Consider the following 57,671-nt stretch of genomic DNA (forward strand, 5'->3'; position numbering starts at 1 on the left):
GGGGAGGTTTTCGCGGTTCCCACGCCGCCGGCTCGCTCCCGCGCGCTCCCCCGCCCTCCTCAGTCGAGGTGGAACACCTCGCGCAGCTCCCGCGAGATCGGGCTGTTGTCCGGGTTGCTGGGCATGATCTCGCGCATGTGCGCCCACCATTTGCCGCATTCCGGCGTTTGCGCGATGGCGGCCCAGCGCGCTTCGTCCTCGATTTCCACGTAGCCGAACAGCTGGCGCGTGCCCGCATCGAGGAAGATCGTGTAGTTGTGGACGCCATGGCGTTTCAGGACCGCCTCGAGTTCGGGCCAGATCGGCTGGTGCCGGCGGGCGTATTCGGCCTCCTGGCCGGCGTTCACGGACATCACGAAGGCTTTTCGGATCATGGCTGAAAAATCACGCGCGCACCGCCGCCGGCAACGACCGATCGTGGAACGCACGCTGCAAAATCTCCTCCAACCCCGGCGAACAGAACATCGGTTCGCCTCCGCCCTGCCGCGGTCGGCTCTCCACCCCGCCGGGTGCCGGTGTGATCTCGGCCACCGCGTGCACGCGCTCCACCAGTTCCGTCTGGCGCAGCGCAATCTCCGGGGTGCACACGAACGCCTGGGCGTCTTCCAACCGCCGCAACACCGCGCGCATCATCTCCGTGCGCGTCACGCTGGTTTCCGGCAGCGGGATGCACTCCGTCGCACCCGCCTGCGTCACGATCACGCACTCGCGCTCATGCCGCCAGACGATCTGGCCGTTCTCGCCCTCGATGACGATCTCCGGCTCGCGCACCACCGGCGAGGCATGCGTGACACCGAACCACAGCGCCACGCCGTCCGTCGTCTCCGCGCGGACCACGCCCGTGTCGAAACTCTCGATCGAGTTCGTCCGCCACAGCACCGCGTCGACATTCCGCGTCTGCGCCGACACCGCGAACTCCCGCCCCGCAAAGAACAGCCCGAGGTTCACGAAGTGCGCGAAGGCGTTGTTCAGCGGCGAATCCAGCACGAGCGCTCCGTCGGCGCGCAGGCGCCCGGCCCAGCTGTTGCGCGAGAAATAGCTCGCCGGACGCGGCCACAGGCCGAGCAGGCGCACCGAACGAATGGGGCCGATCGCACCGTCGAGGAGCTTGTGCTTCACCCGCTGCGCCTCGGGCGCGTAGATGTCCTGAAAACCCACCGCCACGAACCGCTGCGCCGCCGCCGCTGCCGCCTGCACCTCGTGCACCTCGGCCACCGACGCCGCCAGCGGCTTTTCCACCAGCACGTTCATGCCCGCCCGCAACGCCGCGACGGTCATCCGGGTGTGCCACGCGATGCCGGTCGGAATCAGGCACAGATCGATCCGCCCCGCCTCGGCGCGCAGCATCTCCTCGTAGTTGCCGTAAATGCGACACCCATCCGCCTCGAGCGCGCGCACGTTGGCGGCTTCCTCCTGCGGATTGATCACCACCGCGGCGGCGAGCGCCAGCCGATCCGCCGCTTCGCGGGCGAGCCCCAGATGAATCCGGCCGTAACCGGAGATGCCGATAATCGCGGCGCGAGAGCGAACAGGTGCCTTCATCGTCCAGAAGCGAGTTTCAGAACCAGCACGAAAAGCGCGATGATGCCGCCGGAGACCGCGCAGCAGACCGCGAAGCCCACCGCGTCCTCCCGCGTCCAGCGCGCGAACTCCCAATCCGTGCGCGGGAAGAGCTTGGTGTGATCGAAACGCGTTGGCGCGCGGCGCGTCTTCTCGACCTCCTCCGCGTCGAGCTCCGGCGTCTCCGCCACCGGCGTCTTCATCTTGCCGTAGAAGAAATCCGTGCGCGCCTTCTCGGTGCGCGGCGTGAAATAGCTGACGAGGATCAGCAGCAGGAACGGGAACATGCCGTCGACGAAGAACTGCGCCGTCTCGCGCCCGTTCGGAGTCAGCCGCGCGGTGTTCACGCCCACGCGGTCGAGCAGCCAGCACTCGAAGTTGAAGCGCCCCTTGCCCTCCAGCGCGCTGTCCTCGCGGGTCGGATCGGTGCGCACCAGCTGCCGCCAATAGACCGGCGTCGGCCGCCCGTCGGTGCCCGTCCCGGTGATCGCAAGCGACGGCGCCTGGCGAATCGCGGGAACGAAGTCGCTCACCAGCGGAACCACGAGGATCGCCAGCACGCTGACGATCACGGAAACCCACACCGCCTGCGCCGTGAGCCTCCGCCAGAAAAAGATCATGAACACCGCCGCGCCGAACGGCACGTTCACCGTCAGCACCAGCACGACGATCGCCTGCAGGTTGTCCATCAGGATCGCCGAGACGACGCCCATCGCCAGCACCGCCACCACCGTCAGCCGCGCCGCCACCAGCGCCTGCTCCGACGTCGCATCCGGCCGGAAGTGCCGGTAGAAATTCCGCACCGCGAGCGACGAGATCGCCAGCGCCTTGGCCGCCAGCGTCGACATCGTGCCGGCCAACACGCCCGCGAGCATCAGGCCGACGAGGCCCGGCCCGAGCAGCTGCTTCGACATCGTGCCCCACGTCATGTCCGGATCGGACAACCCGCCGACGCCGAACATCGCGATCGCGATCAACCCCGTGAACGCCCACAGGATGATCATGAACCGCTTCAGGTAATTGCCGGTCACACCGAAGCGCGCCGCGAACTCGTTCTTCGCGGAACCGAAGATCGTCATGTTGTGGCTCAGGGCGTGGATTTGCACGATGCTGACGAGCAGCACCGCCGCGATGAACCACAGCGAAATGCCCGGCCCGGCGAACAGGTCCGTCATCTGCTGCGGCACGCGCTGCGCGAATTCCTTCCATCCTCCGATCGCCGCGATGCCCGTCGGGATGAGGATCACGGAAAAGACGATGATCAGCACGCTCTGCAGTCCCTCGTTCACCGCCGCCGCCGACATGCCGCCGAGCACGATGTAGGCGCCCACGATCGCCGTGAACGCGAGGTAGAATGGCACCGGGTTGAGCAACGTGATGTAGTTGCGCAGCTCGCCGCGCGCGTATTGGTCGCGCAGATCGGTCAGCTCCGCCTGCTGCGCCGCCGCGAGCGGACCCGCCGTCGCCGCGCGCTCGAGCTTCTTGTATTGCTCGTAGCGTTGCACCGACACCTGCTCGGCGACCGTCATCTGCACCTCGGTCTTCACCACGAGTGACGATGCGATCTTGTAGGCGACGAAATTCGCGAAACCGAGAAACACGCACGCCACCGCCACCTGGCTCAGCGTATAGAGGCGGCTGAGCCCGCGGCTCGCGAAGCGATCCTCGAACAAGTCGGCGGACGTCATCAGCCGCACGCGCCGGAACCACACGTTCATGAACCAAAAATACGGATTCATGAACACGGTCTGGAAAGAGAACCACACGCCCGCCACGCCGCGCTGGTAGACGAGGCTCGCCGTGCTCACCGCGCCCTGCGGCTCGGTCGCGTTGCCGAACGAGAGGAAGAACTGGTAGAGTTTGCCCAGCTTCCGGCCCGCGAGGAAGAAGCCCTCCTCGCTCTTCGTCGCTTTCGACGCTCGCTGCCCGATCATGATGACCGCCGCGAAATAGGCGGCGACCACCGCGATGTCCAACCAGTGCAGGCTGCCGAAGATCATCAGAGTTTTGGGGTGTGGCGAGGGAGCGACGGAACCGCACTCACAGGCGTTCGCACGGGTTCAGGGGCAACAGCGCGCCGTCAAACTACGGCCCGCCCCCGCAGCGACCACGCCGCAGATTCCTGACAGTCCGACCTTGGCCCAAGCGCGAGGATTCACTCCGCAAGCGTGTCCGCGGTCGTTTTCCCGCGCGAACTCAATCTGCCACCGGGAGGGCCCGCGAGCCATCGCCGTGCGTCACGTGGAGGGCCCGCGTCCCCGCGGGCCGCTTGTCCGCTCGCGCACGCGATCCCCGCTTCACGCCGTGGCACCCGTCGCGACGTGTCAGAACGGTCCTCGGACAAACGCGTCCGGTGCGCGGCCTCGTGCGGAGGGCCCGCGTCCCCGCGGGCCGTCGCGCGTGTCGTCAAACTGTCAGTCGCGCCCGCGCCTCCATTTCGCAGCCACCGCCGCCAACCTTGCTCTGCCTTGCGGCCCGCGCCGCATTCGGCGAATCTCCCTTTCCATGGCCACCCAACGCATCGCGCTCGTCGGCACCGGCGGTCGCGCCCTTTCGTTCGTCGAACCCGTTTTCGCCCGCTATCGCGCAAACAACGAGCTGGTCGCTTTCCTCGACCCCAGCCCCACGCGCATGGCCTACTACAACGAGCTCATCGGCTCGCGCTGGTCCGCCACGCCCGTGCCGACGTTCACCCCGGCGCAGTTCGACGAGATGCTGCGCACCACGCGCCCGCAGATCGTGATCGTCTGCTCGGTCGACGCCACGCACCACGACTACATCGTGCGCGCGCTCCGCGCCGGCTGCGACGTCATCACGGAGAAGCCGCTAACGATCGACGCCGAGAAATGCGCCGCCATCCTCGCCGCGCAGCGCGAGAGCGGCCGCCGCGTGCGCGTCGCCTTCAACTACCGCTGGGGGCCGTTCCGCACCAAAGTCCGCGAACTTCTCGCCGGCGGCACCATTGGCCGCGTGCAATCGGTCAACCTCGAGTATCTCCTCGATACCTCGCACGGCGCCGACTACTTCCGCCGCTGGCACTCGCACATGGCGCAGTCCGGCGGCCTGCTCGTCCACAAGTCCACGCATCACTTCGACCTCGTGAACTGGTGGCTCGACGCCATCCCCGCGCAGGTCTTCGCGCATGGCTCGCTCGTCTACTACGGCAAGCAAAACGCCCTCGCGCGCGGCGACCAGCGCTGGACCAGCTACCCGCGCTACACCGGCGCCGCGACCGGAGATGACCCCTTCAAGCTCGACCTCGCCGAGAGCGAGAGCTTCCGCCGCCTCTATCTCGACGCCGAAAAAGACACCGGCTACCTGCGCGATCAAAACGTCTTCCGCAACGGCATCGACATCTACGACCAGATGTCCGCGCTCGTGCGCTACCGCACCGGCCAGGTCCTCAACTACTCGCTCGTCGCCTACAGCCCGCGCGAAGGCATGCGCGTCACCTTCAACGGCGACCGCGGCCGCCTTGAGTATCACGAGTTCATCGGCTCGCACATGAACCGCGCCGTCGTCAGCTCCGAGTTCAAGCTCGAGCAACACGGCAGCGCCGAAGCCGAGGGCGAGTGGATCCGCGTCTTCCCGCATTTCCAGCCGAGCTACATCGTCCCGATGCCGCCCGCCACAGGGCCGCACGGCGGCGCCGACGAAGTGATGACCGAGCAACTCTTCTCGCCCGCGCCGCCCGCCGATCCGTGGCAGCGCTCCGCCGGCCACGAGCAAGGCGCCGCCTCCATCCTCGTCGGCATCGCCGCCAACCGCTCGATCAAGACCGGCGCGCCCGTCGTCATCACCGACCTCGTCCCGCTCGCCCCATCCGCGCAAAAGCTCAGCGAACTCGTGTGAACTCGCCGCACCACACTTCCAAGGTAGGACGCGACCGCTGGGCGCGCCGCAAGGACGCTCGCGGGCGGCCCAGCGGTCCGCCCCTACCTCGACACAATCTCGTCCGCGCGTTCTTCCCGCTCCACGCGCTCCTCCTCTTCAGTTTGTCATCGCGAGGCGCGCGCAGCGCGCCGTGGCGATCCATCTGTTCCTCTTTCTCGGCGTCCGCCTGTCTCCTCGCGCTCTTCCCGCTCCTCTCCGCGTTCCCCCTCGCGAGCACCGTCCGCGCCGCGCCGTCCGCGCCCCGCGAGTTCGACCTCACCCAACCCGCCGCTCTCGGCGCCTACACTCCCGCCAACGGCGCCGGCTTCGACCTCGGCACGCGCCCGCAAGACAACGCGCCGTTCTATTTCTCCGTCGCTGCGCCCGAGGGAAATTACCGCGTCACCGTCGTCCTCGGCGACGCCGCCGCGCCCGCTGCCACGCTCGTGCGCGCCGAGTCGCGCCGCCTCATGCTCGCCACCGTCGCGACCGCCGCCGGCGAGTTCGCCACGCGCTCGTTCATCGCGAACGTCCGCCACGCCGCGCTCCCGCCTCCGCCCGCCAACGCGCCCGGCGCCAGCGCCGTCGCGCTCAAGCCGCGCGAGCAAGGCTCGTTCACCTGGGACGACAAGCTCACGCTCGAGTTCAACGGCCCCGCGCCACGCGTGCGCTCGATCCGCATCGAGCCGGTCGACGTGCCGACCGTTTTCCTCCTCGGCGACTCCACTGTCACCGACCAGCGCTCCGATCCCGCCGCGAGCTGGGGTCAGATGCTGCCGTGCTTCTTCCGCGCCAACATAGCCGTCGCCAACCACGCCGAGTCGGGCGAGACGATGAAATCCTTCCTCGCCGAAAGCCGCCTCGCCAAGGTCCTCAGCCTCACGCGCCGCGGCGACTGGATGCTGATTCAGTTCGGCCACAACGATCAGAAAGCCAACTGGCCGCAGACCTACGCCGAGGCACGCACCACCTTCCGCGCCTACCTCAAAGCCTTCATCGCCGAAGCGAAACTCCGCGACGTGCAGCCGATCCTCGTGACCTCGCCTGAGCGCCGCACCTTCGGCCCCGACGGCAAGATCCGCAGCACGCATGGCGACTATCCGGCCGTCGTCCAGCAAGTCGCCGCCGAGGAGAAAATTCCCTGCCTCGACCTGCGCGCCGCCAGCGCCGCTTTCTACGAAGCCCTCGGCCCGCAACGCGCCCCGCTCGCCTTCAACGACAGCGGCAAGGACGCCACGCACCACAACTCCTACGGCGCCTACCTCCTCGCCGCCTGCATCGCCGACGCCATCAAGCGCGCCGCGCCCGCGCTCGCCGCCCACCTCGCGCCGGACTTCGCCGGCTTCGATCCGCGCCACCCGCCCGCGCCCGAATCGCTCCCCTTCCCCGCCAGCCCGACCCACACCGAGGAGAAGATCGCCGGCAACTAGCGCAACTCGAGTTGACGGGCCTCCGTTTTGGTAGGGCGGCGAGTCCGTTCACCGCCGCGACGCGGAGCGGAATCCGCGCCCTACCCTCGACTGCGAGCAGCCACCGGCGACGTAAACCGGCTCTACCGCGATTTAAATTGAAGCGTAGCTGCATTGCGGAGGAACGAGCCCCCCCACGAGCCCTCCGCCCTCAGTCCTCCGTCTTTCGATCCAGCGGACTCCGCACGCCGAGCCCCGGCCGCATGGGCACAAAACCGAAGCGCACAACGCCTGCCGCTGCCCCGAAGCGCTCGCCCGCCCCTGCACCGCCAGTTCAGTCAGAAACGCCTGCACCTCGGCCCCGCTCGCCGCATGGGGCGAACGCGGCGCCAGATACGCCGCAAATCGGCGGGCCCACGCGCGGTAACTGTATTCCGTGCGCCAGAGCAGTCCGCGCAGACGCATCGTCTTCACCAACGCCCGCTCCCAATCCGGCCCACCCAAATCTTGTCCCGCCGGCTTCGGCTCCATCGGACGCCACCGCCTCTCGCCGCGATCAGCCCGCACGCCCTCGCTGCCTCCATCCTCCTCGGCTGCTTCGGCCCCGGACCGTCCGCTCGCGGCATTCGCTCCGGCATTCGGCGCCTTCCCTCGCGCCGCCTGCACGAACCATCGCAACGCCGCGCGCACGGGCCCGCGGCGCGAATTCTCGTGCGCCTCCACATACTGCTTGGCCAGCCTCACCGTTACCGGCACGTGTCGCGTTTTGCAGAACTTGAGCAGGGCGATGACCTCCTGCCGATACGACTCCTCGACGGCAGAGCCTAGGCCTGCCGTCGCCAAAACCTCCTTCCAATTCGGAAAAGACAAGGGCGTGGTGTCCATCTGTTGCGCACCGGCCCTATGCGCCCGCAAGTTGAGCCTTACGCCGGCCAGAATCAACGCGCCCAAAGCTCTACTCGACAAATTCGAACGTTGATCTTCATCGGGTTAGCGCTTCCATCCCCCAACGGGCCACACTGTTGTTATCATCAACTCAGTTACGTTGAATATACTGATCGGCGGAAGAGATGAGCGAAGAAGAAAAGAATCGGTCTCGTGATTCGAGCGTGCTGCTCACGCTGGCTTCAGGTGCATTGTCATTTGTTTTGCTTGGCGTCGCCGTTGCTTCGCTCCTTCGCGGACAAGCAGAGAAGATTTGGGGAGTCCTTATTTTCGGCATCATCAATGGGCTCATTTGTGTGTTCAGCTGGCTCCGCGCGTATCGTCCGAAGCCGCAAGAGCCGATCCAGGCGGCAGAGACAACGCGCGGGAAGTGACCGTAATTCGCATGGCCCAGCTCCGCTCAGCATCTCCTGTAATTCGAAAAGGCTCAATCCACGCTCGCCCGCGCGTGTCTCACCTTTAACGTTGGCCGAAGAAAATGTTTCGCCGTCTTCTATCCGTCCTCCTTCCCGTCGCGTTGGTTGGCGCTGCCGAGCCACCGAAGATGAAGCCCATCGTTTATCGTGGCGGCATCATCACGTTTCGTGTGCCAGCCACATGGAAGGAAGAGTATGAGGCCGAAGGCGGCGGCACATTCTATGACGACCGGCCCGACAGCGGCACGCTGCGCCTCAATGTCCTGACTTTCAAAGCACCCGAGGGAAAGCCAGCGGTAGACGGCTATGCTCATTTCGCTGCGACACCGCTGAAGGAGGGCGAACGGCTCATCCGGACGCCGAATGGCGACGGCCTGAAGTTGTCCAAGAAGTCAGCGGAAGAAAGAGGGACCAAGATTGATTTGTATTCTTGGCAGCTCGCACACAGTGCGCCCCCGGAGAAGTTCTATATCGCGTCCTTCACTTGGACGATACTTGCTTCCCAAAGCAGTGATCGGAAGTTTCAGCAGGAGATGGCCTTTCTTATCGATGAGATTTCACGCGCACAGTTTCACCCCGACCTCGGAAAGCTCTGAAGGGGCCAACCAGGCGGCACAGACAACTCGGGGGAGCTGCGCTCCCCTCCGTGTCTGACCTTGGACGTTGGCGAAAGATGAAATCATTAGAACGAGCCACATCATGGATGGACTCGACTCCAGTCTTGGCATTCTTTTTCGCGGTTTCGGTCTTCGGTGTTTCGATGGGCACGTGGGTTGTCGTCATGCAGTGGCTCGAAGGAAAAGAAGCTTGGGCGGCGTTTCCCTTCATCGCCCTTTGGTCATGGGGAGCGTGGAGCTCGTTCAAGACATGGAAGATCAAGAAAGAGGCCGAATCTTCTGAGAGGAAGCGATTGTCTGCAGTGGTGGCAGAGATCGTTCTGGTTGGCACGCCCCTCAAAGACGCTGTTCAGTCAGCTCGGGATCGCCTGAGCGCTGAAGGCCTGACCCGCTACCGACAGCTTTCTAGTCGAGCAATGAGTGCGGAGTTCGACATGGGTCCCCGCATGATACGGATCGTATCCGTTGATGGAAATGTCTCGGGTTTTGATGTCGTTTGAAGACGCCGATCCAGCCGCCACAGCCCAACGCCCTTGCTCTCACCGAAATCGCCCATGATAAAGCAGCATGGCTCACCTTAAACGATCGGCGGAAGATGTTTCGTTTCCACAAAGCGCTTTGGGGCACACTCGCCACTGTTCTGTCTTGCGCGGCCATTTACTGCGTAGTTGGCGGTCGGCCGGAAGAAGCTACGTGGGCCGAGCGCCTCAGGGCTTCCGGCGGGTTTCTGGCCTTCGCTCTTCTTTTCGCAGCCGGCTTCCAGCGCGAGTTCAAGCTGGAGCGAAAAGAGAAAGCCAAGAAAGAGCCAATCCAGCCGCCAGAGGCAACGCGCGGGAAGTGACCGTAATTCGCATGGCCCAGCTCCGCTCAATATTTTCCGTCGTTCAAAAGGGCTCACTCCACGCTCGCCCGCGCGTGTCTCACCTTTAACGTTCGGCAGAAGAAAAGACCACTATGCAAGAACCTTCCCCTGCTCCGCTGCTAGCGCAGTTGGCTCCCCTTATCATAGTCTGCGCCGGCCTAGCGTTTGTGCTAGCTCCTATCGCCAGAAGAAAGGGCCGGTCTCCGCTGCTAGCTCTACTGGCCTTCGTCCCGCTGGTGAACATGATGTTCGCCATTTGGCTCTGCTCTCTCACCGACGCTGCGGTCCTCAAAGACATCGAGATGCTGAAACAGACCCGAAGATAAGAAAGAGCCGATCCAGTCGGCAGAGACAACGCGCGAGAAGTGACCGTAATTCGCGTGGCCCAGCTCCGCTCAGCATCTCCCGCTTGCCCAAAGGGCTCACTCCACGCCCGCCCGCGCGTGTCTCACCTTTAACGTTGGGCGAAACATGGAGCCAGTCTTTCCATCACGGGTTGAGTTTCGTTTCGGCATCAAAGGCCGTGGCGTCGCCATCGATCCCGGTGTTCCCTACGAGCCCGCTACGCACAGAGTCTATATTGGCGACGAGTTAGAGATCCGACGACCCGATGGCTCGGCTATCTCCACGAAAGTCAGCGGCCTAGAGATGGGCGGTAACCCGAAGAAGAAGTCATGTTCGATTATTCTTCCGGCAAACGTCGCCGAAGAAGAGATTCCCATCGGGTCGGAAGTCTGGCAAATGACTCGTAGCCGATGAAGAAAGAAGCCCAACCAGCTGCCAGTGCCAATGTCGGTGCTGCGCACCGCCATGGCACATCGTAATCGTTGGGCAAAACCATGAAGCTCCTCCGCGTTTTCGCTTCTTTGTTTGTCGCTAGTAGTGCGCTGGCCGCGCCCACACCGAACGACAAAGAAGTGCTCGTCCGCGGTTGGAAGAATGAAGAGCTGCGTCGAATCCTCGATGACTTCAAAGCCATGTATCGAGACCGTCTGTCTCCCGATTACGGCGTGGTAGTGCACCCATTGCCCGAAGGTGCTATTCGCCTCACATTCCCGGCAGACCTTCCGCCCCCATTTTTCGCGTGGCTGGTGAATTACATCCGCTACCCAAAAGACTTCGACCTAAGCACGCGTTCGATCCTTGTGCTTGGAAGGACCACGCTGAGTTCCGTTTTCGAGCCTCCCGAAAAGAAGATGATCAGTCAGCGGGCCGCGTTTTACGTTCCGGCCGATGATCACGAGTATGATTTGGTTTTCGTGAGAGTTGGCGTTGCGACCTACGAGCTTTCGTTTGCCAGAGGACAGTGGAAGCTTGTTTCGAATTCTCGTCTGCCTCCTGGCCTCGACGCACTGATGAAAGAAGAGCCCAACCAACACCTGAGGGCAACTGAGCAAGGCCAAAGTGATATATCAGGCGGCGGAACGAAGGAGAGTGGCGAGCGGTGAGTTTCGTTGGGCGAGGGCGGCGACGTAGCGCGCCTCGTCGTAGGGCACGCGGTCATGCCAGCAGCGCCAGAGCACACGGATCCATTTGAACGCCAAGCCACGCAGGATCGTCTGGTGATGTTTGCCGGCGCGCTTTTGTTGGAGGTAATACGCCTTCGCCCAGGCGCACTTTGGGATCGTTTGGCCAGCCCACTCGACGAAGGTTTGGCGGAGGAACTTGGGTGCGTTCCACCGCCAGTGCGTCCAGATCTGCCGGCCGCTCTTCTCGCGCACCGGCGCAACGCCGCCGTATTTTTGCAGGCTCGCGGCGCTGGGATAGCGCTCCCGGTCGGTGCCGAAGGCGACAAGCAATCTCGGCGCGAGCACCGGCCCTGCGCCCGGCAAACGCACGAACAACTCCGCCTCCGGATGCGCGGCGAAGCACGCGGTGATGCGTTGCTCGACCTGTTCGATGTGCGACTGCAACGGACGCAGCACGGCCACGAGCAATCGGATCTGCATCACCGCGGGATCGAGGACGGCTCGATCCGTGGTCAACGCGCACGCCACGGCAATGCGGTCCAGGCGCTGCGCGATGACTCCCGGTCGGCGGCTGCGGTGTTCGGTGTAGAAGGCGCGCAAGCTCGCCGGCTTCGCCCGCTGGAGCAACGCGAGCTCCGGCCAACGCTCGAGGAAGTCGAGCGCGAGCGGCGTCCACAGGTCATCGCCGCACAGCTCCAGCGCCTGCGGGAACATCGTCTTGAGCGTAGAGCGCAGCTCGCACGACAGCTGCGTGCGACGATCGACCGCACCGCGACGCACTTCGTTGAGCGCGGCCAGCTCCCGCGTCGCGGCGGTGTCCAGGCGCAGCGCGCGCAACTGCTCGCGGTTTTGCGCCAGGATCCGGAGCAACACCACGGCGTCCGGCAGATCGTCCTTCGCGCCCGAAGGAACGAAGGCTTTGCGGAAGCGTTCGCTGGTGGCCGGATGAACCGGATAGATCGTCAGCCACGGATAATCGACCAAGGCGTGCATGACCGCGCTGCGGCCCGCCTCGATCGCCAACGCGACGGGCTGCGCCGCAAAGCGTTCGCCCAACTGGTGCAGCCAGTCGTGGAGCGCTTCCGCGCTGCCCACGATGTGGCCGGTCTCCGTCTCTGCGCCCACGCCGAGTGCGAAGGCATGTTCTTCATCGCCCCAGTCCAACGCGACGAGGGCCGCATAGTCGGTCGTCTTCATGGTGTTCGTTTTTGGGATGGAGAGCCGGGCTGCAGACTGTATCGTGCGGGACGTGAGAAACGTCGGCACCTGAGGATGCATGACCGGACTCATGAACTGACCGGCCGCGATCGAGATTTGGTTCGGATTCCTGCGAAAAGAAACTCGCCAGATGTTCGTGTCGCGACCGGTCAGCAATTAACCGCTTCCGCCCCTCAACCCAAGATGAGTCTAGCGAACGAAAGCCGTGCGGCGTGCCCCCGGTCCACTCCAGCTTGGGGCTTCCGCGGACCGGAACCACGCCGCACTGGAACACCGATACAGCCGCCAGAGCCAACGGCCCCAAGCGGCCGTGGCTCATCTTGATCGATCGGTGGAAGAAAGATGCCATCCCAGAGAAAACTCGTAATCTATCTCGCTTGTGCTGTTAGCGGATTCGCTCTGCTGGCTGCCGTTTTTCGGGAGCGTCTAGTCGAAGTCGCTCTTCTGGTGTTTTTCGTGTGCGTATTGGCAGATGGTCTCATCGACGGTGCCCTTACCTACGGGATGCGTAGTGCGAAGAGATTATATCGACGGAAGGAGAATCCGGTAGCCTATTGGCTTATCGCGGCATTCTGGTGCGCCCTTATTGTAACGATGGGCGCCATGCTCCTCCGAGGCGCACCCAGAAGAAGAGCCGATCCAGCCGCCAGAGACAACGCGCGGGAAGTGACCGTGATTCGCATGGCCCAGCTCCGCTCCGCATCTCCAGTTGCCCCAAAGGGCTCACTCCACGCTCGCCCGCGCGTATCTCACCTTTAACGTTGGGCAAAAATATGCCACGCGACGCCGCCACCTTAGTCAGCGAACTTCGTAAGTTCACCGCGGACGACTTCGATTACATGAAGGGTGCCAAAGGCCCAGAACGCCTTTATGCGCTTTGTGAAGAAGTGGAGGCTCTGCTCGAGCCGATGTCCATTTTTCCGGAGTTCTTTGCGCTCATCGAGCGCCTTTCAGATTCCGAGTTGGGCACCCCGGGTCCGCTTGTGCACACCATGGAGAAGCACAGCGGCCACTATGAGCAGTTTCTCGCAGAATCCCTGAAGAGGAAGCCCACGGATCTCACAGTCTGGATGGTGAATCGCATCCTGAATGGAGAACCCGCTGATTCGGCTTTCTGGATGGATCAGCTTTCTACCGCAGCTGAGCATCCCTCGGCGACCCCGCTCGTGAAGGAGCAGGCGCTGCACTTCATCGAGTTTCAGAAGAAATGAAGAAGAAGCCCAACAAGCGGCCAGAGCCAATGTCGGTGCTGCGCACCGCCATGGCTCATCACTGAACGTTGGCCGGAAGATGAACTCCCGTAGGCGAAAGCTTCTAGTCGGTTTCGGAGTGTGCGGAGCCCTGTTTCTTGCAGTTCGAGCCGTTGCGCTGGTTCCCTCGATCCAAGACTCGCTCTGCCGGCTGATGTCGCGTGCCGTGTATCGGGACAGCCCGACCGCTGTCGCTGCTCTTCTCGTCGCTGGCGCGAGCCCGAATCGCTCAGTTCACGGCAGCACACCTGCGATACATGCGGCAGCCGCTCTGGATCGGGTCGCCATTCTTAGGCTACTGCTCGCCGTCGGAGCCGACCCAAACCTAAAGACAAAGTTTGAGGTCACACCGCTTTGGGAAGCCGAAAATCGAAAAGCAGAAGAAGCAGTTCGGCTATTGCGGGCCGCTGGTGGCTACGCCTATATCAGCCCCAACGCTCCATGAAGAAAGAGGCCAACCAGGCGCCACAGACAACTCCGGGGAGCTGCGCTCCCCTCCGTGTCTGAGCTCAATCGATCGGCGAAAAGATGCATCCCGTTGCAGGCATCCTTGAGGTCGAGATCGCGAAGGCTGGCTGGCACGTGTCTCGGAAAGAAGAACCAGATGTTTGGTGGACGGATGGGGCCTGGGTCATCGAGTCTGGCGACGCTTCGGCTGTTCTGACTTTTCTCGTGGACCCACAGGCAGACGTGCATCGACGGAAGAAAGGCGAGGCGCTGTGGGCGGTGAAGGCGTCGGCGACTGCGCCCGCCCAATGGCAAGGCAGCACGGGTGAGGTATCTCTGACTCTTGGGAAGAATTGGCGGGAGCGTATCGGAGAGTTCATTCGGAGCCTAAATCGCTTTCGGACCAAAGAGCCGATCCAGCCACTAGAGACAACGCGCGGAGTTTGACCGTCACTCGCATGGCCCAGCTCCGCTCAGCATTTGCCGTTGCTCAAAAGAGCTCACTCCACGCTCGCCCGCGCGTGTCTCACCTTTAACGATCGGCGGAAGAAAGATGAAGCGCCTTGCCATTGCACTGTTTTCCACCGGCTGGCTCGTTCCAGCGTGGCTCGGAGTGAGCAGCATCATGACTATTCTGGACGCAGAAGTGTGGCCGCTGCTGCGAGGCGGACATCCGGCCAACAGCTTTCCCTTTGTTGGCTTCGGCACGCGCTGTTTTGCGATTTCGTTTCTGTGGCTCGCTACGGTGATCGTTTTCTGGAGCTGGCAGCTTGCACCGCTGGTCTTGGCGAAGAAAGAGGCGATCCAGCCACTGGAGACAACGCGCGGAGTTTGACCGTGATTCGCATGGCCCAGCTCCGCTCTGCATTTCCCGTTCTTCAAAAGGGCTCACTCCACGCTCGCCCGCGCGTGTCTCACCTTTAACGATGGGCGAAGAGAGTCATCCATGAAGAGAGCCGACGCATATCCGATCTTGGTCCAAGAGCTCAAGCGTTGGCGCATACTGCCGAAGAAAGAGTTACTTGGGTATGTCGGCCAAAAGCCATCACCTCGGGCAGTTCGCATCGGAGAAGAAGAAGTTAGTGTCGAAGTCGAAGTCGGTTGGGCTGACGATCATCAGACCCGTGTGTGCGTCACGGCTATCGCGAATGGACCAAGCCATTGGCGGCTTGAGCGACTTGAAGAGAAGATCACGCTGCGCATAGCAGCAGAAGAAGAGCCCATCCAGCCGTCAGAGACAACGCGCGGAAAGTGACCGTAAATCGCGTGGCCCAGCTCCGCTCAGCATTTTCCGTTTCTCAAAAGGACTCACTGCACGCTCGCCCGCGCGTGTCTCACCTTTAACGATCGGCGGAAAGAATGAGCGCAGCGACCGACAATCCCGACATTAAGAAAAGATGGCCGAGATGGCTGCGTGTGTTTTTGTGGATGGAAGCCGTCATTGGTGTGTTCGTGTTGGCCGCGGTATTTGCCGAAACACCAGCTCAGCAGTTACGCAACGCCGTCATTGTCGGAGCAGTTGCTTACGGCCTCTATCGATGGTTGTGGAAGCAAGGCGACCAGAGGTCGGAGAAAGAGCCGATCCAGCCACTAGAGACAACGCGCGGGAAGTGACCGTAATTCGCATGGCCCAGCTCCGCTCAGCATCATCAGTTTTTCAAAGGGGCTCACTGCACGCTCGCCCGCGCGTGTCTCACCTTTAACGTTAGCCAAGAAGATGACCACCGTAGGAACACGCGTAGTTCTCACCGAAGACGAGGGGCGCAGGCTGTTCAAAGAGCAGCTACCGCTTTCGGGCACTGTCGAGCGGGAGATTGTCTCCATCGACGGGAGTCGATGGTCGCTTCTCGCTCTCGATCGCTCCTTCGACTACCAAGTGCAAGATGCGCAGACGAAGGCTTTCCGCGGATTTGAAGTGAAGAGGCTCTTGATTCGCTCTCGCTGGAGTGGCTATTCCGTCGGTGGCTCAGTGCCCACATCGGTGTTTGTGCTGATCGCTGGCGACGAACGCCTGTTCGACGAAGAAAAGATCGATCCAAAGAAATTCTATTTCGAAGCATGGGCCATGTGCGAAAATGAAAAGAAGGGCTAACAAGCGTCCAGAGCCAATGGCGGGGCTGCGCCCCGCCATGGCTCATCACTGAACGATCGGCGGAAGAAAAATGAAGATTACCGACTTCGCAGACATAACCTACGGCGTCATCGAGGGAACCGACTTCGAGGACTACATCCCGAGCTTGTGCCTACCCGGCAAAAACAAGATTAAGGCGCTTCAGGGCATCCCCAAAGAAGAAGAGAGCAATATTCGAGAGATCGCATTGGATTGGGCCACCAATTCCGCCGACGAAGCCGAAGAGTTCTTAGTCGCATTTCGTGAGGGTCCAGCGCACTTCAGGATTATCCGTCGATCCGATGGCGCGTTCGAAGAAGCCCTTTTCCCCGCTCAGAAGGCCGATCCAGCCGGCACAGACAACGACCGGGCTGCGCCCGGTCGTGTCTGACCTCAATCGATCGGCGGAAGAATATGAAAATCCACCACATCCTTTTGTCTCTCGGATTTATCGCTGTCGTGGCGTTCGCTGCCGAGCCGACGCCAGCACCACCAAAGGTGTCAAAAGAAGACGCCGCGAAGCTAGAAGAAGAAAAGAAGACGTGGCCCAAGACTGTGGACGAAGCAGTCACGCGCATCCTATCGACGATGCCAGAAAAAGACCGGAAGATCGTCAGGGACACGGCGGAAGATGACCTCATCCAGTTTCACCACGGCTGGGGCACGGGTATTCGGAATAGCTTTGGCTTATGGCGTGGAAACAAGGCCCTCATGGAAGACTGCAAGTCGGATCACCCCGACGATGCATCGATGGTCATTATCTTTGCCGTCTGGAAGCGGCTACAGAGTGAAAAGAAATGAAGAGGCCGATCCAGAGCACTACAGACAACGACGGGACTGCGCCCCGTCGTGTCTGACCGCAGTCGCTGGGCAGAATAAAGAAATTTACCATGACAAAAACGTTAAGAGCGAAGCCATCCTTGGTCTTCCTGCCCTACATCGCAAACGTCGGGCTCTACCTTTTCCTCCTGCTGCGTGGCGCGCGGGGCACTGGCATTTTTATCAGCGCGTTGATGGCAGCCGGAGGCCTCACCTTTCTCTATTTTATCATCAAGAAGGGATTTGTTCTGGGACGAGGCGGGCATTACTCGATAGACGGAAAGCCAAATGCATTTTGGACGAGCGCGGCGCTATGCTTTTGCTGGTATCTGGTGGTCACGCTCGTGGCTGTCGGGTTCTATTTCCAAGATCGCGCTCTCGGCATCATCAACTAGGCCATGAAGAAAGAGCCCAACCAGTCGGCACAGACAACTCCGGGCAGCTGCGCTGCCCTCCGTGTCTGACCTCAAACGTTCGGCAAAAGAGACGCGCGCACCATGAATCCAGAGGCTCTCGCTTCGTTGTCACCCGAAGAGAAGAAGGAAGTAAGTGCGCTCCGGAAGCAGTTCATTGCCGCGGTGAAGAAGACCAATCTCGGCGATGGCTCGGCGTTCGCGCGCCATTTTCAGATCAAAGAAGAAGCTGCATTCTTTGTCTGCTCCGACGGCAGTTCGTCACTTCCTGGGATCAAGACGAGATCAAGGAAGTCCCTGGAAGTTCTATTCGATGACGCCGTGGCAAACTACGGCAGATAAAATGGAGCCGAACCAGTAGGAATGAGAAGGCGTGAGAGGTCCGCGTCGCCGTAGAAGCGCGCGCGGTTCTACTCTCCGCCCTATGAACACAAACGAACTGACGATTGGATTGGATCTCGGGGACCGCCGGCATCACGTGTGCGTCCTCAGTGCCTTGGGTGAGATCATCGCCGAGGAAATTTTGCCCAACACCCGCGAGTGCCTCAGCGCCTACGCCGCGCGTTATCCGGGTGCGATGATCATCATGGAGACGGGCACGCACAGTCCGTGGGTCTCGCGGCTATCTGCACCTGATCAGGGCGAAGCAGGGAGATCGCTATCAGATCGGAAACAATCGAGGGCGCATCAACGGCTGGGTCGGCCTGAATGGCATCTTCGGCCGTTGCGTCAGCGTGGAAAAATGAAGAACCCAACCGACCGCCTTCTGTGGCCGCCGGTCGATCTCCCCTCACTCAGACATCCACGATCGCGATGCCGTGGGCTTCGAGTTGCAGCGGGCGCGTGGCGCGGGCGCCGCCGAGGGTCACGGTCGTGGGCTGCGGCTCGCCGGCGTTGTTGATCACGACGAGTTTCTTCACCGCCGGGAAGTAGCTGGCCTCGGTCTTCACGTTGCCCGCCTGCCAGGCGCCCCAAGCGGCGTCCTGCGACGCGGCCCAGTAGAGCGCGCGGTGCAGCAGGCGCGTGTTCTCGAAGTTGAACTTGAACCCGCTCAGATAAACCGCCCGGCCGCGGCCGAAGGCGTGCGTGGCGAGACGCGGCGTGCCGTCGCGCTCGGCGAGCACGGTCGTGTCGCCATCGAAGACATAGATGCCGTCGACATCCTTGCCGAGGTCGAGCGGCGCGGTGACGTCCGCGGTGATGAAGTGCGCCGCCACCGGCGCGGCGGGCGGAGCGAACTTGAACTTGCCGTTGGCAACGCGGTCGCCGGTGTCGCGGTCGAGGCCGAAGACACGCGCGAGTTTGAAGCACTGGCCGGGACGCGGGCGCGCCGAGGGCTCGCCAACGCCGATCACGCCGCCGCCCTTTTGCGCGAACTCCGTGAGGATTGTCTCGACGCGCGGGTCGTCCCAATAGTGTCCGCCGCTCCACGCGGAGCCGGCGCGACCGCAGTTGATCACGGCTTTCACGCCGCGCGGCACGCCGTGCTTCACCAAGTCGTCGAAGCTGATGAACTGCACGTCGAGCGCGAGGCCGGCGAGGGACTCGAGCACGTCGTAGAGCGCCACGCCCGGCGTGAGGTGGCCCGAGCACGTCCACGCGCGCAGGTCGCCCCACGCGGTGAGCACGGCGACCTTGAAGGGCGCGACCCACGGACGGCCGCCGGCGTGGAAGGATTTCAGGAGGCGGAACTCGCGCGCGAGTCCCTCGATGTAGTCCTGGAAATCGGGGAACGGCTCGACGAGCGACAGGTAGCCGCCGAGACCGATGCGATCGATGGGCGCGCGCACGAGGCCGCGGCGCGCATCGATCCAGAAGTTCTTCGCGTCGAGCGTGGGATTGCCGCCGGCCTTGAAGGTCGGCTCGCCCTTCAAGCCCGTCGGGAACAAATACGGGTGCAGGCGGAGTTCGCGCGTCTTCGCGCCGGTGGAGTGCGCGCAGAGGCGCACCTCGAAGGCGTTGAACACGCACTTGATCAGGCCGTCGAAGCCGAACTCCTTGAAGCGCGGGCTGCTCGGCTCCACGCCGACCCAGTGATCGTCGTAGAACACGTAGGCGAGCTTGCGGTGGCGGTGGACGAGGTCGATGCACTTGCGCCCGAACTCGATCACGAAGCCGTGGATGAAATCCATGTAGTCGCGGTAGCGGCGCGACGGGGCGTTGTGCGTGGAGTTGTAGAGGCCGCCGTTGACGAAGTCCTCCGACGTGAGCCGGTAGCCGTATTTCTTCTCGAACAGCGTGAGCGCGCGCGGGCTGACGGTCATCTCGTAATCGCCCCAGTCGGAATAAATGTCGCGCAGCTTCGCGTGGTCGGCGCCCCAGAACCACGAGAAGTTGTAGAACATCGAGGTGAAGCGGACGACTTTCGTGTCGGGGTGTTCGCGCAGCCACTGCTCCAGGAACTCCAGCAGCACCCGCTGCGTCTCCGGCTGCATCGGATCGACGGCGGCGAGATGCTCGCGGTCACCCCAGTTGTTCGTGAGGTGGTTATACATCGAGATCTCCTCCCAGATGCGGAAGGCGAGGAAGTTCACCGTGTATTGGTGGCCGGGCACGGTGCCCTCGATGGTGACGGTGCCTTTCTTCGCGGTGAACGACCACTTGGTCTTCGCGACTTCCTTGCCGGTCGTGCGGTCGAAAACCTGCCACCAGCGCTTGGGGCTGTCGCCGAAGTTCACCACGAATTGCTCGGTGTAGTAACCGGCCAGCAGCGTGATCGTCGTGCGCGCCTTCGCGGCGACGACCGGGAAGCTCATGAGGAAATTCTGCTGGAGCTTGTCGCGGTGCACGCGCGCCCACGGCTGCACGGAGCGCACGAGGCAGATCGTCGAGTAGATCGCGTAGCCCGACTGCACGATCTCGGGCGAGAGCTGCGTGCCGTCGGAGTCGCGGATGGTGTCGGCGCCCCATTTCTTCGCGAGGCGCAGCGTGAGCTGCTCGTAACCGGCTTCGCCGGGCAGCGTGAAATCACCGTGGGAGAGATTGGGAGGATTGGTCATCGAGGAGAGATTTCAGTAGGAGAAACCACGAATACACACGAATGGACACCAATGTGGACAACGCTCACGGCGGCATTCGTGTCCATTCGTGTTCATTCGTGGTTAATAAGGATCGAGTGCTCGGCTCAGAATCGCACCGCGCGCCACTCGTAGCGGCCGAGCTTCAACGCGCCGGCGGCGAGCGCGGCGCCGCTGACAGCGTCGGTCGCGGCGGCGGGCAACTGCACTTCGCCACCCGCGCCATCCATGTTCACGGCGATCCACAGCGTGCGGCCGTCGGTCGTGCGGCGCGGACACACGATCGTGCCGGGCGTGGCAGTGTAGCGATGGCGAACATCCGCGCGCGTCGCGGCGTGCGCGACGAGGCGGGCGAGCAGCGCCTGGCCGGCGTCGCCCTGCGGTTGCGCGGCGAGCACGATGATCGCGCCCCGGCCGAGCGGACGCTCCGTCGCGAACGCGAGTCCGGCCTCCATGCGATCGGTCAGCAGCGTGCCGAGGATCTTGGTCTCGGGCGCGGCGGGACGCAGCGCGTTGCACCAGCCGGCGAGCGGCGCCGTCACGCCGTCGCTCTCGGCCTTGGCGTCGATGCCGTTCACGGGAAACGAATAGACGACCTCCACGCCCGCGAGCTTTTCGAGCGCGCCGAGCGCGGCGTCGGTCGGCACGGTGTGCTCGGCGGTGCGTCCGCCGGAGAGCGGGCCGCAGATCCACACGCCGCCGTTGCGCACGAATTTCTCCGCCCTGGCCAGCACTTCGGCGCTGAGGTGCGGCACCATCGGGGTGACGAGCAGTTTCAACCCGTCGAGCGAGGCGCCTTCGAACCGGATGTCGCGCGGCACGCCGGCGTCGAGCAGCAGCGAGTGCCATTCGCCGATCGCCTTCTGGTAATCGACCGTGTGCGCGCGATTCGAGCCCAGCGGCTCCGTCTGCCACATGGCGCGAGCGAGATCGGACCACGTCACCGCGGCCTCCACCGGCAGCGGCTGGCTCGCCGCGATGAGCGGCTCGAGTTGCCGGCGCGCGGCCTCGACGCGCTCCACCTGCACGTAGCCGAGCGTGGGCTTGCCCCAGGCGCTGAGCAGCGCGCTGTGCGGGAGTTCGCAGCCGGTGCGTTGCTGCCGCCAGAGCCAATAGCAAAACGCCTCGCCACCGAGCGCGTAGTCGGCGACCGCCTCGGCCACGAGGAAGCCCGGCGGATGCGCCGGCTCGTGGTTGCTGAGCCAGCCGTTGTGCGCAGCGCTCGTTTCCATGACCCAAAACGCCTTGCCGGGCTTCGCCGCGCGGAAGAGGTCGTAGTGCACGATGAGATTCCGCCAGTCCTTGCTCGAGGGGTAATCGTCGAACGCCGCGAAATCCAGCGGCGCGTGCAGGCTCTCGAGCCCGACGCCGAACCAGCGCATCGTGTTGTGCGTGATCGGCGCGGCGGAGTGCTGGCGGATCGCCGCGCATTGCTCGGCGACGAAATCCGCCGTGCGCTCGCGGTTGAACATCCGGTAGGCCGTGCTGAGCGAGGCGTTGTGGAGGAACGGCGTGCGCAGCGGCGCCGGCACCTGATCGAAGCGCTGGTAACGCTGGCTCCAAATCTCCGTGCCCCACGCGGCGTTGAGCGCGCCGATCGTGCCGTGGCGTTGCTCGAGCCAGCGCTGCCAATTCGCGATGGCGGACGGATTGAAATCCTCGCCGACGTGGCATTTCAGCTCGTTGTCGATTTGCCATGCGATGACGGCCGGGTGCCGCCCGAGCGCCGCCGCCTCGGCCGCGACGATCCGCAGGCACGCCGCGCGGACGTCGGGGTTTTCATAAGACATGTGCTGCCGCGCGCCGTGGATCATGGCGCGGCCCTCGCCGTCGACGAACGCGCGCGCCGGGTGCCCGTGGCTCAGCCACACCGGCGGCGTGGCCGTGGGCGTGCAGAGCACGACGTCGATGCCCGCCGCATGCAGTTGATCGAACACGCGCTGGAAAAAACTGAAGTCGACATTCCCCTCGTGCGGCTCCATGCGCGCCCACGCAAACTCGCCCACGCGCACGACGTTGATGCCGAGTTTCTTCATCTCGGCGATGTCGCGCGGCACTTCCGCCTCGGGCCACAGCTCCGGATAATACGCGGCGCCGTGGTAGAGCTTGGTCCCCTGCCCGACCGCCGCGCGCAGACCCAGCGAGAGCAAACCAGTCACGACAACGGCAACGAGGAGACGAAGGCGGATTTTCATGGGGAGGGGTGAGCGACTGAGCCAATAGCACCACCGCCCGTCGGCAAAGCCAGTCGCATTCGGATAGTCCGGCGCCCTACTCCCCCTCGGGACGGAAGAGCCCCCGCACCACCTCCACCGTTACTTCGACCGCCGGCGCGAACGCCTCGCTCGCCGCATACGCCAGCAAGCTCGCGCGCCACTGTCGCGCCACCGGTTCGTTGGCCAAGTCCTCCGTCAAATCGACGCTGCTCACCAGCAACCGCCCCGCGCCCACGCGCGCCTCGAATGCCAGCGCGAGCCGCCGGCAAGTATACCAGTCGTCGATCACCTCGACCAGCGGCCGCAACTCGCGCGGCAGCGCGTCCACGATCAACGCGTCGGCCCGCCGCAACAGATGCCACCATTGCCAATCGCTGTGCGCCTCGGTCGGGAACTCCGCCAGCGCCGCGTGCCGTGGGTCGCACACGAGCCCGAGCGTGTGCGGCGCCTGCCGCTGCGTGCACCACGTGTTCCAAAAGATCGGCGTGAATCCCAACTCAACGCGCCCGAGCGCGTCGCCGCGCGCGCGACCACGGCCTCCGGAAAGCACGACGCGTCCACCGGCGCGCAACGCGTCCTCCGCGCGCGCGTCGAGCGTGCGCGTCACGAGGACGCCGGGTGGCACCGGCGCGGGTTCCGCCGCCGGATAAACCCACACGGTCCAGTCGTTCTCAATCGCCGTTCCCGCGAGGCCGGCCACGAGCCGCAGCCGCTGCGCGCGCCTCGCCACGCCGAGCGACGCGCGGATTTTTCCGAGCGCGAAAGGCGCGCCCAGCGGGACGTCGCGCGGTGCAAATTCACCCTGCGCGAGCACGCCGCCCGTCGCGTCTTCCACGCGCCAGCGCGCGACGGCACCGGTCAGGGGACGCGCGCCGAAGTGTGCAACTTCGAGGTCGGCTTCGAGCGTATCGCCCGCCGTGAACACGCGATGCAGCAGCCGCGCCAGCAGCACCGTCGGCGCACAGCAGCGCCGGAACTCCGCCGCGCTCGCGTAGCCCTTCGTCCGCCAAAACGGATCGAGCACGCCGACGGGCGCGTGGCCCTGCCCCGTGAAATCCTGCAGGCCTAGCAATTGAAACCCGCCGAGCCCGGGCGTGCGCAGCTGCGCCTCGATCTCCTCCTTGTAGCACGCGAACTGCAGTCGCCCCGAAGCGCGCGCGAACTCCGCGGCCCGCGCCTCCAGTCCGCGCTCGCGCAAGCGCGCCGCGAGGATCTCCAGGCTGCTCGGACGCAGCGGCCCCGTGTATTCCGCCGCCGCCGCCGGATCGGGGAACGCACACCATTGTCCGATTTCGTGACTGATGACCGGTGCGACACGGCGCTCCACGCTCGCGCGATAATCCGCGACCGTCGCGGGCGGCGTGGCGTTCAAGCGGCTCGCGAGTCCGTCGCCCCACTGGTGCGCGCGCGGCTCGGGCAGCACGTGAAAATCGTTCTCCGCCAGCTCCGGCCAGCCCGCCGTCCCGGTGTAGAGCCGCCGCGAGTCGAGCGCGCGCATCGCCTCGACCCAGCGCGCGAGATAGGCGCGATGCTGCGGCCCGCCGGGCTCGTTGCCCGCGGCGAACAGCACGAAGCACGGATGGTTGCCGTAGGCGCGCAGGATGCGCTCGCCCTCCGCGAGCGTCCACGCATCGACGCTCGCACCATCACCGATGCCACGCGGCGAGTTGAAGGCGAGCACAGCGACCGCGTTCGGCCAGGTGCCGGCCTCGATTTGGAAATACATCCCGAGCTCGTCGCCAGCCACGAACGCGGCTTCGGGCGGACACCACGAGTGGAACCGCACATGATTCAGCCCGTGCTCGCGGATCGCGCCGAGGATGCGCCGCCACTCGGCGACGTCGGTCGGCGGATGCCCCGTGCGCGGAAACTGCGCACAATCGAGCGCGCCGCGCAGGAAGAGCGGGCGGCCGTTGAGCAAGAGCCGCCGCCCGTCGCGCCGGATTTCGCGCAAGCCGAAGCGCACCGCGCGCGCTTCGCCATTCGGCAGCCGCGCCGTGAACGTGTGCAACGCGGGCGTGAACTCGTCCCAGAGCGGCGCGTCGGCGCCGAGCGCAAGCGTCGTCGCGAAACTCCCATCGGCAGCGACCGGCACAACCACCCCCGCGACCGAAACCGATCCGTCCTGTAGGAGCCTGCTTGCAGGCGACCCGGACATCTCATTTGTGATCGAAGCCGGATCATCGCCTGCAAGCAGGCTCCTACCGGACGCTTCGCTGCTGACCGTGGCGCGCGCGATCGTCAGTTCCACGCTGGCCGCTCGCTCCTTCCCTTCCGCAACGCCGACTCGGCCGCGCACCCGCACGGCGCGCGCCGCGACGTCCGGATAAACCTGCAGGTCATCGATCCACGCCAGCGCCGTCGCCCGGAGTTGGAGCGCGCCGACCACGCCGTTCCAGTTGCCTTGCGTGTGATCGCTGACGCTGTGCGCATTCTCGCCGACATCGACGAGCAGCCGGTTGTCGATGCGCAGCGTGAGACGGTGGCGGCCGGGTGCGGTGAACACGCCGAGTTCGTAGTCGTGCGGCGTGGCTAGGCTGTCGCGCGTGCCGAGTTCGCATTCGTCGAGCCACGCGCGCGTCTGCCAATGCGCCCGCTCCAGCGAGAGCACGACGCGCCTTCCGACCCATTCGGCCGGGACCTCGATCTCGCGCTGATACCATGCCACGCCGACGTAGATGCGCTCGGGTGTCAGCCAGAACGGCAACCGCACCGGCGCGGGCGGGCGGAACGCCGCATACTCGGGCGCGGTGAAATAGCCGCGGTCGAAAATCGTGCCCGTCCACGGCGAGTCGGGCGTCGGCGCATCGCCGTGGCCTTGCGCGGCGAGCGCGCCGGGGAGTTGCACGGTGGAGGGGTCCGCTAGGCGGTCCGCGAACCAGCGGCCGGCCACGCCCGCGTCGGAGCGATCGAGCGCGAGGAACCATTCACCGTGCAGCGGGAGCGAGGACATGCGAGAGAGTCGGCCGCACGATGCCGGGAGCCGCCGCGGCGCGGAAGGCGAAACCGCCGGGAGTTTTGCAGGACTGTCCGGCAGGTGGTGCGTCGCCTTGCCTGGACACGCCGCTTGAGTGAGGTTTCTCCCGCGTCTCTCCGCTGCCATGCTTTCCGTTTCCGTCCGTCACGAGACTGTCGTGCTGCCCACCTACTTGCCGCACGCGCCGGACCGCAACCCGATGTTTCTCGAGAAACGCGTCTATCAAGGCTCGAGCGGGCGCGTGTATCCGCTGCCGTTTTGCGACCGCATCGCCGAGCGCCCCGTGCCGCACGACTGGCAGGCGGTGTTCGTCGAAAATGAATTCCTCGAGGTGATGATCCTGCCGCAGCTCGGCGGCCGCATCCACCGGATGATCGACAAGACCAACGGCGCCGACGCGATCTACTACCAGCCGGTGATCAAACCCGCGCTCGTCGGCCTCGCCGGTCCGTGGATCAGCGGCGGCATCGAGTTCAACTGGCCGCAGCATCACCGGCCGTCGACGTTCATGCCAGCCGACGTGCACGTGGAGCACGAGCCCGACGGCGCCGTCACTGCGTGGCTCAGCGAACACGATCCGATGGCGCGCATGAAGGGCATGCATGGCGTCCGCCTGCGGCCCGGTTCGTCCGCGCTCGAGTTGCGCGCCCGGGTCTACAATCGCACCGGCGACACGCAGACGTTCCTCTGGTGGGCCAACGTCGCCACGCGCGTGCACGAGCGCTACCAGTCGTTCTTCCCGCCCGACGCCACCTTCGTCGCCGATCACGCCAAGCGGGCGATGAGCACGTTCCCGCACTGCTCCGGACATTACTACGGCGTCGACTACGCCGCCCGCGCGCGCCGCGGCGTCCCCGCGGCGGAGCGGCCCGCGCGCTACGTTCCGCCCCACTGCGGGTCGGCCCCCTCAACTCTCAACCCTCAACTCTCAACTCCAAGTCAGCCGGACTACCGCCCGGATGATTTATCCTGGTATGCCAACATCCCCGTGCCCACGTCCTACATGTGCATGGGCACGCGCGGGGATTTCTTCGGCGGCTACGATCACCGCGCCGAGGCCGGCCTCGTGCACGTCGCCGATCACCACGTCGCGCCAGGCAAGAAGCAGTGGACGTGGGGCAACCACGAGTTCGGCTACGCATGGGACCGCAATCTCACCGAGCCCGACGAGCACGGCGAATACCGCCCCTACATCGAGCTGATGGCGGGCGTATTCACCGACAACCAGCCGGATTTCTCCTTCCTGCAACCCGGCGAAACGAAAACCTGGTCGCAATCCTGGTATCCCATCCGCGCCATCGGCGTCGCGCACGCCGCCAACATCGACGCCGCGCTCAGCCTGCAAGTCGCCGCCGACCGCCGCACCGTGCGGCTCGGTATCGCCGTCACCGCCGCGCATCGCGCCGCCCGCGTGCAGCTCCGGCACGGCGCGCGCACGCTCGCCGAGTTTTCCCGCGATCTGTCGCCCGCCGCTCCGCTCGTCGAGACCGTCGCGCTGCCGCCGCGCACGCGCGCCGAGGAACTGACGCTCATCGCGCTCAGCGCCGAGGGCCGGGAGCTCATCCGCTACACGCCGGTGCCGCCGCGCCGCCCGCGTGCCGCCGAACTCGCTGCGCAAGCCGCCACCGAGCCGCCCGCACCCGCCGACGTCGCGAGCAACGACCAGCTCTACCTCATCGGCCTCCACCTCGAGCAATATCGCCACGCCACCCGCGCGCCGGACGACTACTGGCGCGAAGGCTGCCGACGCGACGCCAACGACTCGCACTGCCACCTCGCGCTCGGCCGGTGGCACCTGCGCCGCGGCGAACTCGATTCCGCCGAACGCCACCTGCGCGCCAGCATCGCGCGCCTCACCGAGCGCAATCCGAACCCCGCCGACGGCGAAGCGCATTACCAGCTCGGCCGCTGCCTCGCACAGCGCGCGCTCGCGGCGCTCGCCGACCGGCGCGCCCGCACGCAGGCACACGCCTCGCTCGAGGAAGCCGCCGCCGCGTTGCACAAGGCGACGTGGAATCACGCGTGGCAATCCGCAGGCTTCCACGCGCTCGCGGAGATCGCCGGCCAGCGCCGCGACTGGGAAGCCGCGCTCGGCTTCGTCGCGCGCAGCCTCCGCAACGGCACCGACAATCTCCGCGCGCGTAATCTCGAGGCGCTGCTGCTCCGTCGCCTCGGCCGCGATGCCGAGGCCGCTGCCGCGCTTGGGGAAATCCTCCGTCTCGATCCACTCGACGCGTGGGCGTTGCACCAATCCGGTCGCCCCATGCCCGGCGGCACGCAAACGCGTTTCGACGTCGCGCTCGACTGCGCGCGCGCGGGTCTCGCCGACGCCGCGCTCGCCGTCCTCGCCGACGCTCCGTCCGAGGCGACCGACGGCACCGCGCCGCTGCTCGGCTACTACCGCGCGTGGCTTTACCAGCTGCTCGACCGCCCGGCGGACGCGGCAACGCAGCTCGCGGCGGCGCGAAAGGCTTCGCCTGACTACTGCTTCCCGGCCCGCGGCGAGGAGATTGCGATTCTTCAATCCGCGCTCGCCATCAGCCCCGGCGAGGCGCGCGCCGCGTTTTATCTCGGTAATCTCCTCTACGATCGCCGCCGTCACCGCGAGGCGATCGCGCTCTGGCAACGCGCGGTTCGCCACGAACCCGGCAACGCCGTGGCGTGGCGCAACCTCGGCATCGGCTGTTTCAACATCCTCCACTCGCCCGGGCGCGCCCGCCGCGCCTACGCCCGGGCCCTCCGCGCCGCGGCGGACGACGCGCGTCTGCTCTACGAAAGCGATCAGCTCGCGAAACGCCTCGGTGACTCGCCCGCCCGCCGCCGACGGGCGCTCGAGCGCCGCATCGACCTCGTCCGCCGTCGCGACGACCTCAGCGTCGAACTCTGTGCGCTCTACAACCAGACCGGTCGGCCCGAACTCGCGCAAACGATGCTGCGCGAGCGAAAGTTCCAGCCGTGGGAGGGCGGCGAGGGCCTCGCGCTCGGCCAGCACGTGCGCACGCACCTCCTGCTCGCGCGCGCCGCGCTGGCTCGCGGGGACGCCGACGCCGCCGTCGCGCTCGGCACGGCCGCACTCGGCGCGCCGGAGAATCTCGGCGAGGCGCGCCACCTGCTCGCCAACGCGAGCGACGTCCACTTCTGGCTCGGCGAAGCGCTCGCCGCGGCCGGCCGGCGCGCCGAAGCGCGACGCCATTGGCGCGCGGCCGCGACGTTTCGCGGCGATTTTCAGGCGATGAGCGTCCGGGCGTTTTCCGAGATGACCTTCTTCTCCGCGCTCGCGTGGCGGCGGCTCGGGCAGCGCGCGAAGGCGACACAACTGCTCCGCGCCTTGCTCGCGCACGCGCACCGGCTCGCGCAGGCGCCGGCGACGATCGACTATTTCGCGACGTCGCTGCCGACGATGCTGCTCTTCGACGACGACCTCGCCGCGCGCCAGCGCACGACTGCGCTCTTCCTCGAGGCGCAGGCGCTGTTCGGCCTCGGCCGCATCGCCCTCGCGCGGCGCCGGCTGCGCGAAGTGCTGCGCCGCGATCCCAATCATGCGCTCGCGCAAGACCTCGCAGCCGCGCCCCCCTCATGAGAGGGATTCCACCGCCGTTGCCACCGCGGGCGCCGCGCCCTTCCCTTGCTCCGCTACTCCCCATGATTCCCCGTCGCCTGCTCCACCCCTTCGCTCTCGCGTTGGCCGCCGCCGCGGTCGCCGCACCGACGCCTGATCAATTCCTCGACCCGCGCCCGCCGGCGGCGATTTATCACGACGGTTGGATCGACCTGAACAAAAACGGCGTGAAAGACTCCTACGAGGACGCCGCGGCGCCGCTCGAGACACGCGTGAGCGATCTCGTCGCGCGCATGACGCTCGAGGAGAAGACCGCGCAAATGGTCACGCTCTACGGCTACCCGCGCGTGCTGAAGGACGAGTTGCCGACGCCGGGCTGGGCGCAGGAGCTGTGGAAGGACGGCATTGGCAACATCGACGAGCAGTCCAACGGCAACCTCGGCTGGAAAAGCGATCTCGCGAACCCGAAATACGATCTGCCCTGGGACAATCACACGCGGCAGCTGAACGAAATTCAACGCTGGTTCGTCGAGCAGACCCGCCTCGGCGTCCCGGCCGACTTCACCAACGAAGGCATCCGCGGCCTGCTCCACGCGAAGACCACCAGTTTCCCCTCGCAACTCGGCGTCGCCGCGGCGTTCAACCCGGAACTCGTCCGCGAGATCGGCCGCATCACCGGCCGCGAGGCGCGCGCGCTCGGCTACAGCAACGTCTACTCGCCCATCCTCGATCTCGCGCGCGACCCGCGCTGGGGCCGCACGACTGAGACCTACGGCGAGGATCCGTTCCTCGTCTCGACGCTCGGCGTCGAACAGGTCCGCGGCATCCAGGAGGCGCGCGTGGCGTCGACCGTGAAGCACTTCGCCGTCTACTCCATCCCGAAGGGCGGGCGCGACGGCCACGTGCGCACCGACCCGGCCGCGACGTGGCGCGACGTGCAGGAAATCTACCTGGAGCCGTTCCGCCGGGCCGTGCGCGAGGCGGGGGCGATGGGCGTGATGGCTTCCTACAACGACTACGAGGGCGTGCCGGTCGAGGCTTCGAAAAAATTCCTCACCGACATCCTGCGCACCGAGTGGGGGTTCAAGGGCTACGTCGTCTCCGACAGCGACGCCGTCGAGTTCATCCACACCAAGCACCGCACCGCCGCGACCTACGGCGACGCCGTGCGGCAGGCCGTCGAGGCGGGCATGAACGTCCGCACGACCTTCACGCCACCGCAGGTGTTCGTGACGCCGCTCCGCGAGCAAATCCGCGCCGGCAAACTCTCGATGACCGTCGTCGACGAGCGCGTGCGCGAAATCCTGCGCGTGAAGTTCCGCCTCGGGCTCTTCGACGCGCCTTACCGCGATCCGGCCGCCGCGCCGCAGACCGTGCGCGCGCCCGCGCACCTCGCCGCCGCGCACCTCGCCGCGCGCCAGTCGATCGTGTTGCTCAAGAACGACGGCGCCGCGCTGCCGCTCGATGCGAAGAAACTGAAGAAGGTGCTCGTCGCCGGCCCGCTCGCCGACGATCCGCACGGCTGGTGGTCGCGCTACGCGCCGCAGCAACTCGACTTCGTGACACCGCTCGCCGGCCTGCGCGCCAAGCTCGGCGCGGGCGTCGAGGTGCGCTACGTGAAGGGCGTCGCGGCCAAGGACGCCGCGTTTCCCGAGAGCGATTTGTTCAAGGAGCCCGCACCGGCCGACGTGCGCGCGGGCATCGCGGAGGCAGTCGCCGCCGCCGCGGACGTCGACGTGATCGTCGCCGTGCTCGGAGAGACCGACGACATCAGCCGCGAGTCGGCGAGTCGCGTGAGTCTCGACCTGCCCGGTTATCAGGAAGAACTCCTCCGCGCGCTCCACGCCACCGGCAAGCCGGTCGTGCTCGTCCTCAGCAACGGCCGGCCGCTCAGCATCAATTGGGCCGCGAAGCACGTGCCCGCGATCGTCGAGCTTTGGTTCCCCGGCGAGGAAGCCGGTGCCGCGCTCGCCGATGTGCTGTTCGGCGACGTGAGCCCCAGCGGACACCTTCCCATCACGTTCCCGCGTAGCGCCGGTCAGGTGCCGTTCAATTTTCCGACGCGCCCGAGCGCGCAGGCGCGCGACGAGGGACAGGTCACCGGCGCACTGTTTCCCTTCGGTCACGGCCTGAGTTACACGACGTTCCGCTACGGCAATCTCCGCGTGACGCCCGAGCGTGTCGGCACCGACGGCACGGTCACCGTCGCGTGCGACATCACCAATTCCGGCGCGCGGGCCGGCGACGAGATCGTGCAGCTCTACCTGCGCGACGACTACAGCTCCGTGACGACGTGGGACAAGGCGCTGCGCGGCTTCGCGCGCGTGTCGCTCGCGCCCGGCGAGACGAAGTCCGTGAGCTTCACGCTCGAGCGCCGCCACCTGCAGTTGCTCAACGCGCGCTACGAATGGGTCGTCGAGCCCGGCCGCTTCACCGTGATGGTCGGTTCCTCGTCGCAAGACATTCGCCTGCGCGGCCAGTTCACCGTCACCGCGCCCGACGGCTCCGCGCCGGAGGAAGTGCCGCTGAAGGATCCTGCGCTGCCCGTGCAACCATGAGCCTCCCGCGCCGCCTGCTGCTCGGTCTCGCGTGCCTCGCCGGCCTGCTCGCCGCGCGGGCGACGGGCTCCGCCACGAACGACACGGCGGCGCCCGCGGAATGGCCCGCGCATCCGCGCCTGCTCGCGCGCGAGGAAGCCTGGCAAACGCTCCGCGTGCGCCTCGCCGCCGAGCCGGCGCTCGCGGCGTTCAGCGACGCGCTGGTGGCGGAGGCGCGCGCCCGCGCCGCGTTGCCGCCCGTGCAGCGCGTGATGACCGGCCGCCGCCTGTTGCACGTCTCGCGCGAGCTGTTGCACCGCGTGCTGCTCTTCAGCTACGCCGCGCGCGTGACGGGCGAGGAGTCTTTCGTTCGCCGCGCTGAGAGCGAGATGCTGGCGGCCGCGCGTTTCAGCGACTGGAACCCCGAGCATTTCCTCGACGTCGGCGAGGCGACGGCCGCGCTCGCCCTCGGTTACGATTGGCTGCATGCGCGCCTCGCGCCCGCCGCGCGGGACGAGATCCGCCGCGCCATCGTGGAGAAAGGGCTTCGGCCCGGCCTCGATCCCAAGGATCGCCGCAACTCGTGGCAGCGCGCCGAGAACAACTGGAACCAGGTTTGTTTCGGCGGCCTCACGCTCGGCGCGTTCGCCGTTGCCGACGAAGCACCGGCCGAAGCGCAGCGCGTGCTCGATCTTGCGCGCGTCGGGATTGCGCACGGCCTCAAGCCTTACGCGCCGGACGGCGTCTATCCCGAAGGCCCGTCCTATTGGGCTTACGGCACGAGCTACCAGGTGCTGATGCTCGCGGCGCTCGAATCCGCGCTCGGCACCGATTGGGGCCTGAGCGCGAGTCCCGGTTTCCTGGCGAGCGCGGGCGGTTACTTGCAGCTGACCGGCCCGAGCGGACACTCGTTCAACTTCTCCGACGGCGGCGAGCGACTGGACTTCGAGCCCGCGGTGTTCTGGTTCGCGCGCCGCACGGGCGACGCGGGACTGCTGCGCTTCGAAATGCAGCGTCTGGCCGGGAAGAACGGCCTCGCTGCCGCCGCGCGCAGCAATCGTTTCGCTCCGCTCGCGGCGCTGTGGTGGCCGACGAGCGCCGCGGCGGCACCGCGCCTGCCCCTCGACTGGCGCGGCGATGGTGCTAACCCGGTGGTCGTCTTCCGCGAGTCGTGGACCGCGCCCGGCTCGGCCTATCTCGCCGCCAAGGGCGGCGCGGCCGGCCTCAATCATGCGCACATGGACGCCGGCACCTTCGTCTACGAAGTCGACGGCGTGCGTTGGGCCATCGACCTCGGCATGCAGGATTACGAGTCGCTCGAGTCGAAGAAGATCGACCTCTGGAACCGCGCCCAAAACTCGCCGCGCTGGAGCGTCTACCGCCTCGCCAACGTCAGCCACAACACGCTCACGCTTGGCGGCGCGCGGCATCGCGTCGACGGCCGCGCCACTGTCGAGCGCTTCACCTCGGACGGCGCGCGTCGCGTCGCCGTGCTCGATCTCAGTCCGGTCTTCGCCGGACAGGCGCAACGCGTGCGGCGCGGCTTCGCACTGCAGCCCGACCGCGGCTTCGTCGTGCGCGACGAGATCGCCGGCCTCGCACCAGCCACCTCCGTCCGCTGGCAGCTCGCCACGCGCGCCCAGGTCGAGTTGCGTGGCGCCACCGCGGTGCTCCGGCAAAACGGCCACTCGCTCACGCTGCATCTGCTGGGCAGCGACCGCCTGACGTTCGCCGCAGCGCCCGCCCAGCCGCCGGACGACGGCTTCAATGCCCGCAACCCCGGCGTGACGCTCGTCAGCGTCACGTTCACGCCGCTCGATTCGCCCGACGCATCAGTCACCGTGCAGTTCTGCCCGGGCGAGCACGCGGGAAATCCCCCCTCGCCTCGCCCGCTCGCCGAATGGTGAGTTCGGCCGTCGCGGTTTGGCGCGTCGCGTGTCGAACGGTCAAGCTGCGGCGCGATTGTGCCGGCGGCGGTTTGCGCGAACGATTCGCCGCATGACACCCCGACCCCTGTTTGCGTGCGCGGCGCTTGCGTTGGCGACCGCGGTTACGTCTGTGCACGCGTCCGATGCCACGCTCGTCCTCCGCGGCGACGAGCCCGGCCCCGTGATCAACCGGAACATCTACGGCCACTTCGCGGAGCATCTCGGCCATTGCATCTACGAAGGCATCTGGGTCGGACCGGACTCGCCCATCCCGAACACGAAGGGTTATCGCAACGACGTGCTCGCCGCGCTGCGCGAGCTGAAAGTCCCCTTGTTGCGCTGGCCGGGCGGCTGTTTCGCCGACGAGTATCACTGGAAGGACGGCATCGGGCCGCGCGAGTCGCGTCCGTCGATGTTTAACTCCCATTGGGGCGGCGTCGTGGAGAACAACCATTTCGGCACGCACGAGTTTCTCGACCTCTGCGAGATGCTCGGCATCGAGCCCTACGTGTGCCTCAACGTCGGCAGCGGCACCGTGCAGGAGGCGATGGAATGGGTCGAATACATGACTTCGCCCGCCAGCTCGCCCATGGCCAATCTCCGTCGCGCGCACGGCCGGCAGGAACCGTGGAAGGTCAAGTATCTCGCCATCGGCAACGAGAGCTGGGGCTGCGGCGGCAGCATGACGCCGGAGTTCTACGCCGACAATTACCGCCGCTATAACACCTTCGTCAAAAACTACACCGACACCCGCCTCTATCGCGTCGCGTGCGGCCCCGACGGCTCCAACTACAACTGGACCGAGGTGCTCATGCAGAAGGCCGCGAAGAACATGAACGGCCTCGCGCTGCACCACTACACGCTGCCAACGGGCGATTGGAAAAAGAAGGGCGCCGCCACCGATTTCCCCGAAGCCGAGTGGTTCTCCACCCTGCGCAACACGCTCCGCATGGAGGAACTCGTGACGAAGCACACCGCGATCATGGATAGATACGATCCGGAGAAGAAGGTCGCGCTCGTCGTCGACGAATGGGGCACCTGGTATGACAAGACGCCGGGCACCAAGGACGGCTTCCTCGTCCAGCAGAACTCCCTGCGCGACGCGCTCGTCGCCGCGCTGAATTTCCACGTCTTCCACCGTCACGCCGACCGCGTCACGATGGCCAACATCGCGCAGATGGTGAACGTGCTCCAAGCCGTCATTCTCACCGACGGCTCGAAGATGATCCTCACGCCGACCTATCACGCGTTCGAGATGTTCAAAGTGCATCAGGACGCCACGTCACTGCGCGTCGATCTCGTGTCGCCCGACTATGTCTTCGGCACCGAGAAAATTCCCGCCGTCAGCGCCTCCGCTTCGCGCGACGCCGCCGGCAAGGTCCATCTCTCGCTCGTGAACTGCGACCCGAAGAACGCCATCACCGTCACGTGCGCCCTCGCCGGCGTCACTGCACAGAGCGTCACCGGCCGCGTGCTCACCGCCGACGCGATGGACACGCACAACACGTTCGACGCCCCCGCTGCCGTGAAGCCCGCCGCCTTCACCGGCGCGAAGCTCGAAGGCGGCAAGCTCGTCGTCGCGCTCCCGGCGAAATCCGTCGTCGTGCTCGAACTCTGAGTCGATGCGCCGAACACGTTCAGCCGTCGCCCTGCTGTGCGCGCTCGGCTGGACCGCGCTCGGTTCGGCGGCGAATTTTCCGCTCGTTGAACACGGGCGCGCGGCACCGTTCGTGGTTTCCCCGACCGACGCCAAGGTCGTTCAGCTCGCGACCGGCGATTTGGTCCGCGACGTTGCGACGATCACCGGCATCGAACCGATGATCGAGTCCAGCGCGACCGACGCCGGGCCGCGCGTGCTCATCGGCACGCTGGGCCAAGCGCCCGCTATCGACGCCCTCGTCGCCGCCGGCGCGCTCGAGGTCGCGCAGTTGCGCGGCGCGTGGGAATCGTTCCTCATCGCCACGCTCGCACCGCCGGCCGTGCCCGCACCGACGCTCGTGATCGTCGGCAGCGACCGCCGCGGCACCGCGTTCGGCGTCTATGAGCTCTCGCAGCAGATCGGCGTCTCGCCGTGGCACTGGTGGGCGGACGCGACACCGGAAAAAAAGAGCGAGCTGCTCATCGCCGAAGGCACGCGGCGCTTTGGCCCGCCGTCGGTGCGTTATCGCGGCATTTTTCTCAACGACGAGGACTGGGGCCTGCAGCCGTGGGCGGCGAAAACCTTCGAGCCCGAGAGCGGCGGCATCGGCCCGAAGACCTACGCCCGCGTGTTCGAACTCCTCCTCCGCCTGAAAGCCAACACGCTCTGGCCCGCGATGCACGCGTGCACCCGTCCGTTCAACGCCGACCCGCGCAACGCCGCGCTCGCCGACGACTACGCCATCGTCATGGGCTCGTCGCACGCCGAGCCGATGCTCCGCAACAACGTCGGGGAATGGCCGCACGAGCGCGCCGCCGACTACAACTACGTCACCAACCGCGACGGCGTGCGCGCGTATTGGGAGGAGCGCGTGCGCGCCAACAGCCGTTTCGAAAGCCTCTGGACGCTCGGCATGCGCGGCATCCACGACAGCGCGATCCAAGGTGCGAAGACCGACGCCGAGCGCATCGCCGTGCTCGAACGGGTCTTCGCCGACCAACGCGCCATGCTCGCGGAGCACGTCGACCGCAGGAGCCTGCTTGCAGGCGATGATTCGTCTAGATCGCCTGCAAGCAGGCTCCTACAGCAGTCTTCCTCCGCCGGCATTCCCCAGATGTTCTGCGCCTACAAGGAAGTCCTCGACCTTTACCGCCGCGGGCTGCGCGTGCCGGATGACGTCACGATTGTCTGGCCCGACGACAACTTCGGTTACGTGCGCAACTTCGCCTCGCCCGAGGAACGGAAGCGCCGCGGCGGCTTCGGCGTCTACTACCACCTCTCCTACCTCGGCCGACCGCTCTCCTATCTCTGGCTCTGCACGACGCCGCCCGCGCTGGTGTGGGAGGAGATGACCAAGTCCTACGCGCACGGCGCGGACCGCGTGTGGATCGCGAACGTCGGCGATCTCAAGCCCGCCGAAATCGGCACCGAGTTCTTTCTGCGTCTCGCGTGGGACGTGAAGCAATGGGGCCCCGACGCGCAGCCGAAGTTCCTGCGCGAGTTCGCCACGCGCGAGTTCGGCGCGGCGCACGCCGACCGGATCGCCGCGGTTCTCGACCGTTACTACACGCTGAATTTCGCCCGCAAACCCGAGCACCTGCAATGGTGGTTGCCCGGCCAGCCGCCGCGCGCGAGCGATTGGACGCGCGGCGACCTCGAGGCGCGCCGGTCGGCCTTTGACGACTTGAGCGCCGACGTGGACGCACTCGCAGGAAGGATTCCCGTCGCCAAGCGCGACGCGTTTTTCGAGTTGGTCACCTATCCCGTGAAAGGCGCGGCGCTCGCCAATCGCCGCTACATTCTCGGCGAACATGGTTCTCACCTCGACGCGGCGCACGCCGCCGACGCCGAACTGCGCGAGCTGACGCGGCGCTTCAACGAGGAGATTGCTCGCGGGAAATGGAAGGGCCTCATGCGACTGGAGCCGGCCGACGATGACTGGAAAAGCATGCGCCTCGCGCCGTGGCGTCCGTTGAATCTGTCGGGCTCGACGCCCGGCGAGGTCGAGGGACGCATTGCCCTGCCGGTGTTTTCCGCCCCGGAAGCCCGGGACGGAGCTGGCATCGTCCCGGGGCTCGGACGGTCCGGCAGTGCGCTGCGTCTCGCCGCAGGCGCAGACTACACCTACGAAATCGAGACCGGCCCCGGCGCCTTCGACCTTACGTTCGAGCTCCTCCCCACCCACCCGCTTCGCGGCGGCGCGCTGCGCGTGGCGTTCGCGATCGACGGCGGTCCCTTCCACGCCCTCGCGCTTCCGGTCCGCGACGGTGGACCCGAGTGGGCGCAAGGCGTCCTCGCCGGCTTCCGCCCACTCACCACGCGCATCCGCCTTTCGCAACCGGGCGCGCACAAACTCGCCCTCCGCGGCGTCGACGACGGCGTCGTCCTCGACCGCATCACCCTGACTCCCGTTCAGCCATGAAACGATTCGTCCTGCTCGCGCTGGGGTTGTTGGCGTTCACGTCGACCCTCCTCGCCCGCGCCGAAAAGGAAGCCGCGCCCAAGCCGCTCTTCCGCGACCCGGTTTTCGACGGCGCCGCCGATCCGGTCGTCGTCTGGAACCCGCACGCCCGCGCGTGGTGGATGTTCTACACCAACCGCCGCGCCAACGTCCCCGGCCTCTCCGGCGTCGCGTGGGTCCACGGCACCGCCATCGGCATCGCCGAATCGCGCGACGGCGGCGAGACTTGGACCTACGTCGGCACCGCTGACATCGCCCTGCCCCCCGAAGTGGCCGGCCCCTCTGAAAGCGCCACACTTTGGGCACCGGAGGTCGTGCCCGCCGCCACGCCCGGTAACCCAATAGGTTACCCGCATCCGGCACCCTCGACTAACCACGGGACGGAAGCTCACGGGCCGAGTAACCCAATAGGTGACTCGGCTGCCGGGACGCACCACATGTTTCTCACCGTGGTGCCGGGCGTGTTCGAAGACTGGAAGCACCCGCGCCGCATCGTGCACCTGACCAGCGCCGATCTGCGCCACTGGACCTATCGCTCCACGCTCGCTCTCAGCTCAGACCGCGTGATCGATGCCGGCGTGCACCGTCTGCCGAACGGCACCTGGCGGCTCTGGTATAACAACGAGCGCGACGGCAAATCCATCTACTACGCCGACAGCCCCGACCTCGCGACGTGGACTGATCGCGGCAAATGCACCGGCGTCGGCGAGCGGCCGGGTGAAGGTCCCTTCGTGTTCACGTGGCGCGGCCGGCATTGGATGCTCGTCGATCTCTGGCGCGGGCTCGGCGTGTATCGCTCGGATGACTTCGAGCATTGGACGGCGCAAGCGGACAACTTGCTCGCGCAACCCGGCCGCGGCGTCGACGACGGCGTGAACGGCGGACATCCCTGCGTCGTCGTGAGCGGCGACCGGGCGTTCCTGTTCTATTTCACGCATCCGGGCCGAGCCGGCACGATCAAACCCGAGGACAAGGACTCGCTCGAGCTTCGCCGCAGTTCGATCCAGGTCGTCGAACTGCGCGAGAAAGACGGCGTGCTCTCCTGCGATCGCGACGCGCCGACCTACATTGATCTCGCCCCACCCACCGATTCCGTCGCGTGGCCGAACCCGCTCATCACGCAACGCGCCGACCCGCACATCTTCCGCCACACGGACGGCTGGTATTACTTCATGGGCACGGTGCCCGAGTATGACCGGTTGGAGCTGCGCCGCGCGCGCACCATCGAGGACCTCGCGACTGCCGAGCCGAAAACGATTTGGCGCAAACACGCGGCCGGCCCGATGGGCGCGCACATTTGGGCGCCGGAGCTTCATTTCATCGACGGCAAATGGTTCATCTACTTCGCCGCCGGCGCGGCGGAGAAGGTCTGGAACATCCGCGTCTACGTCCTCGAAAATTCCGCCGCCAATCCGCTCGAGGGCGAATGGGCCGAGCGTGGCCAGCTCGACACCGGCTGGCAGTCCTTCGCGCTCGACGCGACCACGTTCGCGCATCGTGGCCACCGCTACCTCGTCTGGGCGCAAAAGGGCATCGGCGAGAAGGAAAACTCCAACCTCTACCTCGCGCCACTCGCCTCGCCGACGCAGCTCGGCGGTCCGCCGGTGTTGCTCTCGCGACCGGAATTCCCTTGGGAGCGCGTCCGCTACGCGGTGAACGAAGGTCCCGCCGTCCTCGTGCGCCAGGGCCGCATCTTCATCACCTACTCCGCCGCCGGCACCGGCGCCGAGTATTGCCTCGGTTTGCTCAGCGCGGACGAGAACGCCGACCTGCTCGACCCGAAATCGTGGACGAAGTCGCCCACGCCGGTCTTCACCACGAGCGAGGCGAATCGCATCTTCGGCCCCGGACACAACTCGTTCACCACCGACACTGACGGCAGCGACTTGCTTGTCTTCCATGCGCGCAACTACCGCGACATCGTCGGCGACCCGCTCAAAGACCCGAATCGCCACACGCGCGTTCAGCGCATCGCATGGCGCGCGGACGGCACACCCGACTTCGGCACGCCCGCGCCGGAAATCCGCTGAGTCTCCCTCCTCTTCATCCCATCGACCGGTGAAATTCCTCTCTCTTTCGTTTTCGCTTCTCGCCGTTGGCCTCGCCTCGGCCACACCACTCACGCTCACGGTCGCACCGCCCGCAGCGGTGACGTCGTCCGGATTCCAGATGGGCACCGCCACCGCGCCGAACGGCGACACGCTCACGCTCGACAGCCACAGCCTGTTGCTCAACGGCCGGCGCTGGACGCCGGTGATGGGCGAATTTCATTACAGCCGCTACCCGGCCGCCGAGTGGCGCGCGGAGTTGGCAAAAATGAAAGCCGGCGGCGTGGACATCGTCGCGACCTACGTCTTCTGGATCCACCACGAGGAAGTCGAAGGCGCTTGGAACTGGTCGGGCGATCGCAACCTCCGCGCGTTCATCGAGGCCGCGGCCGCCGAGAACTTGAAGGTGATCGTCCGCCTCGGCCCGTGGTGCCATGGCGAAGTCCGCAACGGCGGCTTGCCCGACTGGATCGTCGCCCGCGGCAGTTTTCGCACCGACGCGCCAGCCTACCTCGCTGCCACGCGGGCGCTCTACGCGCAAGCCGCCGCGCAATGCCGCGGCTTGCTCTGGAAAGACGGCGGGCCGGTCATCGGCGTGCAGCTGGAGAACGAATACGGCGGCCCCGCGCGGCACCTGCTCACGTTGAAGCAGATCGCCCGCGGAGCCGGATTCGATGTCCCGCTCTACACCCGCACCGGCTGGCCGCAACTGGCGACACCGATGCCGTTCGGCGAGATTCTCCCGCTCTACGGCGTCTACGCGGAGGGCTTTTGGGACCGCGAAACCACCGCCATGCCCGGCCGTTATTGGTCCGGCTTCCACTTCTCCACCCTGCGCACCGATGCGAACATCGCCAATGAAGCGCTCGGCCGGCGCGACGTGCAGGACGCTCCCGACGTCGCGCGTTATCCGTATCTCACCTGCGAGATCGGCGGCGGCATGATGAGCAGCTATCACCGCCGCATCCTCGTCGACCCGCGCGACATCACTTCGCTGACGCTCGTGAAGCTCGGGTCCGGCTCCGTATCGCCCGGCTATTACATGTATCACGGCGGCACGAACCCCTCGGGCCGCACGCCGCTGATGGAAGCGCAAGACACCGCGACGACGAACTGGAACGACATGCCGGTGAAAAACTACGACTTCCAGGCGCCGCTCGGACAATACGGCCAAGTTCGGCCGCACTACGCCTCGCTCCGTCGCCTGCATTTCTATCTGCACGATTTCGGCGCGCGTCTCGCGTCGCTCGGCACCTCGCTGCCCGACGCGCGGCCAAGCGGAAAGGACGATCTCGCCACGCTGCGTTGGTCCGTCCGTGCCGACGACGCGCGCGGCTTTCTCTTCGTCAACAATCACGAGCGCGGCCGCGCATTGCCCGCGAAGCCCGGCGTGCAGTTCACGGTCAACTTCTCCACCGGCGGCTCGCTCACGCTGCCCACCACTCCCGTCGCCATTCCCGAGTCCGCCCACTTCATCTGGCCGCTGAATCTCGACCTCGACGGAGCGGGGACACTCGCGTGGGCCACGGCCCAACCTCTCGCCATCGTCGTTCGCGCCGCCGAGAAGACGTGGTATTTCACAGCCACCACGGGCGTGCCGACGGAATTCGTCTTCCGTGGGGCTCGCGTCGTCGCGCACCGCGGGCGCATCGAGCAACGGGGCGATGGCGTCACGCGCGTCCTCGATCTGACGCCCGGACGCGAACCAGCCATGAGTCTCGATTCCACCACGCGCATCGTCGTGCTCGACGAAGCCGATTCGCTCGCCTTCGAGCGCGATTCGCGCGACGGCTCGGTCCGCTTCGCCTCGCGGCCGACCGAATCGACAGCGCCGCTCGAGATCGAACGCGTGCGCGACGCCGGCGCGCCACGCGCCGTGCCCCTCGGGCGCGCGCCGAAACCGGTCGCCGCGATGCCGACCGACGCCGACTTCGCCGCTGCTGCGGTTTGGCGCGTCAAACTTCCCGCCGGTCTCCGAGCCGAGACGCGCCCGTTGCTGCGCCTTCGCTACACCGGCGACGTCGCGCGCGTATTCGTCGACGGCGAGTTGGTGAACGACGACTACTACAACGGAGCGCCGCTTGAGATCGGACTCTGGCGCCACCCGGCAGCGCTGCGCGGTGCCGAAATCACCGTGGCAATCCTGCCCCTCGCGCGCGCCAGTGTCAGCGGACCGACTCCTCGAATCTATTTTTCAGCGCCCGCCGCGTTGCCCGCGTTCGGCGATCGCGAGGCCGTGGCCGAGTTGCAGGCGGCCGAGTTGATCACGACCGCCAACGAGGAAAAATAGCGCGGGCGGCCAGCCGGCGCGGAGGCCGACGGCCACTTTTCCCTCGAACCGACGGTCTCCGCGGCTCAGCCGCGTGGCAACTGGTCGCCAACAAGCGCGAGACACTGCATCGCGGCGAGGCCCCATTGCGCCGTGTCGTTGGTCGACACGCCGAGCGCTTCGTCGACTGGGCGCAGGACGGCCGGCCCCTCGATGCGCTTCGTCTCGTTGCGCGGACGGTTGCGGATTGGGCGTCCGCCCGGGCCGGGCGGATTGAGGAACTCGCTCCAGGCGCGCGCGGCCAGCGCCGCGTCGCCCGTCTGCACCGCGGCGAATGCCGTGAGGCGCGAGTGACCTTGTTCGAGGTTCGTGCCGGCGAGCGGCGCGCCAAAACGCGCGGCCTGCTCCTCCTTCGGCGCATTGTAGAGGCGGCAATAGTCGAGCCACGCGGTCTTGAACTCGGGCACCTCCGGCAGGAGTTGCACGAGTTCCGCGCAGACTTCGACGAGGCCGAACACCGCCGAGAGGTGCGACACGACCGGCTTTTCGAAGGTCGAGCGCGCAAACGCCCCCGTTGCCAGCTCGAGCCGGGCGCCACCGGTGAAGAATCCGAGCGGCTGCGACGCAATGGTCCGCATGCCGGCGAGGAGCCGCTCGCGCATCTTCGGATCCGCGGTGCGCTCCCACTCCGTGAGCCACGCGCCGGCCAGCGAGCCCCAGTCGGTGCCGAAGCCGGCGTAGACTTCGCGCGCGTTGGGATCGGGCGCAGTCACGCGGTCCTTCGCGACCTTGCGGTTCGCCTGTGTCGTCGCGAGCGCGCGCGCCGCCTCGATCTGTTCACGCATGAGATCGCCGACGCGCTCGTCGCCCGTGAGATAGTAATAGAATCGCCGGTTCAGCGCCGTGCTGATGCGCAGCTGTTTCGCGCTGCAACCCCAGTGAAGGACGTTGTGCCGCGAGCCGAGCGGCGCGAAACGCCCGAGGTGGTGCACGTCGACTTCGCCGGTGTGCCGCGTCATCGCCTCGGCAAAACGGAACACGTCGGCGCGTCCGGTGCGGAGGAAATAGAACCACAGCCAGAGATCGGTCGAGAGTTCGGAGTTGTCCCACGCGAAGCCGCCGACGTCGTATTTCCACTCGTGGCGGTCGGCATCGTAACTGTGCATCACGTCGCCGTAGTTCCAGAAACCATACCAGCGGCGATTCTCGCGTTCCTGCTGGTAGAAGCCGAACAGCCAGCTCAGGCGATCTTCGATCCGCGCCTTGCCCGGGTGAGTGCGCTCGACCGGCGCCCAGAGATTGCCGAACACCGCGCAGCGGTGCAGGTGCTCCGGCGTCGTCACGAGCACAGGCGGATTGCGCACGATGTCGGCGAATTCGACGAGGCGTTCGCGTGTGGGCGTCGCGGCCACCGGGAACAGAAAGAGTTCGCTGGTCCGCGCGACGCCCTCGGGCTTGTCGAAGCCCGGCTCGTAGTCTTCGTAGGTGATCTCGAGTCCCTCGAGTTGCTTCTCGTAAGTGTCCTGCCCCATCCCGTCGTGGTAGCCGCGCAAATCCATCGCGGCCGCGTCCGGCGCCCACAGCCACGCGGTCAACTCGGCAACCTCGCTCGTCGCCCCACGCACGTCGAGCTGCGCGGGGTAGCTTTGCCAGAAATTGCGAATCCCCATCGCGAGGCCGCCCGCCGGCGTGCCGACGTAAGCGAGTCCGCCCGCGCGTTGCCCGCGCGCCGGGGTCAGCCACGTGCGACCTTCCTGCGTGCGCTTGCGAATCTCGAAGCCGTCGCAGCTCGACTGAAAGAGCGTCCAGTCCGCGTAGGCGGGCACGTATTTCAGCAGTTTCGGGATGGCAGGATGCCAACTGCTCAACGGCGGCGTGGCCGCGCCAGCCAGCTGCGCCTCGCGCACTTCGCGGCCGGGATCGCGCCGCAAGCCGGTGATTCCGCGCACCGCCTCGGCGAACAGACCCGCGCCCTGACCGGAGAAGCGCACATGGCGGTCGTGCAACTCACCGTGCATCGGCACCTCGAAACGCACACCAAGTCCGCGGATGAAATCACGGTTCTCATCGCCGTCGTGCACGATCGTGTGCAGCAAGCGGATCGCCTCGCCGCCCGCGTGGAAATAGAGCCGCACGACGAACGGTAACCATGCCCGGCCAGCGCGCGCGTGCTTGCCCTCGATCTTCACGACGGCGCGAATCGGACCGGGTTGCTCAAGCGTGACGCGCTCGATGGCCCCGTTGAACTCCTCGCTCACGGGCGCGCCAGCGCGATCCTCACGGAGACAGACCAGACGTCCCGCGCGCGCGACCTCCGCGCCGCCGCGGACGAGCGAAGCAACGAGTCGGTCGCCGGCCTTGTTGATGCGGCAAGTCACCGCGCCGGTGTCCACCGTGATGCTCGTGGCGTCTTCGTTGACGCGCAGAGGGGCTGCGGGCGCGGCTGGTTGCCCCGCCGTGATTTCGAGGCCGTCCGGTGCGATACCCGCCGGAAGCGCGTGCGCGGTCCATTTCAGCGAGCCGTCCGGCCACGTGGCGAGCGGCCAAGTTTGGCCGGGGAGATTTGCGCCGCCTGAGTCGACCAGCGCGAAGCTCGTGCCGGCCGCATGCACGCCGCGAGGCCACGCCACGCCCCACGTCGCGCCGGGAAAATACCTCGGCGGCGCACCATCGAGCCAGCGCACGGGAGCGGTGCCGGGCTTCAGCGGAACGGGTGCCGGCCCAGTGGGCGGTGGCAGTGACTCGGCCTGAAGCTGCGAGACGAGATTGAGCGCGGCGGCGCCGAGCACGGTGCTGCGCACGAATTCCCTGCGAGTGAAGTGTGCCATGGGGTTGGGGATATTCCGCGTGGGGACGGCGCGGGGAGAGGGTGACGCCGGCACTATGAACGAGGTCACGCCGTTTGCCGGAGCTTAAAATTCGGACCGTCCGAGGAATTTCGTTGAATCGCCCGCTTGCTGTGGCTCCTTGAAGTCAGCCGTCCCCAATGGCCACTCCCACCCTGCGAACCCTGGCCCGCGAACTGGGCCTCTCCCGCACCACGGTATCCGACGCGTTGCGCGGCTCGCCGCGCGTGAAGCCCGAGACCGTCGAGCGCGTGCGCGCCGCCGCCAAAGCCGCCGGCTACGACCGTAATCCGCTCGCCGGCGCGGTCATGTCGTTCCTGCGCCGCTCCTGCGGGCAGCAATTCCGCGGCGTGCTGGCGGTCATCGAAATCGTCGCCGACAACCAGACGGAAAACGCGAAGCGCTACAACGACGCCGTGTTCCAGGGCGTGTCCGACAAGGCGGCGCAACTGGGCTTCAAGGTCGACCGCTTCCAGATCGGCGCGGCGGGACTGAAGCTCAACCGGCTCGACTCGATCCTGCTCACCCGCGGGATCAACGGCCTGATCGTGCTGCCCGCGGCGGGTTTTCCCGACCTCACCGGCCTCAGCTGGTCGCGCTACACGGCGGTCTACGTCGACTACTTCGTCGACAGCCCGCCGATGCACTGCGTGTGCTCGGACCACTATCGCTCGATGATCGGCCTGTTGCGCGAATTGCACGCGCGCGGGTTCCGTCGGCCCGGCATGTTCATCGAGACGTCGCTCGACGAGCGCCTGCACTTCCGCTGGGAAGGCGCGTTCCTCGCCCTGCAACACTACCTGCCGGAAATTTCCAAGGTGCCGATCCTCCGCGCGGAGGGCGTGAACTTCGAGGTGTTCCGCCCGTGGTTCGAGCATTACAAGCCCGACGTCGTGCTCGGCCACTTCCCGGACGCGCTGGCGTGGATGAAGCGCTGCGGCGCGAAGGTCCCGCGCACCCACAGTTTCGTCTGCCTGAATTCACTCCGCACCGACGGCAGCTGCGCCGCGTTGGATTTCCAAGCGCCGCAACTCGGCGCCCGCGCGACGGAGCTCGTCACCGGTCACCTGATGCACAGCGAATTCGGCATCCCGCCGCAGCCGTCGCTGACGACGATCCCCGCCCGCCTGACCGAAGGCCCGACACTGCGCACGCGCGAAGCGACCACCGCGACGGCAGCGTCCCCGCGCCGACGCAAGAGCGTCACGGCCGGCGCCTGATCTCCGTTAACCGGACCGAGCTCCAAGTGGAGCAAAGCGCCGTCACCTCGCGCATGGCCACGCTGCGGAAGATGCGACTGGCCTGCACGCCATCCAGTTAGCGCGGCGCACGCCATCCGTCCCGATTGAGTCAGGCGCGGGGCGGGGCGAAGCCTCCGCGGTTAGCGGCTTTTCTCGTTCCTGACCTGATCAAGCGCGCGGCGAAACTCACTCCGGTCGGCGTGTCCCGAGAGATGAAATCGCCGGACGAATTGGCTGACGCTCGCCGGTTGCCCCATCTGTAGTCGCTGCGCGAGCCAGCCGTTGCTCACCGACGTCGCTTGCTTCATCGCCGCCGCCACTTCGACCTTTTCGCGCGCCGAATACTGTTCCGGCAGCTTGTTTAATTTCACCCCGAGGACCCGGGCGACCTGCTGCAGTTTCTCCTCCCACACCTGCGCGCGCGCCTCGGCCAACGCCTCGCGATCGGCTCCGAGCAGTTCGAACCGGCTCCCTTTCGCGTCCGCGCTGGGTAGGTTCTTCTTCAACTCGCGCCGGAACTCGTCGGAGCCGACCACCCAGCCGCGACTGAGCCGGCCGAATCGCTTTTCACGCAACTTAAGATCCTCCTCGGCCAAGTGCGCGAGATAGGCGTGGTAACGCTTCCAGCCTGCCGCCGTGTCCGGCAACTGCCCGCTTTGCGCGAGAATCGTCTCCGACACCAGACAGCGCGGACGCTCGCGTTGCGGAAAATGATGCAGGCTGCTCCAGCGGTGGCGGGCCAGATCGTCCGCCGGCACGGCCTTCGCGCGCACCGGATTCAAATGGATGTAGTGAGCCAGCTCTCGCGTGATGCGCGGGCTGCCGTAGGCGCAACGATTCGCCGTGAAGACCCGGCGGATGCGCTCCGTCAGTTCGCGGTTCTCGCGTTCACGCCGACTTGGTTCACGCCGGCGCCTCAGCCAATCGTAATAACCGCTGCGCGAGACCAGCAACGCCTCGCACAGCCAGGCCACGTTGTAGGAGCCGCTCATCTGGGCAATCCGGGCATACCTCTTGTCGGCGGTTCGGAGAGGATGCCCAGCGATTTTTTTAGGACTTCGCGCTGCTTGAGCAGTTTCGCGTTTTCGGCGCGCAGACGTTCCACCTCGGCCTGCAACGCCTCCACGGTTGGCTGAGCCGCTGCACCGCTGCCACCTTGGCCGCACTGCGGCCACTGCTCCGCCACAGCTTCAGCGCTTCGCGCTTATACTCGGCATCGTAACGAGCATGCCCGCCACCGGACCTGCCCACATGGGTGTTTTTCATCAGGGACTCTTTCGTTTTGTCCCCAACCCCGCGTCCGTCAAATCAGGGTAACCTCAAGGTCTACCCTAGCGTCGCAGCCGCCCAACTCGCCAGCTTCGACTACCTGTATTTGCGAGCGCCGCGTTGATAAGCCGCGCGCGGTCACGTCCCTAACATTTAACAAATCGGGGGGGCCTCGCCTCGAGATCGATCTGCCATAGCCCGAAGCGCCGAAGCACACTTGGCCAAACCTCGTTCTGAAACTTCACGTGAGGTGGATTGTCTGGGCCAACGATATAGTTGCGCAGGCGCTTTCGGGGAAGACGGTAAACTTGGTCTGCCCCTTTCGAGCGTGGACAACGTCCATCTCGACACCTTAGGGCGCCGGGTTTGGCTTCAATTGGAAATGCGGGCGCTGCGAGCGGCGCTGCAGACCAAAGAGGAACGTAGCGAATCTGCTTCTTCCCGCAGAATTCGCACTCGTCGTATTCGCCGAAAGCGCGGCCTTCGTCCAACTGAAGGTCGGCGACCGCCGCAAGACCCCATCCCTTGTGCGGCACTCCGGGTTGGGTGTTCACCGGCATCGGCGGAAATTCAAGTTGAACCGGCTAGGCCTCCCAATCGAAATTCTCCGAACATAGCCGGTTTGAGTCGCGTGGCTTTACTTGCTTCGAGATGAACTCTGCTGCCTTGGCTGGTGCGGAGGAATTCAGGTTGCCGAGGACAGCAGGTTCAGGGGCGGGAGTTCTTGTTGCCGCGTTCGGATGGTAAGCAGCACGTGCAATGCGTCACCTCTGCCGCGAGAAGCTTCACCGTGCGTCATTTTCCAAATCGCCTGGCACGCTGCCCGCGATTGGTTGCCGCATTCCCTCACCGTGCTTTGGTTGGCTCGTGGGGTTCACTTATTCTTCGATTCGCGTGCCTCGTCGCCCGCAATTGGGTGCCGCGTTAGTCCGAATCCGCGATTTGAAGGATGGAGCCGGTAGCAATCACCCTGTCTTCTCGAAGACTAAAAGAATCTCCAACCCTCAGCCGGTCCATCACGGTGTCCGGCCGCAGGAAAAAGATTGGCACAGTAATTTTCTGCCCGGGCCAAACATCCCCATGGTTTTCAAGAACAATCCCGCAATCGTGGGCCTCCCCTGAATGCTCGAATATGCAGCCAAATACCGGCCTTACGATGGGGGATTTTCGACCGCCGTCCTCAGTTTTAAGAAACTGCAGCTCGGCTAGGATATCTGTGCGGGTATGCTTCATTTTAACCTCTTTTCCCTACGCCCGCGCCCCCTGCTCGAATTGTAGGAAGTTTAGGAGGCAGCGGTGTTGCCGGCAACGCCGTGGGCGGAGCTAACTTCGGCAGCTGCTCCGTGGGGACCACGACCGCCGGAATTCCACGGTCAACGGAAGCCCGAAGCAAGGGATTTTCGACTAACGTTGTTGGTGCATCAGTGCGGATGATCGTGTAAGGCCCCTCATATAGACCCGTGCCGTAAGTCTGTCGGGCATACGAGGCGGCGCCCTCAGCTGAGGTCGAAAAATACTTTACCTCGGTTCCCATCGGATTTCGGAACGTTTGGGTGGCCGCTAAGTCCGCCGCCTCAGCCGGAGAGACCGCACGGTAAAGCGGAGTTGTGCTACTTGCCGCTTCCGAAGAAATCGTCAACGTGCGCGAGGCCGAACCCAATGAGCTGAGTATGGGTGCCGCCTCAATCACTGCCGCCGAGCCCAGATTCATCATTCCTTCTGCGCCAAGTTGGAAGGAATAGGACGATACATCGACGTTGGACTGAACGGCTGCGCCGATCGCACGTCCGCCCAGCTCTGGGCTGACAGCAAAGGCAAGTGCAACACCAGCCCCGTAAAGCGAGTCCCGTCCGGAGCCGTAATTTTGCCCGTCGCTGAAAGTGTAGTCAACGAACCTCAGCGAACCGGGCGTCGTGGACGGAGTCATCGCCAGGTTCCTCATGCTACTCGCAAGCTGACTACTTATCGTCGACAGATTGGCTGCAGTGACTGACTGCATCGCTCCCTGCATTGCCGCGAGGGAGTTCGAGATTACCGCAGCGGCGAACGCCGCGTTCATAGCGGCCCGCTCACTTGACGTAGGCGTGTGAAAGCTCCCATCGGATCCGATGATAACATCCATGAACCCCATATCGTTTCGATCGCCTGAACCGGTGAGGGCCGTAGAGCCAGTGAACTGATCAATCCCCCAACCAACTCCGGTGCCGCCATCGACGTCTTTGGTATCCAGGCCCAACCTGTCCCAAGAGTTCACGCCATTATTTCGACAGAACGCGTAGAGATTCAGTCCGCCCTGCTCCTCGCTCGGGTCGCGGTTCACGAACCGACCTAAGCTCGGGCTGTAATATCTTAGGCCGTAGTAGACCAGACCCGTCTCGTTGTCGGTGTATTTGGTGGAGAAACGGAACGGGTTGGACTGTGCGACCGGGCCTTCGGCACGGAGCGTCTCGCCGAATGGGCCGTATTCGTAGAGGGCGGAAAAGGCCCCCGTCGCCGGGTTGACCAGTCCGCCGAGATTGCCGTTGGCGTCGTAGACGACGGCATGCGCGCCCTGCCCGAAAAGCCAAACCTGCAAGAGAGCTCCCACGCCGCCCGAACGCACGAGGTCCCCGACAACATCGAGACCCCAATGGTAGGCACCGGCAAGCGTCAGCGTGCTGCCGGAGACGGTGTATTCGGCGATGAGATTCCAGCCGTCGTAGATGAAGCGGCGCTCGCCTTGGAGCACCCAGCCGGAGCTCCACGTGAAGGCTTGTTTGGAAACTCGGCGGCCTTGGTGGTCGTAGGTAAAGACGAAACGCTGGTTGGGCGCGCCGAGCGAGGCGGCAACGGCGGTGGTCTGGATGGAGACGAGTCGATTCTCGGCGTCCCAAGTGTAGTCCCATTGCTCGTCAGAGGTGAGGTTGCCGTCGAAGTCGTATTGGTAGGTTTGTCCGGTGCGGGCTAGGTAGACGCCGCGCGTGTTGCTACCACCGTAGGAGCTGGCGGTGGTCAGGCTGAGCCAGAGCGCGGCGGTGGCGTTGTTGGCGCAGAAGGCGGTGGAAAAGTATTCGCCTTGGCGGGCGACGCCGGTGGCGGATCCGTTGACCGATACGGTGGCGGCAGCGGGGGCGAGTCCGGTGACAGCGACCGAGCCGTGCGGACTGCGAGTGGCGATCTGGTTGAGGGGACTGCTGGTGTAGCCGGTAGCGTGGCTGTCCACGGACGAACTGATGCGGTTGCCGATATTGTCGAAGCTGAAGCCGTAGTCGCGTTGGCCGACGGGCTGCGAGAGGTCGGTCGGATTGGTGCCGTGGTAGCTCTTGGCGGAGGTGACTTCGGAGCGGTCGTCGTAGGTCCATTTGGTGACGAGGCCGCCGCCGATGTAGCGATTGAACATGTTGCCGGATTGAATGAGCTCGGTGCGGCGGAGCAGGCTGTCGTAGGCGTAGTCGAACTTGGCGAGGGTGGCGGTAGAGAACTTCGTCTCCAGCACATCGAGGTTGTCAGCGTTGGTGAGATAGGTGCGAGTCTGCGTCCAGCCGGAGGCGGTGTCGGCAATGGAGGCCAGCAGCGTGGAGTTGGGGGTATAGGCGTAGTTGAAGGTCGTCCCGTCGGCGCTGACCGCGTTAAGACGGCCGTAAGAGTCGTAGCCGTAGCTGGAAGTGATGTCGGTGCCGGTGCCGCTCGCACCGCTGAGAGAGTAGCCTTGGTAGCGGCCGACGACGCCAGAAGTCTGGTAGCTTCGGGAGAGGACACGACTGGCGAAGGTGCTCGGAAGCGTCTCCGACGTCGGCAACATGGTCGTGGCACCATAGGCGAATGATCGCGTGCCGGTGGCGTCGGTGACGGTGGCGGTTTGGCCGAGGCGGTTGTGGGTGTAGCTGAGGTCGGGCGTGGAGTCGGAGTAATCGAGGCCGGTTTGCTCGCCGGTCACGGCCGAATAAGAATACGTGGTCGTGACGTTGCGCGCCCACGTGCGGGTCTTGAGCTGGAGACGGGCGTCGTAGGTGTAGCTGACGGTTTTGTTGGCGGCGTCCGTCTTGCTGGTAAGGGTGCCAGTGGCGGGGTCGTAGGCCCAAGTGGTGAGGTCGGCGGGGCCGGCGGTGGCGGGCCAGGTGGGCTGGCCCCAGTCGCTGCCGCCACGGAAGGTGGCCATCGCGGTGCGTTCGCCATAGGCGCTGTAGTCGTAAGCGACCGGGTAGGTGGTCGCGCCCCATTGGGTGCCGATTTCGCCGCGTGCGGTGTAACTGAAGTAACGGGTCTTGCCCTGCGCATTGGTCTCGGCGGTGAGGCGGCCGGTGGCGGCGCTGTAGGTGTAGCTGGTCTGGTTGCCGGCGGTATCCTTCTTGAACTGCACCTTTCCGGCGGCGCCGATGTTGCCGTTGGGATAGTAGGCGGTCTCGGCGTTGCCGGTGCGGGGATCGACTTCGCCGATGAGGCGGCGGAAGTGGTCGTAGGTGTAGCTGTAGGTGAGATTTTGCGCGGTCTGCTTTTTGAGGAGCAGGCCGTTGCGGGTCCAAGTGATGTCGTCGACTGAGGAGCCGGGCACGTCGGTCGTGACGGTGACGAGGCGGGCCGGGCGATTGAGCGTGGTCGTGGCAACGGTGGCGTTGCCGAAGAGGTCGTAGTTGTGCGCCTGTAGAAACGCGATTCCGCCAGCGTAGTTGCCGCCGGCGTAGGGCAGCAGGCGGGTGAGCTGCTTGGATTGCTGAAGCGGCGTGGCGCTGTTGTCTTGGTTGTAGACGTAGTTGAGGGTCTGCGTCCACCATGCGCCACCGGCGCTAACGATAGTGGTTTCGGACTTCTGGATCCGGTCCATCGAAGCGAGGTCAAGCTGGCCGTTGGCATTCACGTCCAAACCGGAGAATTCGAGTTCGCCGAGGGCGTTGTAGGTGTAGAGGGTGTTGGCGAGGTTGGTTTGCTCGAGCCGGACGAGCTGGCCGAAAGTGTTGTAGACGGAGATTTTGTTGAAGGTGATGCCGGCCAGCGTGGTTGGGCGCTCTTCGCGGGTGCTGCGACCGAGCCAATCGCGATAGGATTTCACCCAGCGAGGAGAGCTGGCGGTGGCGAGGTTGGTTTGCTGGATAACGGAGCCGCCGGTGCCGATCGACTTGCTACAATGCTCGGCGACGATGGCGGTGCCGGTGACGGAGGCAGTCGAGCCGTCGCGCAGGCGGCTGACGACTTTCGTCGCGCCGCCGGGCAACGTGGCGGTGACGGTGCGACCGGCGTTGGTGTAGGCGTAGGTGGTGGAAAGGCCGTCCTCAGCGGTTTCGGAAACGAGCTGACCAGCGAGATTGTAGGAGGCGCTGGACACACGGCCGGGCTGGTTGTTCGACGCGAGAACGGCGGTCTGGGTGACGCGACCAAGAAGGTCCACGGTATAAACCGTGCGGAGCGCGGGTTGCCCGGGCCAAATCGGCGTCTCGCCGGGCTGACCCAACTCTTCGCGCTCGGTGACTTGGTTGAGCGCGTTGTAGGTGTATTTGGTGATAGTGCCGTCGGGTCGCGTTTCCGCGCGGAGCCGGCCGGCGACATAGGTGCCGCTCCAGAGTTCGCCGGTGTGGGTCTGCTTCGAGGCAAGTGTGCCGTCGATGTTGTAAGCGCGCTTTTCCCAGCCGATGAGTTGGAAACTGGTGCCGCCGACGAAGACGTAGGTGAGGTTCAGCACCGGGCGGGCGAACACGTCGTAGATGGTCTGCGTGCGGAGCGATTTGAACGGCACCATCCACACGGGATCGATCGCGGTGGTGGAAATCGTATCGGTCGTAAACTGCACCGCTCCCATGCCAGGATTGGTCGAGGCACCCGTGAGAAAAGTGTCGCAACGCGCGCTGCCGGCTCCGGGAGCGAAACCCGTTTGCGACCACTGCGTGGTGCTTTCGGTGTAGTCTGCGTAGGTGCCGGTGTGGTAACTGGCGGAGGTGCGGGTGCCGTCGGGATTGGTCTGCGAGTAGAGTTTGCCGGCGTAGTCGGGGTTGGCCCACGATGCGAAGGTGCGCGTGACGGTGGTTTCGTAGGCGGAGGCGCCGGAGTAGGCGCGCTGGGTGCGGGTGACAATGGGCGCGTCGCCACTGGGCCAAACCGAGTAGGCGGTGGAAAGGCTTATGGGCAGCGGATCGAAAACGGGGAACCCGTTAGAGGGGTCGACTGTGGCCGTAGGCGTCGCGTAGTAGACGCGGCCAACGGAGGTTGCGCCAACCTGGGTTTCAACTCCGGCAAGCTGGGACAGGAAGCTGAGGCCGGGAACGATTTGCACATTCGCATTCGTGGCGATGCTCTCGGCGGCGTAGGCATAGGACATCACTTGCGCGGTGCCGGAAGTTTCGCTCGGCGCATCGTCCCACGGACGGAGAATTTGCTTCAGTTGGCCGTAGCGCGCGGAGTCCTCGTAGTAGGAGTAGGTTTCCCACGAACCGTCGGGACGGGTGATTTTCTTGAGCTTGCCGACGCTGGCGCTGCCGGGTGACCAGTAGACCGCGCCGACGTTGTAGTAGGAGTAGCTACCCGCATGGTAGTCGTAGGTGGTGGTGAGCGCCGCGCCCTGCGGGTCATTGACTTCGCTGGTGATTTCCGTGCCCCACGGAAACGTCTGAAAGGTCCGCTGCACTTTGCTGACGGTCCCGACAGTAGTGGTTTCGGTCCACTGGCCACTGGAAGGCGTGGTGGCGACGACCACGACATCGCGCGCGCCGTCGGCCTGGGACATGACGAGCGCGTATTGGCCGGCGCGGAGCTCGCGCTTGATGATCCAATGGTCGGTTTTGGTGGCGGGATTGCCGGCGTCGTCGAGATAGGGCTGGGTGCGTTTGAGATCGATGCCGTAGGCGGGATCTAGCGTGCTACCGTTGGGATTCGGATTGCTAACTTCGTAGGTCACGAAGGGCGTCGCGCCGTTGACGTTCGGCACGTGGTCGGTGTCGGCGGTGATGCCAGTTATCCACGTGTCTCCCGTGTAGAACTTGATCGAATAACCGCGATTGGCACCGCGCTCGATGATGACGACGACGTTGTCCGCGTCGATGTATTTGAGCGACCCGTCGGCGTAGGCGGCAGTGTAGATGCCTTGGGCCACTGAGCCGTCGTAGCTCAGCGAAGAGTTCGAGAGGAGCGCGTCGTCGAACTCGCGCTGCCACCAGCGGACTGCGCCTGCCCAATTGCCGTCGGGCATTGCGCCGAGGCTGATGCCCCAGTTGACCTTCGGTTGCAGAGAAGGATTGGTGCCGTAGCCGGCGGCGAGCGAGAAGAGTCCGTCGGCGGGGGTGAGCGTGAGGTTCACGCTGTAGCTGATTGAACCCTGCGCGCGGAAGGTGGTGCGCGGCGAGAGCGGACAATACGGCCGACCGATCTTTAGGACATAACCCGCCGGCACGTCGAATTGGATGTCGGCCCAGTCGTAATCGCCGGCGGAAAATTGAAAACTGTAGAGCTGACCTGGCTTCACCGAGAAAGCGAAGTTCGCGCCGTCGGTCGTCGTCGCCTTGTTGGGGCCGTTGTCGGGCGCCACGTCGAGAACGCGAGTGCCAGGTGACGAGGCTGCGGCCGCGTTCATGTAGTAGAGGCCGTTGACGCGGAGCTTGCCGCGAACGCCGAGCAGAACTTCGTTTGGCTGGTAGGGCTTGATCTGCGCGAAAAGGGTGGCGCCGGGCAGCAACGCGAGCAGCGCGCACCGCGCGAGAAGGAGGAAAATCGAGCGGCTCATTTGGTGTCAAGCCGCAGGCCGGTGGTGAGCTGTTCCTCGATGGCGCGCAGTTCGCCGAGCTTCTGCTGCTCCAGCGCTTGCACGCGATCGCGCTTGCGTGCGGACTTCGTCTCCTTCGCGGCGCGCCGCGCGTCATTGCGGGCGGTAATCAGTTCCAGCATGAGGTCGTTTTTCTGGGCCTGGAGTTTCCTCATTTCTGCTGGAGCGAGGCGGACGAAGCCGGCCGGCACCGGCTGGGGGCGCTCGGCAGAGGAAGCGACCGGAGATTTGGATTGGGCCAATGCGGCCACTGCAGTGCATCCTAACACGAGGAGGCGGAGCCATGTTTTCATCGCAGAGAAAAGGTGAATGGGAAGAAGACGGACCGCGCCGCAGCTCAGAGCGGCGTAAAGACGACGAATGACGCGGCGGTGGTGACGTTGAGCGTGGCCGCAGGGGACTCACTTCCATCGGTGGCAATGGCACGCACACTGTAAGCATACGGTGTGCTCGGCTGGGCGTTGAAATCGCTGAACGCCGTGCTGTTCCAAGGAGAACTGTTGAGCTTAGCGCCGTTCCGATAGACGTTGTAGCCGGTGGCCCCGGAAACAGATGTCCAACTAAGCGCAACCTCATAGGAGAGACGGTTGACCGCTTGTAGGTTGGCGGGAGCGGACAGACCGCTAACGGTGAAGACGATCCACTGATCGACGTAGTTGTAGCCGGAAGTGTCGACCACGCGCACCTGCCACGTGTATGGGCCGGTTTGCGTCGGGGTGTAGCTTTGCGAACCCGGTTGCTGGTTGCCAAGCGACTCCAAGGTGCCGTCCGGCCGCCAGATCGTGCCGCCGATCCAGCCAATGCCGAAGTTCGCGAAGCCGGCGCGCGTGAGCGTCACTGGAACGCCGACTGTAGTTGTGGTGGGTGCGACCGACGAACTCGGTGAAATCACGGCCGCAGTCACGTTCCACGTCAGTGTTTTGGTGTCGGTGCCCGCCGCGTTGGCGGCGCTAATGGTGGAAGAATAAGTGCCGCCGGTGGTCGGGAAAAACGTGACGAAGCCGGTGGAGGTGTTGAATCCCGCCGATCCCGGCGGCAATCCGCTCAGGCCGAAACTCGTTGGGCTGTTGGTCGCGGTAATCTGGTAGCTTGTATTGAAGCCCTGATTCACGTTCATGCTCAGCTGGGAGGTGATGACCGGCACGGGACTTGGAACTCCGATCGCGTAAACGTAATCGCCGCTATACCAAGGGCGGCCGTCCATCACTTGCACGCGCACGTAATGCGTTCCGGCTGAAGTCACCGTGAAACTCGCCCAGCCCTCGGCAGGCGAACGCCATGGATCGAGCCAGCCGTGAATCTGAGTCCAACCCGACTCGCCGGGACGCTGGATGTAGACATTGATCGCCAGAATCAGCGGCATGTATCCCGCGTTCCAGTCGTTGCCATCCGAGTTGTCGGAGTAGTTTCCGTGTGTCCCGACACCAATGCTCACCGACTGTCCCACCGTGGCCGTAGGCGGCACACTGATCCAATCCACCGTCGGCGGCGTGACCAAGTCGGCCCGCGCGCAGAGGAATGCAATGACCAGTCCGCCTAGGACCGTCCAAAGTCGTGCGCCTTGCATGGCTTTCACTCCTTGGGGTCGATGATGCCGAGAATGGTCGTCGCCTTGCCGGGCAACGCTCCGTCAAATTCAAGGAGGACGACAAACCTGCCGGACTTAGTCGTCGAACCGGGCGCCACCTTCACATTCCATTCCGTCGGCGAGAGCTTTTCCAAAACCGCCGAGCTGTTACCGAGCGCTCTAGCGTTCTTTGGTGTTACCGTGTTCGCCACGACCGTGAGCTTAACCGTCTTGGCGGCAAGTGTCTCCCCCGCCGCCCAGTGCAGTTCTCGCGTGGACAACTGCACGACGGTCTCGCGCGCGATTCTCAGATGAACTTCCTTGATGCCTTGGTCGGTTAAGACGCGAACCGCATCGATATCTCCGTCCGTGTTGTCGGCCGCGCTGTAGACGATGGAAATCGCCTCCTCCTTGCCGGCGGGAATCGTGCTAGGGAAATCCGCGATGAAGACGCCGCGCGTCGCTTGCACGCCGAGGACCTTCATCACCTTCTCTCCACCGTTCTTAAACGGCATCAGAAGCACAGTGGTGTCACGCTGGTTCCACTTCAGCGAGATTTCATAAACGGGCGGTAGCGGCTGGCCATTGACCAGCGGAGAAACCACTGCGCGTAATGGCACATCCGCCGGCGGAACCGAGACGGATTGAGCAATACCGGATAGAGCGAACAGAGTCGCTGACACGCAAACAAGGGGAGTCCTCATAGGGAATGAATCACGCCGCCGGTGGCCCCCTGCTGCGATAGAACTCACAATCACGAATCTTGAGTCGTTCGCTCAAGGACATTCGGGACAGATCACTCAAAATAAGGATCGCTTCGGCAGCCGTGAAAGGTCTGAAGTGGCCTCGAATTTTTGCGCCGCCGAGAGGGTTAGTCTGGGCCAAGAAAGGCCCCAGACATGAAGAGCAAGAGATACACGACAGAAGAGAGGATCCGGATTCTGCGCGAAGCCGATGCCGGCGGGC

At 65.3% G+C, this 57,671-nt stretch carries 38 protein-coding genes and 1 pseudogene (1 of these 39 running past the window's edge); 25 read left to right on the plus strand and 14 right to left on the minus strand.

What is annotated here, in order from left to right; translation table 11 throughout:
* Positions 1-59: 59 nt before the first annotated feature.
* The 3 genes from rhaM to HZA32_14435 are packed head-to-tail and all read right to left on the minus strand — an operon-like array spanning position 60 to position 3,560.
* Positions 60-374, minus strand: a complete 315-nt coding sequence (gene rhaM / locus HZA32_14425; protein MBI5425271.1) for an L-rhamnose mutarotase — start codon at positions 372-374, stop codon at positions 60-62.
* A gap of 10 nt (positions 375-384) precedes the next feature.
* Positions 385-1,656: a Gfo/Idh/MocA family oxidoreductase gene (locus tag HZA32_14430; GenBank protein MBI5425272.1), complete on the minus strand. Its 1,272-nt coding sequence runs from the start codon at positions 1,654-1,656 to the stop codon at positions 385-387.
* The gene (locus tag HZA32_14435) at positions 1,539-3,560 is read right to left on the minus strand and encodes a hypothetical protein (protein MBI5425273.1); all 2,022 of its coding nucleotides are present in this window, start codon (positions 3,558-3,560) and stop codon (positions 1,539-1,541) included. Before HZA32_14435 ends, HZA32_14430 begins: the two co-directional genes overlap by 118 nt.
* A 505-nt stretch (positions 3,561-4,065) precedes the next feature.
* On the opposite strand from HZA32_14435, the gene HZA32_14440 reads away from it, so the two are divergent.
* Together HZA32_14440 and HZA32_14445 are read left to right on the plus strand one after the other, a co-directional pair.
* Complete coding sequence (locus HZA32_14440; protein ID MBI5425274.1) at positions 4,066-5,412, plus strand: Gfo/Idh/MocA family oxidoreductase; 1,347 nt, start codon at positions 4,066-4,068, stop codon at positions 5,410-5,412.
* Positions 5,413-5,594: 182 nt separating this feature from the next.
* Positions 5,595-6,863 (plus strand): rhamnogalacturonan acetylesterase, encoded by a 1,269-nt coding sequence (locus HZA32_14445; GenBank protein MBI5425275.1) that lies wholly within the window; start codon positions 5,595-5,597, stop codon positions 6,861-6,863.
* 132 nt (positions 6,864-6,995) lie between these two features.
* On the opposite strand, the gene HZA32_14450 is transcribed toward HZA32_14445, so the two are convergent.
* On the minus strand, positions 6,996-7,727 hold the full coding sequence (locus HZA32_14450) for a phage integrase N-terminal SAM-like domain-containing protein (protein ID MBI5425276.1): 732 nt from the start codon (positions 7,725-7,727) through the stop codon (positions 6,996-6,998).
* Positions 7,728-7,912: 185 nt separating this feature from the next.
* On the opposite strand from HZA32_14450, the gene HZA32_14455 reads away from it, so the two are divergent.
* The 6 genes from HZA32_14455 (at position 7,913) to HZA32_14480 (ending at position 11,130) form a co-directional block, all read left to right on the plus strand.
* On the plus strand, positions 7,913-8,161 hold the full coding sequence (locus tag HZA32_14455; GenBank protein ID MBI5425277.1) for a hypothetical protein: 249 nt from the start codon (positions 7,913-7,915) through the stop codon (positions 8,159-8,161).
* A 170-nt stretch (positions 8,162-8,331) separates the two neighbouring features.
* Positions 8,332-8,799 carry a hypothetical protein gene (locus tag HZA32_14460; protein MBI5425278.1) on the plus strand — a complete coding sequence of 156 codons (468 nt, stop codon included), beginning with the start codon at positions 8,332-8,334 and terminating at the stop codon, positions 8,797-8,799.
* A gap of 77 nt (positions 8,800-8,876) precedes the next feature.
* Positions 8,877-9,320, plus strand: coding sequence for a hypothetical protein (locus tag HZA32_14465; GenBank protein ID MBI5425279.1), 444 nt, complete (start codon positions 8,877-8,879; stop codon positions 9,318-9,320).
* Positions 9,317-9,661 carry a hypothetical protein gene (locus tag HZA32_14470; protein MBI5425280.1) on the plus strand — a complete coding sequence of 115 codons (345 nt, stop codon included), beginning with the start codon at positions 9,317-9,319 and terminating at the stop codon, positions 9,659-9,661. The genes HZA32_14465 and HZA32_14470 overlap by 4 nt, the downstream gene beginning before the upstream one ends.
* A 492-nt stretch (positions 9,662-10,153) precedes the next feature.
* Complete coding sequence (locus HZA32_14475) at positions 10,154-10,441, plus strand: hypothetical protein (GenBank protein ID MBI5425281.1); 288 nt, start codon at positions 10,154-10,156, stop codon at positions 10,439-10,441.
* 80 nt (positions 10,442-10,521) lie between these two features.
* Positions 10,522-11,130: a hypothetical protein gene (locus HZA32_14480; protein ID MBI5425282.1), complete on the plus strand. Its 609-nt coding sequence runs from the start codon at positions 10,522-10,524 to the stop codon at positions 11,128-11,130.
* Here the strand turns inward: HZA32_14480 and HZA32_14485 are convergent.
* Positions 11,095-12,348, minus strand: a complete 1,254-nt coding sequence (locus HZA32_14485) for a transposase (GenBank protein ID MBI5425283.1) — start codon at positions 12,346-12,348, stop codon at positions 11,095-11,097. The two genes, HZA32_14480 and HZA32_14485, sit on opposite strands and share 36 nt — an antisense overlap.
* 794 nt (positions 12,349-13,142) lie before the next feature.
* On the opposite strand from HZA32_14485, the gene HZA32_14490 reads away from it, so the two are divergent.
* From HZA32_14490 to HZA32_14525, 8 genes are all read left to right on the plus strand, one after another.
* Complete coding sequence (locus HZA32_14490; GenBank protein ID MBI5425284.1) at positions 13,143-13,580, plus strand: hypothetical protein; 438 nt, start codon at positions 13,143-13,145, stop codon at positions 13,578-13,580.
* A gap of 1,039 nt (positions 13,581-14,619) precedes the next feature.
* Positions 14,620-14,901: a hypothetical protein gene (locus HZA32_14495; GenBank protein MBI5425285.1), complete on the plus strand. Its 282-nt coding sequence runs from the start codon at positions 14,620-14,622 to the stop codon at positions 14,899-14,901.
* Positions 14,902-15,494: 593 nt separating this feature from the next.
* On the plus strand, positions 15,495-15,680 hold the full coding sequence (locus HZA32_14500; protein ID MBI5425286.1) for a hypothetical protein: 186 nt from the start codon (positions 15,495-15,497) through the stop codon (positions 15,678-15,680).
* A 103-nt stretch (positions 15,681-15,783) separates the two neighbouring features.
* Entirely contained in the window at positions 15,784-16,158 is a 375-nt protein-coding gene (locus tag HZA32_14505; protein MBI5425287.1) for a hypothetical protein, read from the plus strand.
* Between the two features lie 70 nt (positions 16,159-16,228).
* A complete protein-coding gene (locus HZA32_14510) occupies positions 16,229-16,567 on the plus strand; it encodes a hypothetical protein (GenBank protein MBI5425288.1) in 339 nt (112 codons plus the stop codon).
* Positions 16,568-16,590: 23 nt separating this feature from the next.
* Positions 16,591-16,977, plus strand: a complete 387-nt coding sequence (locus HZA32_14515) for a hypothetical protein (GenBank protein ID MBI5425289.1) — start codon at positions 16,591-16,593, stop codon at positions 16,975-16,977.
* A gap of 89 nt (positions 16,978-17,066) precedes the next feature.
* Positions 17,067-17,390 (plus strand): hypothetical protein, encoded by a 324-nt coding sequence (locus HZA32_14520; GenBank protein ID MBI5425290.1) that lies wholly within the window; start codon positions 17,067-17,069, stop codon positions 17,388-17,390.
* Between the two features lie 102 nt (positions 17,391-17,492).
* Positions 17,493-17,750 carry a hypothetical protein gene (locus HZA32_14525; protein MBI5425291.1) on the plus strand — a complete coding sequence of 86 codons (258 nt, stop codon included), beginning with the start codon at positions 17,493-17,495 and terminating at the stop codon, positions 17,748-17,750.
* Between the two features lie 452 nt (positions 17,751-18,202).
* On the opposite strand, the gene gnpA is transcribed toward HZA32_14525, so the two are convergent.
* From gnpA to HZA32_14540, 3 genes are all read right to left on the minus strand, one after another.
* Complete coding sequence (gene gnpA, locus HZA32_14530) at positions 18,203-20,407, minus strand: 1,3-beta-galactosyl-N-acetylhexosamine phosphorylase (GenBank protein ID MBI5425292.1); 2,205 nt, start codon at positions 20,405-20,407, stop codon at positions 18,203-18,205.
* Positions 20,408-20,532: 125 nt separating this feature from the next.
* Positions 20,533-22,620, minus strand: a complete 2,088-nt coding sequence (locus HZA32_14535) for a beta-galactosidase (GenBank protein ID MBI5425293.1) — start codon at positions 22,618-22,620, stop codon at positions 20,533-20,535.
* 76 nt (positions 22,621-22,696) lie between these two features.
* Positions 22,697-25,594 (minus strand): glycoside hydrolase, encoded by a 2,898-nt coding sequence (locus HZA32_14540; GenBank protein ID MBI5425294.1) that lies wholly within the window; start codon positions 25,592-25,594, stop codon positions 22,697-22,699.
* A 148-nt stretch (positions 25,595-25,742) separates the two neighbouring features.
* Between HZA32_14540 and HZA32_14545 the strand changes: the two genes are divergently transcribed.
* From HZA32_14545 to HZA32_14575, 7 genes are all read left to right on the plus strand, one after another.
* Entirely contained in the window at positions 25,743-29,198 is a 3,456-nt protein-coding gene (locus tag HZA32_14545; protein ID MBI5425295.1) for a DUF5107 domain-containing protein, read from the plus strand.
* Positions 29,199-29,260: 62 nt separating this feature from the next.
* Positions 29,261-31,735: a glycoside hydrolase family 3 C-terminal domain-containing protein gene (locus HZA32_14550; protein MBI5425296.1), complete on the plus strand. Its 2,475-nt coding sequence runs from the start codon at positions 29,261-29,263 to the stop codon at positions 31,733-31,735.
* Complete coding sequence (locus HZA32_14555) at positions 31,732-33,621, plus strand: heparinase II/III family protein (GenBank protein ID MBI5425297.1); 1,890 nt, start codon at positions 31,732-31,734, stop codon at positions 33,619-33,621. The genes HZA32_14550 and HZA32_14555 overlap by 4 nt, the downstream gene beginning before the upstream one ends.
* Positions 33,622-33,712: 91 nt before the next feature.
* Complete coding sequence (locus HZA32_14560) at positions 33,713-35,260, plus strand: alpha-N-arabinofuranosidase (GenBank protein ID MBI5425298.1); 1,548 nt, start codon at positions 33,713-33,715, stop codon at positions 35,258-35,260.
* A gap of 4 nt (positions 35,261-35,264) precedes the next feature.
* Positions 35,265-37,703 carry a glycosyl hydrolase 115 family protein gene (locus HZA32_14565; GenBank protein ID MBI5425299.1) on the plus strand — a complete coding sequence of 813 codons (2,439 nt, stop codon included), beginning with the start codon at positions 35,265-35,267 and terminating at the stop codon, positions 37,701-37,703.
* A gap of 797 nt (positions 37,704-38,500) precedes the next feature.
* Positions 38,501-39,772, plus strand: a complete 1,272-nt coding sequence (locus HZA32_14570; GenBank protein ID MBI5425300.1) for a family 43 glycosylhydrolase — start codon at positions 38,501-38,503, stop codon at positions 39,770-39,772.
* A 28-nt stretch (positions 39,773-39,800) separates the two neighbouring features.
* Complete coding sequence (locus HZA32_14575; GenBank protein MBI5425301.1) at positions 39,801-42,080, plus strand: beta-galactosidase; 2,280 nt, start codon at positions 39,801-39,803, stop codon at positions 42,078-42,080.
* Between the two features lie 65 nt (positions 42,081-42,145).
* Here the strand turns inward: HZA32_14575 and HZA32_14580 are convergent, their stop codons facing one another.
* The gene (locus HZA32_14580; protein MBI5425302.1) at positions 42,146-44,887 is read right to left on the minus strand and encodes a Tat pathway signal sequence domain protein; all 2,742 of its coding nucleotides are present in this window, start codon (positions 44,885-44,887) and stop codon (positions 42,146-42,148) included.
* 158 nt (positions 44,888-45,045) lie between these two features.
* Here HZA32_14580 and HZA32_14585 point away from each other — a divergent pair, with 158 nt between their 5' ends.
* Positions 45,046-46,125, plus strand: a complete 1,080-nt coding sequence (locus HZA32_14585; protein ID MBI5425303.1) for a LacI family DNA-binding transcriptional regulator — start codon at positions 45,046-45,048, stop codon at positions 46,123-46,125.
* A 161-nt stretch (positions 46,126-46,286) separates the two neighbouring features.
* On the opposite strand, the gene HZA32_14590 is transcribed toward HZA32_14585, so the two are convergent.
* The 5 genes from HZA32_14590 to HZA32_14610 all read right to left on the minus strand — a co-directional run bounded on the left by HZA32_14590 (position 46,287) and on the right by HZA32_14610 (position 57,388).
* Positions 46,287-47,138 (minus strand): hypothetical protein, encoded by an 852-nt coding sequence (locus HZA32_14590; protein MBI5425304.1) that lies wholly within the window; start codon positions 47,136-47,138, stop codon positions 46,287-46,289.
* Between the two features lie 1,511 nt (positions 47,139-48,649).
* On the minus strand, positions 48,650-55,099 hold the full coding sequence (locus tag HZA32_14595) for an RHS repeat-associated core domain-containing protein (protein MBI5425305.1): 6,450 nt from the start codon (positions 55,097-55,099) through the stop codon (positions 48,650-48,652).
* The gene (locus HZA32_14600; GenBank protein ID MBI5425306.1) at positions 55,096-55,431 is read right to left on the minus strand and encodes a hypothetical protein; all 336 of its coding nucleotides are present in this window, start codon (positions 55,429-55,431) and stop codon (positions 55,096-55,098) included. The genes HZA32_14595 and HZA32_14600 overlap by 4 nt, the downstream gene beginning before the upstream one ends.
* 44 nt (positions 55,432-55,475) lie before the next feature.
* Positions 55,476-56,714 (minus strand): hypothetical protein, encoded by a 1,239-nt coding sequence (locus HZA32_14605; GenBank protein MBI5425307.1) that lies wholly within the window; start codon positions 56,712-56,714, stop codon positions 55,476-55,478.
* Positions 56,711-57,388, minus strand: coding sequence for a hypothetical protein (locus HZA32_14610; GenBank protein MBI5425308.1), 678 nt, complete (start codon positions 57,386-57,388; stop codon positions 56,711-56,713). The genes HZA32_14605 and HZA32_14610 overlap by 4 nt, the downstream gene beginning before the upstream one ends.
* Positions 57,389-57,604: 216 nt before the next feature.
* Here HZA32_14610 and HZA32_14615 point away from each other — a divergent pair.
* Positions 57,605-57,671 (plus strand): annotated as a pseudogene (locus tag HZA32_14615) (transposase) (it continues 149 nt past the right edge of the window).

Source organism: Opitutia bacterium (genome assembly GCA_016217545.1).
GTDB lineage: Bacteria > Verrucomicrobiota > Verrucomicrobiia > Opitutales > Opitutaceae > Didemnitutus.

Coding starts and splice junctions, on each gene's coding strand:
- HZA32_14550 (MBI5425296.1), top strand. CDS start 29,261: ATGATTCCCCGTCGCCTGCTCCACCCCTTCGCTCTCGCGTTGGCCGCC.
- HZA32_14465 (MBI5425279.1), top strand. CDS start 8,877: ATGAAATCATTAGAACGAGCCACATCATGGATGGACTCGACTCCAGTC.
- HZA32_14585 (MBI5425303.1), top strand. CDS start 45,046: ATGGCCACTCCCACCCTGCGAACCCTGGCCCGCGAACTGGGCCTCTCC.
- HZA32_14570 (MBI5425300.1), top strand. CDS start 38,501: ATGCTCGTCGATCTCTGGCGCGGGCTCGGCGTGTATCGCTCGGATGAC.
- HZA32_14490 (MBI5425284.1), top strand. CDS start 13,143: ATGCCACGCGACGCCGCCACCTTAGTCAGCGAACTTCGTAAGTTCACC.
- HZA32_14595 (MBI5425305.1), bottom strand. CDS start 55,099: ATGAGCCGCTCGATTTTCCTCCTTCTCGCGCGGTGCGCGCTGCTCGCG.
- HZA32_14540 (MBI5425294.1), bottom strand. CDS start 25,594: ATGTCCTCGCTCCCGCTGCACGGTGAATGGTTCCTCGCGCTCGATCGC.
- HZA32_14495 (MBI5425285.1), top strand. CDS start 14,620: ATGAAGCGCCTTGCCATTGCACTGTTTTCCACCGGCTGGCTCGTTCCA.
- HZA32_14440 (MBI5425274.1), top strand. CDS start 4,066: ATGGCCACCCAACGCATCGCGCTCGTCGGCACCGGCGGTCGCGCCCTT.
- gnpA (MBI5425292.1), bottom strand. CDS start 20,407: ATGACCAATCCTCCCAATCTCTCCCACGGTGATTTCACGCTGCCCGGC.
- HZA32_14480 (MBI5425282.1), top strand. CDS start 10,522: ATGAAGCTCCTCCGCGTTTTCGCTTCTTTGTTTGTCGCTAGTAGTGCG.
- HZA32_14510 (MBI5425288.1), top strand. CDS start 16,229: ATGAAGATTACCGACTTCGCAGACATAACCTACGGCGTCATCGAGGGA.
- HZA32_14475 (MBI5425281.1), top strand. CDS start 10,154: ATGGAGCCAGTCTTTCCATCACGGGTTGAGTTTCGTTTCGGCATCAAA.
- HZA32_14435 (MBI5425273.1), bottom strand. CDS start 3,560: ATGATCTTCGGCAGCCTGCACTGGTTGGACATCGCGGTGGTCGCCGCC.
- HZA32_14520 (MBI5425290.1), top strand. CDS start 17,067: ATGACAAAAACGTTAAGAGCGAAGCCATCCTTGGTCTTCCTGCCCTAC.
- HZA32_14590 (MBI5425304.1), bottom strand. CDS start 47,138: ATGAGCGGCTCCTACAACGTGGCCTGGCTGTGCGAGGCGTTGCTGGTC.
- HZA32_14485 (MBI5425283.1), bottom strand. CDS start 12,348: ATGAAGACGACCGACTATGCGGCCCTCGTCGCGTTGGACTGGGGCGAT.
- HZA32_14555 (MBI5425297.1), top strand. CDS start 31,732: ATGAGCCTCCCGCGCCGCCTGCTGCTCGGTCTCGCGTGCCTCGCCGGC.
- HZA32_14460 (MBI5425278.1), top strand. CDS start 8,332: ATGAAGCCCATCGTTTATCGTGGCGGCATCATCACGTTTCGTGTGCCA.
- HZA32_14600 (MBI5425306.1), bottom strand. CDS start 55,431: ATGAAAACATGGCTCCGCCTCCTCGTGTTAGGATGCACTGCAGTGGCC.
- HZA32_14505 (MBI5425287.1), top strand. CDS start 15,784: ATGACCACCGTAGGAACACGCGTAGTTCTCACCGAAGACGAGGGGCGC.
- HZA32_14535 (MBI5425293.1), bottom strand. CDS start 22,620: ATGAAAATCCGCCTTCGTCTCCTCGTTGCCGTTGTCGTGACTGGTTTG.
- HZA32_14545 (MBI5425295.1), top strand. CDS start 25,743: ATGCTTTCCGTTTCCGTCCGTCACGAGACTGTCGTGCTGCCCACCTAC.
- HZA32_14500 (MBI5425286.1), top strand. CDS start 15,495: ATGGAAGCCGTCATTGGTGTGTTCGTGTTGGCCGCGGTATTTGCCGAA.
- HZA32_14515 (MBI5425289.1), top strand. CDS start 16,591: ATGAAAATCCACCACATCCTTTTGTCTCTCGGATTTATCGCTGTCGTG.
- HZA32_14525 (MBI5425291.1), top strand. CDS start 17,493: ATGAATCCAGAGGCTCTCGCTTCGTTGTCACCCGAAGAGAAGAAGGAA.
- HZA32_14565 (MBI5425299.1), top strand. CDS start 35,265: ATGCGCCGAACACGTTCAGCCGTCGCCCTGCTGTGCGCGCTCGGCTGG.
- HZA32_14455 (MBI5425277.1), top strand. CDS start 7,913: ATGAGCGAAGAAGAAAAGAATCGGTCTCGTGATTCGAGCGTGCTGCTC.
- HZA32_14560 (MBI5425298.1), top strand. CDS start 33,713: ATGACACCCCGACCCCTGTTTGCGTGCGCGGCGCTTGCGTTGGCGACC.
- HZA32_14450 (MBI5425276.1), bottom strand. CDS start 7,727: ATGGACACCACGCCCTTGTCTTTTCCGAATTGGAAGGAGGTTTTGGCG.
- HZA32_14580 (MBI5425302.1), bottom strand. CDS start 44,887: ATGGCACACTTCACTCGCAGGGAATTCGTGCGCAGCACCGTGCTCGGC.
- rhaM (MBI5425271.1), bottom strand. CDS start 374: ATGATCCGAAAAGCCTTCGTGATGTCCGTGAACGCCGGCCAGGAGGCC.